The 57,671-nt window shown below is 41.5% G+C and carries 60 protein-coding genes (1 of these 60 running past the window's edge); 36 read left to right on the top strand and 24 right to left on the bottom strand.

Annotated elements, in window-relative coordinates; translation table 11 throughout:
• Together P6N53_RS10720 and P6N53_RS10715 are read left to right on the top strand one after the other, a co-directional pair.
• Positions 1-683, top strand: the final stretch of a protein-coding gene (locus P6N53_RS10720; protein ID WP_304542962.1) for a xanthine dehydrogenase family protein molybdopterin-binding subunit. 1,591 nt of this gene lie to the left of the window's left edge; only the last 683 of its 2,274 coding nucleotides appear in the window; its start codon lies beyond the left edge, outside the window; it ends in the stop codon at positions 681-683.
• 56 nt (positions 684-739) lie between these two features.
• The gene (locus P6N53_RS10715) at positions 740-1,195 is read left to right on the top strand and encodes a LysM peptidoglycan-binding domain-containing protein (protein WP_304542961.1); all 456 of its coding nucleotides are present in this window, start codon (positions 740-742) and stop codon (positions 1,193-1,195) included.
• An 86-nt stretch (positions 1,196-1,281) separates the two neighbouring features.
• Here the strand turns inward: P6N53_RS10715 and P6N53_RS10710 are convergent, their stop codons facing one another.
• Together P6N53_RS10710 and P6N53_RS10705 are read right to left on the bottom strand one after the other, a co-directional pair.
• On the bottom strand, positions 1,282-2,409 hold the full coding sequence (locus P6N53_RS10710) for an iron-containing alcohol dehydrogenase (protein ID WP_304542959.1): 1,128 nt from the start codon (positions 2,407-2,409) through the stop codon (positions 1,282-1,284).
• A 182-nt stretch (positions 2,410-2,591) separates the two neighbouring features.
• Entirely contained in the window at positions 2,592-4,004 is a 1,413-nt protein-coding gene (locus P6N53_RS10705; protein ID WP_304542957.1) for a sigma-54 interaction domain-containing protein, read from the bottom strand.
• Between the two features lie 524 nt (positions 4,005-4,528).
• Between P6N53_RS10705 and P6N53_RS10700 the strand changes: the two genes are divergently transcribed.
• The 7 genes from P6N53_RS10700 (at position 4,529) to hypD (ending at position 15,048) form a co-directional block, all read left to right on the top strand.
• Positions 4,529-5,563 carry a TRAP transporter substrate-binding protein gene (locus tag P6N53_RS10700; protein WP_304542955.1) on the top strand — a complete coding sequence of 345 codons (1,035 nt, stop codon included), beginning with the start codon at positions 4,529-4,531 and terminating at the stop codon, positions 5,561-5,563.
• 103 nt (positions 5,564-5,666) lie between these two features.
• The gene (locus tag P6N53_RS10695; protein ID WP_304542953.1) at positions 5,667-7,565 is read left to right on the top strand and encodes a TRAP transporter large permease; all 1,899 of its coding nucleotides are present in this window, start codon (positions 5,667-5,669) and stop codon (positions 7,563-7,565) included.
• Between the two features lie 147 nt (positions 7,566-7,712).
• Positions 7,713-10,199 carry a (2S)-3-sulfopropanediol dehydratase gene (gene hpsG, locus P6N53_RS10690; protein ID WP_304542951.1) on the top strand — a complete coding sequence of 829 codons (2,487 nt, stop codon included), beginning with the start codon at positions 7,713-7,715 and terminating at the stop codon, positions 10,197-10,199.
• A gap of 75 nt (positions 10,200-10,274) precedes the next feature.
• Complete coding sequence (hpsH, locus tag P6N53_RS10685) at positions 10,275-11,204, top strand: (2S)-3-sulfopropanediol dehydratase activating enzyme (protein WP_304542949.1); 930 nt, start codon at positions 10,275-10,277, stop codon at positions 11,202-11,204.
• A 23-nt stretch (positions 11,205-11,227) separates the two neighbouring features.
• On the top strand, positions 11,228-11,575 hold the full coding sequence (locus P6N53_RS10680; protein ID WP_304542947.1) for a DsrE family protein: 348 nt from the start codon (positions 11,228-11,230) through the stop codon (positions 11,573-11,575).
• Between the two features lie 190 nt (positions 11,576-11,765).
• Positions 11,766-12,668: a trans-4-hydroxy-L-proline dehydratase activase gene (locus P6N53_RS10675; protein ID WP_304542945.1), complete on the top strand. Its 903-nt coding sequence runs from the start codon at positions 11,766-11,768 to the stop codon at positions 12,666-12,668.
• 16 nt (positions 12,669-12,684) lie between these two features.
• Positions 12,685-15,048: a trans-4-hydroxy-L-proline dehydratase gene (hypD, locus tag P6N53_RS10670; RefSeq protein ID WP_373323035.1), complete on the top strand. Its 2,364-nt coding sequence runs from the start codon at positions 12,685-12,687 to the stop codon at positions 15,046-15,048.
• A 56-nt stretch (positions 15,049-15,104) separates the two neighbouring features.
• Here hypD and P6N53_RS10665 read toward each other — a convergent pair whose 3' ends face one another.
• The 5 genes from P6N53_RS10665 to P6N53_RS10645 form a co-directional block, all read right to left on the bottom strand.
• Positions 15,105-16,457 (bottom strand): stalk domain-containing protein, encoded by a 1,353-nt coding sequence (locus P6N53_RS10665; protein ID WP_304542941.1) that lies wholly within the window; start codon positions 16,455-16,457, stop codon positions 15,105-15,107.
• An 86-nt stretch (positions 16,458-16,543) separates the two neighbouring features.
• Positions 16,544-17,281, bottom strand: a complete 738-nt coding sequence (locus tag P6N53_RS10660; protein WP_304542939.1) for a sulfite exporter TauE/SafE family protein — start codon at positions 17,279-17,281, stop codon at positions 16,544-16,546.
• A gap of 35 nt (positions 17,282-17,316) precedes the next feature.
• A complete protein-coding gene (crcB, locus tag P6N53_RS10655) occupies positions 17,317-17,679 on the bottom strand; it encodes a fluoride efflux transporter CrcB (protein ID WP_304542936.1) in 363 nt (120 codons plus the stop codon).
• A 32-nt stretch (positions 17,680-17,711) separates the two neighbouring features.
• Entirely contained in the window at positions 17,712-18,113 is a 402-nt protein-coding gene (gene crcB, locus P6N53_RS10650) for a fluoride efflux transporter CrcB (protein ID WP_304542934.1), read from the bottom strand.
• Positions 18,114-18,122: 9 nt separating this feature from the next.
• Positions 18,123-18,557: a universal stress protein gene (locus tag P6N53_RS10645; protein ID WP_304542932.1), complete on the bottom strand. Its 435-nt coding sequence runs from the start codon at positions 18,555-18,557 to the stop codon at positions 18,123-18,125.
• Between the two features lie 189 nt (positions 18,558-18,746).
• On the opposite strand from P6N53_RS10645, the gene P6N53_RS10640 reads away from it, so the two are divergent.
• The 4 genes from P6N53_RS10640 (at position 18,747) to P6N53_RS10625 (ending at position 22,300) form a co-directional block, all read left to right on the top strand.
• A complete protein-coding gene (locus P6N53_RS10640) occupies positions 18,747-19,718 on the top strand; it encodes an ABC transporter substrate-binding protein (RefSeq protein WP_304542930.1) in 972 nt (323 codons plus the stop codon).
• A complete protein-coding gene (locus P6N53_RS10635; RefSeq protein WP_304542928.1) occupies positions 19,693-20,448 on the top strand; it encodes an ABC transporter permease in 756 nt (251 codons plus the stop codon). Before P6N53_RS10640 ends, P6N53_RS10635 begins: the two co-directional genes overlap by 26 nt.
• A complete protein-coding gene (locus P6N53_RS10630; RefSeq protein WP_304542926.1) occupies positions 20,445-21,158 on the top strand; it encodes an ABC transporter ATP-binding protein in 714 nt (237 codons plus the stop codon). Before P6N53_RS10635 ends, P6N53_RS10630 begins: the two co-directional genes overlap by 4 nt.
• 143 nt (positions 21,159-21,301) lie before the next feature.
• Entirely contained in the window at positions 21,302-22,300 is a 999-nt protein-coding gene (locus P6N53_RS10625) for a beta-ketoacyl-ACP synthase III (protein ID WP_304542924.1), read from the top strand.
• A gap of 51 nt (positions 22,301-22,351) precedes the next feature.
• Here the strand turns inward: P6N53_RS10625 and P6N53_RS10620 are convergent, their stop codons facing one another.
• Positions 22,352-22,798 carry an Hsp20/alpha crystallin family protein gene (locus tag P6N53_RS10620; RefSeq protein WP_304542922.1) on the bottom strand — a complete coding sequence of 149 codons (447 nt, stop codon included), beginning with the start codon at positions 22,796-22,798 and terminating at the stop codon, positions 22,352-22,354.
• Positions 22,799-22,859: 61 nt separating this feature from the next.
• Positions 22,860-23,303: a DUF3795 domain-containing protein gene (locus P6N53_RS10615; RefSeq protein WP_304542919.1), complete on the bottom strand. Its 444-nt coding sequence runs from the start codon at positions 23,301-23,303 to the stop codon at positions 22,860-22,862.
• Between the two features lie 299 nt (positions 23,304-23,602).
• Between P6N53_RS10615 and P6N53_RS10610 the strand changes: the two genes are divergently transcribed.
• The 4 genes from P6N53_RS10610 to P6N53_RS10595 all read left to right on the top strand — a co-directional run bounded on the left by P6N53_RS10610 (position 23,603) and on the right by P6N53_RS10595 (position 28,216).
• Entirely contained in the window at positions 23,603-24,460 is an 858-nt protein-coding gene (locus tag P6N53_RS10610) for a polysaccharide deacetylase family protein (RefSeq protein WP_304542917.1), read from the top strand.
• A 260-nt stretch (positions 24,461-24,720) separates the two neighbouring features.
• Positions 24,721-25,710 carry a TAXI family TRAP transporter solute-binding subunit gene (locus tag P6N53_RS10605; RefSeq protein WP_304542915.1) on the top strand — a complete coding sequence of 330 codons (990 nt, stop codon included), beginning with the start codon at positions 24,721-24,723 and terminating at the stop codon, positions 25,708-25,710.
• Between the two features lie 15 nt (positions 25,711-25,725).
• The gene (locus P6N53_RS10600; RefSeq protein WP_304542914.1) at positions 25,726-26,256 is read left to right on the top strand and encodes a DUF1850 domain-containing protein; all 531 of its coding nucleotides are present in this window, start codon (positions 25,726-25,728) and stop codon (positions 26,254-26,256) included.
• Positions 26,249-28,216 carry a TRAP transporter permease gene (locus tag P6N53_RS10595; protein WP_304542912.1) on the top strand — a complete coding sequence of 656 codons (1,968 nt, stop codon included), beginning with the start codon at positions 26,249-26,251 and terminating at the stop codon, positions 28,214-28,216. Before P6N53_RS10600 ends, P6N53_RS10595 begins: the two co-directional genes overlap by 8 nt.
• A gap of 68 nt (positions 28,217-28,284) precedes the next feature.
• Here P6N53_RS10595 and P6N53_RS10590 read toward each other — a convergent pair whose 3' ends face one another.
• The 6 genes from P6N53_RS10590 to P6N53_RS10565 all read right to left on the bottom strand — a co-directional run bounded on the left by P6N53_RS10590 (position 28,285) and on the right by P6N53_RS10565 (position 33,825).
• On the bottom strand, positions 28,285-28,743 hold the full coding sequence (locus P6N53_RS10590; protein ID WP_304542910.1) for a hypothetical protein: 459 nt from the start codon (positions 28,741-28,743) through the stop codon (positions 28,285-28,287).
• A 13-nt stretch (positions 28,744-28,756) separates the two neighbouring features.
• Positions 28,757-29,089 (bottom strand): arsenate reductase family protein, encoded by a 333-nt coding sequence (locus tag P6N53_RS10585; RefSeq protein WP_304542907.1) that lies wholly within the window; start codon positions 29,087-29,089, stop codon positions 28,757-28,759.
• An 84-nt stretch (positions 29,090-29,173) separates the two neighbouring features.
• Positions 29,174-29,854, bottom strand: coding sequence for an alpha/beta hydrolase (locus P6N53_RS10580; RefSeq protein ID WP_304542905.1), 681 nt, complete (start codon positions 29,852-29,854; stop codon positions 29,174-29,176).
• A 23-nt stretch (positions 29,855-29,877) separates the two neighbouring features.
• On the bottom strand, positions 29,878-31,086 hold the full coding sequence (gene lplT / locus P6N53_RS10575; protein ID WP_304542903.1) for a lysophospholipid transporter LplT: 1,209 nt from the start codon (positions 31,084-31,086) through the stop codon (positions 29,878-29,880).
• Positions 31,073-33,187: an AMP-binding protein gene (locus tag P6N53_RS10570; protein WP_304542901.1), complete on the bottom strand. Its 2,115-nt coding sequence runs from the start codon at positions 33,185-33,187 to the stop codon at positions 31,073-31,075. Before P6N53_RS10570 ends, lplT begins: the two co-directional genes overlap by 14 nt.
• Positions 33,188-33,252: 65 nt before the next feature.
• The gene (locus P6N53_RS10565; RefSeq protein WP_304542899.1) at positions 33,253-33,825 is read right to left on the bottom strand and encodes a TetR/AcrR family transcriptional regulator; all 573 of its coding nucleotides are present in this window, start codon (positions 33,823-33,825) and stop codon (positions 33,253-33,255) included.
• A 169-nt stretch (positions 33,826-33,994) separates the two neighbouring features.
• Between P6N53_RS10565 and P6N53_RS10560 the strand changes: the two genes are divergently transcribed.
• A complete protein-coding gene (locus P6N53_RS10560; protein ID WP_373323032.1) occupies positions 33,995-35,221 on the top strand; it encodes a M48 family metallopeptidase in 1,227 nt (408 codons plus the stop codon).
• 102 nt (positions 35,222-35,323) lie between these two features.
• Positions 35,324-35,662 (top strand): hypothetical protein, encoded by a 339-nt coding sequence (locus tag P6N53_RS10555; protein WP_304542897.1) that lies wholly within the window; start codon positions 35,324-35,326, stop codon positions 35,660-35,662.
• Between the two features lie 48 nt (positions 35,663-35,710).
• On the opposite strand, the gene P6N53_RS10550 is transcribed toward P6N53_RS10555, so the two are convergent.
• On the bottom strand, positions 35,711-36,883 hold the full coding sequence (locus tag P6N53_RS10550; protein WP_304542895.1) for a permease: 1,173 nt from the start codon (positions 36,881-36,883) through the stop codon (positions 35,711-35,713).
• A 230-nt stretch (positions 36,884-37,113) separates the two neighbouring features.
• Here P6N53_RS10550 and P6N53_RS10545 point away from each other — a divergent pair, with 230 nt between their 5' ends.
• From P6N53_RS10545 to P6N53_RS10535, 3 genes are all read left to right on the top strand, one after another.
• Positions 37,114-37,437, top strand: coding sequence for a carboxymuconolactone decarboxylase family protein (locus tag P6N53_RS10545; protein WP_304542893.1), 324 nt, complete (start codon positions 37,114-37,116; stop codon positions 37,435-37,437).
• 78 nt (positions 37,438-37,515) lie between these two features.
• Positions 37,516-37,755, top strand: a complete 240-nt coding sequence (locus P6N53_RS10540; RefSeq protein WP_304542891.1) for a thioredoxin family protein — start codon at positions 37,516-37,518, stop codon at positions 37,753-37,755.
• A gap of 180 nt (positions 37,756-37,935) precedes the next feature.
• Positions 37,936-38,340, top strand: a complete 405-nt coding sequence (locus tag P6N53_RS10535) for an ACT domain-containing protein (RefSeq protein ID WP_304542889.1) — start codon at positions 37,936-37,938, stop codon at positions 38,338-38,340.
• A 30-nt stretch (positions 38,341-38,370) separates the two neighbouring features.
• On the opposite strand, the gene P6N53_RS10530 is transcribed toward P6N53_RS10535, so the two are convergent.
• The 6 genes from P6N53_RS10530 to speD all read right to left on the bottom strand — a co-directional run bounded on the left by P6N53_RS10530 (position 38,371) and on the right by speD (position 44,435).
• On the bottom strand, positions 38,371-39,657 hold the full coding sequence (locus P6N53_RS10530) for a 4Fe-4S binding protein (RefSeq protein WP_304542887.1): 1,287 nt from the start codon (positions 39,655-39,657) through the stop codon (positions 38,371-38,373).
• Positions 39,658-39,799: 142 nt separating this feature from the next.
• Complete coding sequence (locus P6N53_RS10525; protein WP_304542885.1) at positions 39,800-41,356, bottom strand: methyl-accepting chemotaxis protein; 1,557 nt, start codon at positions 41,354-41,356, stop codon at positions 39,800-39,802.
• A gap of 188 nt (positions 41,357-41,544) precedes the next feature.
• Positions 41,545-42,354: a divergent polysaccharide deacetylase family protein gene (locus P6N53_RS10520; protein ID WP_304543000.1), complete on the bottom strand. Its 810-nt coding sequence runs from the start codon at positions 42,352-42,354 to the stop codon at positions 41,545-41,547.
• An 18-nt stretch (positions 42,355-42,372) separates the two neighbouring features.
• Positions 42,373-43,062, bottom strand: coding sequence for an N-acetylmuramoyl-L-alanine amidase family protein (locus tag P6N53_RS10515; protein WP_304542883.1), 690 nt, complete (start codon positions 43,060-43,062; stop codon positions 42,373-42,375).
• 110 nt (positions 43,063-43,172) lie between these two features.
• The gene (locus P6N53_RS10510; RefSeq protein ID WP_304542881.1) at positions 43,173-43,832 is read right to left on the bottom strand and encodes a heparan-alpha-glucosaminide N-acetyltransferase; all 660 of its coding nucleotides are present in this window, start codon (positions 43,830-43,832) and stop codon (positions 43,173-43,175) included.
• Between the two features lie 195 nt (positions 43,833-44,027).
• Positions 44,028-44,435, bottom strand: a complete 408-nt coding sequence (speD, locus tag P6N53_RS10505; RefSeq protein WP_304542879.1) for an adenosylmethionine decarboxylase — start codon at positions 44,433-44,435, stop codon at positions 44,028-44,030.
• Between the two features lie 162 nt (positions 44,436-44,597).
• Between speD and P6N53_RS10500 the strand changes: the two genes are divergently transcribed.
• The 4 genes from P6N53_RS10500 (at position 44,598) to P6N53_RS10485 (ending at position 47,450) form a co-directional block, all read left to right on the top strand.
• A complete protein-coding gene (locus P6N53_RS10500) occupies positions 44,598-45,404 on the top strand; it encodes a DUF2935 domain-containing protein (RefSeq protein ID WP_304542997.1) in 807 nt (268 codons plus the stop codon).
• 79 nt (positions 45,405-45,483) lie between these two features.
• The gene (locus P6N53_RS10495; RefSeq protein ID WP_304542877.1) at positions 45,484-46,218 is read left to right on the top strand and encodes a DUF421 domain-containing protein; all 735 of its coding nucleotides are present in this window, start codon (positions 45,484-45,486) and stop codon (positions 46,216-46,218) included.
• 42 nt (positions 46,219-46,260) lie between these two features.
• Positions 46,261-46,575, top strand: a complete 315-nt coding sequence (locus P6N53_RS10490) for an ArsR/SmtB family transcription factor (protein ID WP_304542874.1) — start codon at positions 46,261-46,263, stop codon at positions 46,573-46,575.
• A 56-nt stretch (positions 46,576-46,631) separates the two neighbouring features.
• The gene (locus P6N53_RS10485; protein ID WP_304542872.1) at positions 46,632-47,450 is read left to right on the top strand and encodes an arsenite methyltransferase; all 819 of its coding nucleotides are present in this window, start codon (positions 46,632-46,634) and stop codon (positions 47,448-47,450) included.
• Between the two features lie 60 nt (positions 47,451-47,510).
• On the opposite strand, the gene P6N53_RS10480 is transcribed toward P6N53_RS10485, so the two are convergent.
• Positions 47,511-48,230, bottom strand: a complete 720-nt coding sequence (locus tag P6N53_RS10480; protein ID WP_304542869.1) for a metallophosphoesterase family protein — start codon at positions 48,228-48,230, stop codon at positions 47,511-47,513.
• 236 nt (positions 48,231-48,466) lie between these two features.
• On the opposite strand from P6N53_RS10480, the gene P6N53_RS10475 reads away from it, so the two are divergent.
• Entirely contained in the window at positions 48,467-48,784 is a 318-nt protein-coding gene (locus P6N53_RS10475; RefSeq protein WP_304542867.1) for an ArsR/SmtB family transcription factor, read from the top strand.
• 69 nt (positions 48,785-48,853) lie between these two features.
• On the opposite strand, the gene P6N53_RS10470 is transcribed toward P6N53_RS10475, so the two are convergent.
• A complete protein-coding gene (locus tag P6N53_RS10470) occupies positions 48,854-49,450 on the bottom strand; it encodes a DUF2062 domain-containing protein (RefSeq protein WP_304542865.1) in 597 nt (198 codons plus the stop codon).
• A gap of 179 nt (positions 49,451-49,629) precedes the next feature.
• On the opposite strand from P6N53_RS10470, the gene P6N53_RS10465 reads away from it, so the two are divergent.
• The 9 genes from P6N53_RS10465 (at position 49,630) to menC (ending at position 57,502) form a co-directional block, all read left to right on the top strand.
• Positions 49,630-50,097 carry a MerR family transcriptional regulator gene (locus tag P6N53_RS10465; protein ID WP_304542863.1) on the top strand — a complete coding sequence of 156 codons (468 nt, stop codon included), beginning with the start codon at positions 49,630-49,632 and terminating at the stop codon, positions 50,095-50,097.
• A 65-nt stretch (positions 50,098-50,162) separates the two neighbouring features.
• The gene (locus tag P6N53_RS10460; protein WP_304542861.1) at positions 50,163-51,005 is read left to right on the top strand and encodes a zinc metalloprotease HtpX; all 843 of its coding nucleotides are present in this window, start codon (positions 50,163-50,165) and stop codon (positions 51,003-51,005) included.
• A 145-nt stretch (positions 51,006-51,150) separates the two neighbouring features.
• Positions 51,151-52,353 (top strand): NAD(P)/FAD-dependent oxidoreductase, encoded by a 1,203-nt coding sequence (locus tag P6N53_RS10455; RefSeq protein ID WP_304542860.1) that lies wholly within the window; start codon positions 51,151-51,153, stop codon positions 52,351-52,353.
• 159 nt (positions 52,354-52,512) lie between these two features.
• Positions 52,513-53,079, top strand: a complete 567-nt coding sequence (locus P6N53_RS10450) for a ferritin-like domain-containing protein (protein ID WP_304542858.1) — start codon at positions 52,513-52,515, stop codon at positions 53,077-53,079.
• 145 nt (positions 53,080-53,224) lie between these two features.
• On the top strand, positions 53,225-53,752 hold the full coding sequence (locus tag P6N53_RS10445; RefSeq protein WP_304542856.1) for a rubrerythrin family protein: 528 nt from the start codon (positions 53,225-53,227) through the stop codon (positions 53,750-53,752).
• 162 nt (positions 53,753-53,914) lie between these two features.
• Positions 53,915-54,382, top strand: coding sequence for a VanZ family protein (locus P6N53_RS10440; protein WP_304542854.1), 468 nt, complete (start codon positions 53,915-53,917; stop codon positions 54,380-54,382).
• Positions 54,383-54,387: 5 nt separating this feature from the next.
• The gene (locus P6N53_RS10435) at positions 54,388-55,518 is read left to right on the top strand and encodes an amidohydrolase (RefSeq protein WP_304542853.1); all 1,131 of its coding nucleotides are present in this window, start codon (positions 54,388-54,390) and stop codon (positions 55,516-55,518) included.
• A gap of 32 nt (positions 55,519-55,550) precedes the next feature.
• The gene (locus P6N53_RS10430) at positions 55,551-56,387 is read left to right on the top strand and encodes a GNAT family N-acetyltransferase (protein WP_304542852.1); all 837 of its coding nucleotides are present in this window, start codon (positions 55,551-55,553) and stop codon (positions 56,385-56,387) included.
• 2 nt (positions 56,388-56,389) lie between these two features.
• Positions 56,390-57,502 carry an o-succinylbenzoate synthase gene (gene menC / locus P6N53_RS10425; RefSeq protein ID WP_304542851.1) on the top strand — a complete coding sequence of 371 codons (1,113 nt, stop codon included), beginning with the start codon at positions 56,390-56,392 and terminating at the stop codon, positions 57,500-57,502.
• The last annotated feature ends 169 nt before the right edge of the window (positions 57,503-57,671 follow it).

The following is a 57,671-nucleotide window of genomic DNA, read 5'->3' as shown; positions in this document are numbered from 1 at the left end:
GTACTACCTATGTTACCGGAATGGCGGTTGTAAAGGCAGCAGAGGCATTAAAGAAACAGATCATTGAGATGGGTGCCAAACTATTGAAGGTTAGTGCTGAGACCGTAGATTTCGACGGAGATAAGGTTACAACCACCAATGGAATTTCCATAAGTTTGGAAAAAATTTCGGAACAGGCAGTTTTAGGTACAGGTAAACTTCAACTGGTGGGGCAGGCAACCCATGGCAGCGACGTATCCCCGCCGCCCTTTATTGCAGGTTTTGCAGAGGTTGAAGTAGATAAAGAGACCGGGAAAATAGATATAATTGACTTTGTAGCAGTGGTGGACTGTGGTACTGTGATTAATTCTAATCTGGCCAGGGTTCAGGTTGAGGGAGGCATAGCCCAGGGAATAGGTTTGGCCTTATATGAAGATGTGAAATATGATCAAAAGGGCGGTCTCAGAACAAACAGTTTCATGCAGTATAAAATTCCCTGTAGAAAAGATGTGGGCAATATTAGGGTAGTATTTGAGGAAAGCTATGAGCCAACCGGACCATTTGGTGCAAAGTCCCTGGGTGAAGTGGTTATCAATACCCCAGCCCCAGCCATCGCCCAGGCAGTTTATAATGCTGTGGGGGTAAGGGTGACAGACCTTCCTATCACGCCGGAGAAAGTATTTACAGAGATGTCGAAAAACTAAGTAATTAATGCTAGAACTTATGGTAAAGGGTGAAAACTATTAATCAGCGGAGCTTTGTGGGAAAAAAAGTAACCCAGGTGGAACAAGAGTTAAAGTCCCAAAAGAAGTATACTGTTCATATTTTATTTGGTATCCTGGTACTTGTCGTCATTCTTATGGCTGCAAATATCTTTACCCTTAAGCAAGAGATAGTCTCATTGAAGGTGGAAAGGGGAAGTTTACTCGAAGAAAATTCAACCCTTAAAATTGAGGTAGAAACTATTAAATTAGCTGAGGGACAGAAACAAGTGGAGATTGCCGAAGCGGTAGACAGTACTAATGGTCAAGGCAGCATTATCTACCACCATATTCAGGCTGGAGATAACCTGCCAAGTATCTCTAAAAGGTATTATGGCACAGAGATATATGCCAGGCAGTTGGCCCAAATAAACGGACATAATCCAAATAGCTTGTTGCACATTGGACAAATATTACAGGTGCCACGGGAGCCTGACCCGGCCTGGGGAAATTAAAAAAAAGGCCTCCCATTAATGGGGAGGCTTTTCACTTGCAATCCAAGGATTTATTTTAAGGAGGTAGCCTTAGTGGCGTAGACAGCTTAGGAAACAGTTTTACTAAACAAGGATACTAGGTGGTCCAGCTTGGTATCCCGGGGGTTTGTTCTGCAATGCTGACATTCTAGGACCTTTTGAGATAGAATTTCTATGAGCCCATGGGGGATGTCTTGGGAATTAAAGGATGAGGGAAGGTCAATATCACTAATTAATTTAGCAACACCATCCACTGATTTTAGTGCAGCCTCGTTAATAGGTAAATCACTAACCTTCTCTCCAAAACATTTGGCAATATTAACAAATTTATCTGGACAGGCCATGGCATTGTATTTCATAACCCTTGGCAAGATAACTGACCAGGCCTTTCCGGCGGCAATTTTGCTATGATTAGCTAAGGTTGTAGTCATGGCAAATACATTTCCAAGGCCAGAATTTGCTGAGCCAAGGGCGGCATATAAGCCTGCATTTTGTACAGCAGTGGCCGACTCCAAATCCCGCCGGTTTGCCACAAAACGGCGCAGATTTTTGGCTGTGAGCTCAATTGCCTTGAGATTCAATATGTCTGTTAGCTCATAGCTGCCTAAAGAAACATAGCCATCTATGGCTATAGATAAAATCTGAAGACCAGTTTGCCCTGCCATTGTTGCATTCAGTACTTGAAGCATATAGGGGTCCATGATAACCAGCTTAGGTGTTGGAACCCTGTCCATAATAATTGTTTTATTGGATAAATCATCTGTAATCACAGACCAATTATGAAACTCGGAACCTAGACTTGCATTGGTTGGCACAGCAATGACAGGAGCCTCCTGGCAGGTTGACTCTCCAGGACTTTTTGTAAGTGATGAAATAACCTTGGCGGTATCAATGGCACTACTTCCACCTACGGCCAGCAGAATGTCACATTCTTCATTTCTGTATTGATTTAATCCCTGTTCCACTATCTCAATGGTGGGACAGCAGTCCAATTCATCGAATATGACATAGGCTAAATTTTCTCTGCTTAGAGACTCCAGTATATCAACAAGCAGTCCGGATCTTTGGCTTTTTTTGTCAGTGCATATGAGGACAACTTTACCAGCATATTTCTTTACTTGTTTGCCAAGGGTCTTTCTGGTGTCAATTCCGGCCAAGATTTTACAAGGAGTGTTAAAAAGATAGTCTTTAAACATGATGTCACACCTCAATAGTTCTTACTTGATTAAAATAAAAGCAATTTTTATGCCAAAACAAAAAACCTTATATTGCTTGAGGAATTTAGAAATAAATACACTTAGGATGCGAATTTACAACAAAAACAAAGAAAAAACCGTTGCACAACAGCAACGAGGTTGCTGTTGTGCAACGGTTAAGACTAAATTAAATTATATCTTTTCATTTTCCTGAAGATGGTTGATCTATCCATATGAAAAACCTTTGCTACGCTAGGGACACTTCCATGTATATCCAGAGCTCTTTTTAATAGATCCTTTTCCACGTCTGCCATAATTTCATTAAGGGTTTGTTCGCCAACGTTAACCGATGTAGGCATCAAAACTTTATCAAGATTAGTGTCCTGGTTGCCCATTAAATAATTGGGTAAATCACTAATTCCCAACAGTTCTTTTTCCTGAGTAACCACAAGACCTTGAATTAAGTTTTCCACTTCTCGGACATTTCCCGGCCATTTGTAATTCTGCAGGTAATTTTTAACTTCGTGGGTTAATGTAAGCTTTTTCTTATATTTTGTGTTGTATTTATCCAAAAAATATTGGACAAGGGGAGTAATCTCTTCTTTGCGCTCCCTTAAAGGAGGCAAGTCCAATACTGCAACCCTTAAACGGTAATAAAGATCGCTTCTAAATGTACCATTCTTAGAGGCCTCATCTAGATTTCTATTGGTGGCAGCGATAAAACGGACATCTACCTTTTTTACCTTGGTAGAACCAATTCTCATTACCTCTTGATCCTGTAATACCCTTAATAGTTTGGCCTGCATGGCCAGGGGCAGCTCGCCGATCTCATCAAGAAATAGGGTTCCTTTATCGGCCATCTCAAAATAGCCGGGTTTTCCTTTGGCATTAGCTCCGGAAAAAGCACCGGGATCATAGCCAAATAATTCAGACTCGATTAGGTTTTCCGGGATGGTAGCACAATTAATTTTGAAAAAAGGCTCCTCTTTTCTCTGACTGTGCTCATGGATTTTTCTAGCAAAAACATCTTTGCCCACACCGGTTTCCCCGAGAATTAAAACGGTTGTATCTGTGGCCGCAATACGCTGGAGCAATTGCATAAGCTTAATCATTTTAGGACTTTCAATGATGGTATTTTCATTTTTATGTTTTTTTGAAAACAAATAATGAATTTCCTGATGGTATTTTTCAATTAACTCTGCCTGGGAAGATATTTGTTCCTTAAGCTGTGAAAGGACAGTAACATCCCTTACATAGGTCACTACATAGGCTACCTTGCCATTTTGGTCAAATACCGGATAGCCATTTAATATTACCTTACGTCCCTCTTTAGTTTTTTGAACTGAGGTCTGGGGTTTTCCGGTTTTAACAACAATAGGATTAAGGGCGGTGTCGTAGACACCCTCCTTGGTTAAATCGTGTACCAGGCGACCCAATAGATTTTCTTTTTTAAGACCTGTTAACTTTTCATAGGTGCTGTTTACTTTGATGGTTTTTCCCTTGGCATCACTGATATATATGCCATCAGAAAAAACGTCCAAAATGTTATCTAAAAATGCTTCTATCTCATATGCCTGTGCCTTTACTAAATCCATGGAAAGCACCTCCCCTGGAAAGTTATTCATTGTCTGTTGCAGGACATTATTTGTTAACTAAATGTATTTTAACATGATATAATCAGTTTGTTCGCGAAAATACGACAAAATTGTACAAATATTTATTTTTATTACCATGTAGCGCCCTTAAAATAGTAAAAATGATAAGTTCTTTCACATTAGTGTTTAATTTGGTTGCAGCAACGCAACTGGATGTTGCTGCTTTGCAACCGGGGCTTGTGACGTTTGTACCAATGTCGGGCCTTGATTTTGCTGAAATGTCTCCTGTGTGACATTGGTGCGACATTGCAACCTGAACGGGCCAGGTGTATACAATGTTAAGTTTGTTTTAAGGTTTCATGGGTGTTTGAAAGCTTGGCATGGTTATTGCTTTAATAAAGGTCAAGGTAGTACGAAGAATGAAAGGAACAATGAGGGGGTGGGTTAGCCCAAAGGACTTTTATTAAAGTTTACTGTTATAAGTTTTAAACTTTTATGCAACTAAATCACAACGGAGGTCTATTATGAGAAAAAAATTAGCAGTCTTAGTAGCATTGGTAGTGGTTTTTTCTTTAGCTCTAGTTGGTTGCGGTTCAAGCGAAAAATCCCAGGAACAGGGTGCCGATGAAGGTAAAAAGATAACTATACGGCTGGCCCACCCTATGGCCCCTGGCAATAACGTAACCATTGGATATGAAAAGTTTAAAGAAATCGTAGAGCAGAAGTCAAATGGCCAAGTAGAGGTTCAATTATATGGTAATACCGTTCTGGGTAGTGACAGGGTAACTATGGAATCAGTACAAAAGGGTACCCTGGAGATGGCTTCCAGTTCTTCACCAAATATGGCTAATTTCTCTTCCAAATTTATGGTGTTCGATCTGCCTTATATTACTTCCCCTGAAAACCAAGAAAAACTATATAAAGCCCTGGATGAGGGAGAACTGGGCAAATACTTTACCCAGGTTTCTGAAGAAATTGGACTAAAGCCCATTATGTTTAGTGAATACGGCTATCGTAACTTTGTAACTGCTAAGAAAGAAGTTATAAGCCCGGAAGATTTAAAAAACCTCAAGCTCCGTACCACTGATTCACCAGTTGAAGTAGCAGTAGCCAAGGCCCTTGGTGCCAACCCTACTCCAATTGCCTGGGGCGAAGTTTACACTGCATTACAGCAGGGCACCATTGATGGTCAGGGCAACACCTTTGGTCTTCTGTACTCAGCTAAGCACCATGAGGCATCTAAGTTTGCCATTGACTCAGAACACAATTACAGCATGCACATTCTGATGATTAACAAGAAATTCTTTGACGAACTGCCCCAGAATATCCAGGATATCTTAGTTGAGTCCGGCAAAGAAGCTCTAGATTACCAGCGCAAGATATCTGCTGAATTAGAAGCTAAAGCTAAACAAGACTTCATTGCTGCAGGTATCAAGGTTCATGACCTGACACCTGAAGAAAAAGCTAAGTTTAAGGAAGCTACCAAAGAAGTTTGGACCATGTTCCCAGATAAAATTCCTCAAGAATTAATTGATATGTTAGTTGATGCCCAGAAGTAATTAGGAGCTAGCTCCTATATGGGAGGGCTATGGTCCTCCCATATAGGAAAACATGATTTGGATTACAGGTTAATTAATAAGCAACTACAGAGAGGCGATGCCAATGGCTAATCAAAAGAATGCTAATACGGTGCCACAAAGCCCAACTGACCCCAAGCCTAGAAACTGGTTGCGGTGGTTGGATGACAATCTGGAAAAACCCATCCTTTTAATAGGGATGTTGTCAATAATATTAATCATTACCTTTCAGACCTCTTACCGTTATATAATCACCCATTTATATGATGGTTCCGGTGCAGCTACCTGGACAGAGGAATTAGCCCGCTATATCTTTATTTGGATTTCTTATCTGGCCATTCCATTGGCGATTAAGGGCAGAAGCAACATTAGAGTTGACATTATCTACGACCGCTTACCGGAACGTATTCAGAGGATTTCTTGGATTGTTGTTGATGTATGCTTCCTGGCCCTTAGCAGTGTAGTGTTCTTTAAGGGGTTAGATCATATAGAAATGATGCTGAATTTACCCCAAACTACACCAGCTTTACAGATTCCCTATTTTATTCCTTATTTAATACTTCCCATTGGTTTTGGACTAATCAGTTTAAGGGTCATACAAGATTTATATAAGCAGGTAAAGGAATGTGGACTTAAAGATACAGCCTTTGGAATCATATTTTGTCTAGCCTTAGCTTCACCCCTGCTATTTGGTTTTGAAATGGATGCTTTAGCCTGGCTGTTCGGTTACTTTGCTATCTTTTTAGTTATCGGTGTTCCCATTGCAATTGCTTTAGGCTTATCCGGTCTTGCTACCATTATTGGTGCAAAGACTTTGCCTATTGATTATGTGGCACAGTTAGCATTTACCTCTATAGATAGTTTTCCCATTATGGCTATACCCTTCTTTATTGCAGCGGGTGTCTTTATGGGGGCAGGGGGACTTTCTAAAAGATTACTGGCCCTGGCTGACGAGCTGCTTGGCTCCCTGTATGGTGGTATGGCACTGGCAACTGTTGCAACCTGTATGTTCTTTGCCGCCATCAGCGGTTCTGGTCCTGCCACCGTTGCGGCAATTGGGGCATTAACAATTCCGGCTATGATTCAAAGAGGTTACGATAAGCACTTTGCGGCAGCTCTGGTAGCCTGTGCCGGTGCCATTGGCGTAATGATACCACCCAGCAACCCCTTTGTGGTGTACGGTGTTTCAGCCCAGGCTTCCGTTGGCAAGCTGTTTATGGGCGGTATCGTTCCTGGACTTTTAACTGGGGCGGTATTAATGGTGATAAGTTATCTCTACTCTAAAAAGAACAACTGGAAAGGTGAGGTGCGGGAACGTAGCTTAAAGACCTTTGGACGAGCTTTCTGGGAGGCAAAATGGGCCTTAATGGTTCCTGTCATTATCCTTGGAGGTATCTACGGCGGGCTAATGACACCAACCGAGGCCGCAGCAGTTTCTGCATTCTATGGGCTAATAGTTGGCGTATTTATCTATAAGGAAATTAACCTTAAAAATATTACCCAGTGCTTTATGGATGCCTGCAGTACCTCAGCTATCGTAATTGTACTGATGGCTATGGCAACAATATTTGGTAACATAATGACCATTGAACAGGTACCTAATAAAATTGCCTCTTTCATTTTAAGTATAACTGAAAGTAAAATTTTTATTTTGCTGATGATCAACGTGTTGTTGCTGGTGGTTGGTACCTTTATGGAAGCCCTGGCAGCCATCGTAATCCTAACCCCCATACTATTACCTATTGTAATTCAGGTAGGTGTGGATCCAATTCATTTTGGTGTAATCATGGTCGTAAACTTGGCTCTAGGCTTCATCACTCCCCCCGTTGGTGTTAACCTGTTCGTGGCCAGCGGTGTTGCTAAACTTAAGATGGAGAATATCTCCAAGGCTGCTTTACCATTATTATTCGCAATGATTGTTGTGTTACTGCTTGTTACTTATATTCCTGAGATATCAATGTTTCTGCCCAGCTTATCTAAATAACCTGTCCAAGAATACAAATGAATTTTGGCGACAGTTTCTAACCATCTAACTGACCTAATTACTCGCAGGGGTAGAAACTGTGCCCAAAAAAATAATAAGCAAATAATTAAAGATTTAGCTAATCATCTAAATTAGGAGGATGAAATAATGACAACTTGTTGTACTGTATTATCACCCCACGAACAAAGAATTCAGGAAGAAATGTTAGGTAAAGAGGATTTTAAAAAGGGTAGGGAAAGGATTTATAAAATTCTGGAGAGCTTTCACACCCAGCGTCCCATCATTGATGTGGAAAGGGCCAAATACTTTACTGATTCCATGAAGCAAACTGAGGGGGAACCCTTAGTTCTAAGATGGTCCAAAGCCCTACTGCACATTGCAGAAAATATGACTGTATATATCGATGATAGCAACTTGCTGGTAGGTAGAGGTGGCCAGCCCGGTAGATACGGTATGCTATTCCCCGAATTAGATGGTGATTTCCTTGACGTAGCAATTGAGCAGCTGCCAAGCCGTGTTGAATCTCCCTTCAACATATGTCAGGCTGACGCTGATATTGTAATCAATGAAATTGCCCCCTACTGGAAAGGGAAAACCTTCCATGAAAAGCTTGCCGAGGCACTACCAAAGGACACCCTAAGGTATACCTATGATCCTAAGGATCCCCTTAAATCCAGATTCATTGTTAACGAAACTGCTTCATTCCGCTCTTCTATTCAGTGGGTACACGACTATGAAAGGGTATTAAAGAGAGGCTTCAAAGGCATTAAGGAAGAGGCCCAAGAGAAGCTAGCCGCCCTTGATCCCCTAAGCCCTGTTGCCAATATGGAGAAGGCACCTTTCCTCCAGGCGGTGATCAATGTATGTGATGCCATCATTCTATGGGCAAACAGACATGCCAAATTAGCTGCGGAGCTTGCTGAGAAGGAAGCTGATGCAACTAGAAAGCAAGAATTAATGGAAATTGCAGAAATCTGCGCCTGGGTGCCTGAAAATCCTGCCCGAAATTTCCGGGAGGCAGTTCAATCCCAGTGGTTTACCCAAATGTTTTCCAGGATTGAGCAAAAAACAGGTACTATTATATCCAACGGACGTATGGACCAGTACCTATATCCATTCTACAAAAAGGATATCGAAGAGGGTCGCCTGACTGAAGAAGGTGCCGTTGAATTGCTGGAGTGCATGTGGGTGGCTATGGCACAATTCATCGACCTGTATGTTTCCCCAACTGGCGGTGCCTTTAACGAAGGCTATGCTCACTGGGAAGCGGTAACCATTGGCGGTCAGACACCAGATGGAAGTGATGCCACCAACGAACTAACCTACTTATTCCTGAAGTCCAAGCAGGAGTTCCCGTTAAACTACCCTGATCTGGCAGCCAGAATTCATGCCCGCTCACCAGAACGTTATATGCATGAGGTAGCTCAGACCATCAAAGAGGGTTCCGGCTTCCCAAAATTAATCAACGACGAAGAGGTTATTCCCCTATTGCTGTCCAAGGGTGCAACCTTTGAAGAAGCCTATGACTATGCTGTATCCGGTTGCTCTGAAGCCAGAATGCCCAACAGAGACACATTTACCAGCGGATGCCCTTATATTAACTTCGCAGCAGCAGTAGAAATGGTTCTACACAATGGAAAGATGCTCCTGCATGGGGATGAGGTTATTGGTCTGCAAACTGGAGACCCAAGGGAATTTAGTACCTGGGAAGAGTTTTGGAATGCCTACTTAGCCCAAACCACCGAATTTTTAAAGCAAGCCTTTATCCAGCAGCATGTTATCATAAATTTACGTCCCAAGCATTTTGCCAGCCCACTGGGTTCATCCCTGCATGATCTGTGCATGGAAAACTGCTTGGATCTCCATACACCTGTAATACCCGGTGGTATTGATTTAGGATATTTTGAGCTGATGGGTTATGGAACTGTGGTTGATTCCCTGGCCGCTGTTAAGAAGCTGATTTTTGAAGATAAGAAGTTAACCATGGCCCAGTTAATTGAAGCATTAGAATGTAACTTTGAGGGTAAGGAAGCAGTTAGACAAATGCTGCTTAATGCTCCCAAATACGGCAACAATGATCCCTATGTGGATTCCCTTGCTAAGGACGTTGACCGTGAAGCCCTTGAGTTTACCAAGAAATATTCCAAGGAGTTAGGTGTACATTTTGACCTGAGACTGGTGCCCTTTACTTCCCATGTGCCCTTTGGCAAGGTGGTCAGTGCTTCTGCCAACGGCAGAAAGGCATATACTCCATTAGCTGACGGCTCTTCCGCCTCCCACGGTGCAGACGTCAATGGTCCAACTGCTGTATTGCTATCTAACTTTAACTCTAAAAACTACAACTTTAGGGAGCGTGCCTCCAGACTGCTAAACATTAAGTTCACACCGTCTTGTGTAACCGGGGAAGAGGGCACGAGAAAACTGGCCTCCTTTATTAGAACCTGGTGTGATCTTAAGCTATGGCATCTCCAGTTCAACATTGTTAATAAGGAAACCCTACTGGCAGCCAAGAAGGATCCCGACAAATATCGTGGGCTTATCGTAAGGGTCGCCGGCTATAGCGCTTACTTCTGCGATTTGTCTCCAGATTTACAGGATGACATTATTGCCAGAACAGAGCACAGCACCATCTAAATACAAATAGGTTATCCTCTGTAAGTCCTGCTGTTTCGCAGGGCTTACAGCCCATTTTGTTAAGGAGGGGATTTAGTGAGTGCAGCCGGTAATATAGATAGAAACAAAAGTGGTTATATATTTAATATTCAACGATATTCAGTACATGATGGGCCGGGCATTAGGACTATTGTATTTTTAAAGGGCTGTCCCTTGAAGTGCCGGTGGTGTGCCAACCCTGAATCTCAGCATCTTTTGCCCGAACTGGCCTTTAATAATAACAAATGCATCGGTACAAAGGAATGCAAAATGTGTATTGAGGCCTGTGAATTGGGTGCCATTAGGGAGAATACCAGTGAAAAGGTTGAAATAGACAGGGCAATCTGTAATAACTGTGCCAGATGTGCTGACATATGTCCCTCCAGGGCTTTAAACATGTATGGCAAGCCCATGACTGTAGAGGAAGTTCTAAAAGTTGTCGAAGAAGACAGTATGTTTTATACTAGATCTGGTGGGGGAATTACCTTAAGTGGTGGGGAACCATTATCCCAGGCTGACTATGCCTGGGAACTGCTGAAGGAAGCAAAACGCAGGAGGATTAATTCAACCCTGGAGACCTGTGGCTATGCAGACTGGGATAGCTTAAACAAAATTAGTCAACAGCTTAATACCGTGCTTTATGATATCAAATGCATTAATAATGATAAGCATAAGGAGTATACCGGAGTCTCCAATGAATTAATACTTAACAATTTTGTAAAGCTGTGTGAGGCATTTCCTAACCTTTCCATTATGGTTAGAACTCCAGTAATACCGGGTTTTAATGATACGGAAGAAGATATTAAAGAAATTATTGACTATATTAGGCAATTCCCAAATGTAGACTATGAGCTGCTGCCCTACCATCGTTTGGGACAGCCCAAATATGAATATCTAGGGAAGGAATATCCCATGCCAGAAGTGAAACTGGTTGATGAAAAAATGAAAAGCCTAAAGAAGCTGGTGGGAGAGTTCTTTGGGAAATAGTAATTAAATGGGGGAAAGAGGCATTGGAGAAGACGAAGGTTTTATTTCATGTTTCAGAAAATGAAGTATGGCCAAAGGCATTAACAAATATTCAAAACTTCCTTAAGGATGTAAGTGATAATCAGGTGGAGATCGAGCTGGTGGCTAATGCTGGGGCTGTAAATTTTTATTACGATAATGATAAGGTAAATTTACATGAGCAAATGAGCAGCTTATCCTCCCGGGGTGTTAAATTCGCAGCCTGTCGTAATGCCCTTCAGGCTCATTCCTTAAAGGAAGAGCTTCTACCTGAATTTGTTCAGGTAGTTCCGGGAGGAATAACGGAGATCGTAAAAAAACAAAGTATGGGCTTTATTTATATAAAGCCTTAAAGGATTTGCTGGTCGAGCCGAGGATATTTATCCCCGGCTTTTTTGATTTAATGATACAGTATACTAAAATAACATTGCTTAGAATTGTAACCTTTTCAAGGTATAATAAAGGGATAGACAAAAGTCTATTGCAGACTGTAGAAAAAGATACAAGGGTTTTAATAATCCCGAGCAGCGACATGAGGTGCATATGGAAAAAGCAACCATCTTTAATATACAAAAGTTTTGTGTTCATGATGGACCTGGCATTCGCACAACGGTTTTCTTTAAGGGTTGTCCCCTAAACTGCCTGTGGTGCCACAATCCTGAGAGTCAGCATTTCCAAAGAGAAATACTGTACAATCAAGAAAAGTGTACTGGCTGTGGCCAATGCCTGCAGAGCTGCCTGTACCAGGCAATTAGGTTAGATGGAAAATACCTAGTTCAGGAAAAGAAAAAGTGTGTCCTATGCGAAGCGTGTATCGAACACTGTATCAATAATGCCAGGGAAGTTTCGGGAAAAGAGTATTCCCTGAAAGAGGTTCTAAATGAGATAGAAAGGGATAGGCCATTTTATGAGCAGTCGGGAGGCGGGGTAACCTTCTCTGGGGGTGAGGCCCTTTGCCAGATAGACTTTGTTACTGAACTTGCTAAGTTATGCAAAAAGAGAGGGATTTCTGTTGCCATAGACACCTGTGGTTATGTGCCCTTTGAGAGCTTTGAGAAGGTGTTGCCATATGTGGATTTATTCCTATATGACTTAAAGTTAATGGATGCTTCCCTTCATAAAAAGTATACGGGACAGGATAATCAGCTAATATTGGAGAATTTTAGAAAGCTCTCCGCCAGTGGGGGGAACATAAATTTAAGAATACCATTGGTAGAAGATATAAGCTCCCAGGATATTAACCTAAAAGCAACCATAGATTTTATCCAGGGAATGAATATATCCTTGATTAACTTGCTACCCTATCATTCCATTGGAAGTAATAAATACACAAAATTAAACAGGAAATATCAGGGGGAATCCTTTAAAGCGCCAACGGAACAAAGATTGGCAGAAATCAGCCAGTTATTTAGTAAAAAAGGTTTTAATATTAAGATTGGGGGTTAGAACTTTGGACAGGGGCATGAATGAAAGAATAAAAAGGCTGAGGAATCAGAGTTTAACCGTTGAGCCCAGCATATCCATTGAAAGGGCAAGGTTGGTAACCGAAGCCTATCAAAGGTATGCCGGTACGGTGGAAACACCAATCCTAAGAGCCTTAACCTTTAAACATATCTTAGAAAACCAAACCCTTTGCATTAATGAAGGAGAACTTATTGTGGGGGAAAAGGGGGAGGGACCACAATCAGCTCCAACCTACCCTGAATTATGCTGCCATACCCTGGATGATTTTGAAGTTATGAACAACAGGGATAAGATCTCTTTTAAAGTTAGTGAAGAAAGTAAAACCATCCAAAGGGAAAGAATAATACCCTATTGGCAAAAAAGATCCCTACGGGAACATATCTTTAAGCAGATGACCCAGGAGTGGAAGGATTGCTATGAAGGTGGTATCTTTACCGAATTTATGGAACAAAGGGCACCGGGTCACACGGTAGCAGATGGGAAGATGTATCAAAAGGGCTTTTTAGACTTTAAAAAGGAAATTGAAAAATCTATTGAAGGGATAGACTACCTTAATGATGGGCAGTCCTATGAGAAAAAAGCACAATTAGAGGCCATGAAAATCTGCTGCGAAGCCATAATTATTTATGGCAAACGCTATGGTGCTTTAGCCAGGGAGCTGGCAGAAGAAGAGCAGGACCCCAGAAGAAGGGCGGAATTACAGGCTATTGCTCAAAATTGTGAGGTAGTACCGGCCCATAAACCAGAGACCTTTGCCCAGGCCATTCAGATGTATTGGTTTGTTCATCTAGGGGTAACCCTGGAGCTTAATAATTGGGACTCCTTTAGTCCGGGACGTTTGGATCAACATTTAAATCCCTTCTACCAAAAAGACCTGGAAGCAGGAATATTGACTGAGGATCAGGCAAAAGAGCTTTTAGAATGCCTTTGGGTAAAGTTTAATAACCAGCCGGCCCCTCCAAAGGTTGGAATTACTTTAAAGGAAAGCGGGACCTACACAGACTTTGCCAATATCAACAGCGGTGGGGTAAAATCCGACGGCTCAGATGGTGTCAATGACGTATCCTTTATAATATTAGACGTAATGGATGAAATGAAATTGCTTCAGCCCAGCTCAAATGTTCAGATTAGCAGGAAGACACCTCATCGATTTATAAAAAGGGCCTGCGAGATATCACGAAAGGGCTGGGGACAACCGGCCCTATATAATACAGATGCCATTATACAGGAGATGTTAAGGGTAGGAAAGGATATTGTTGATGCAAGGGAGGGCGGGGCCAGCGGCTGTGTTGAGACCGGGGCCTTTGGTAAAGAGGCCTATATTTTAACAGGTTACTTTAACCTGCCTAAAATCCTAGAGCTTACCTTAAATGACGGTTTTGATAACAGAACAGGAAAACAACTTGGCTTAGCCACCGGAAACGCCGTAGATTACAGATCCTTTGAAGAACTATTGGAGGCATTTGCAAAACAGCTGAATCACTTTGTAGATATCAAGATCAAGGGCAATCATATCATAGAAAAATTGTATGCAGCCCATATGCCTTGCCCATTTCTATCAATCGTTGTAAGTGACTGCATCTTAAGTGGAAAGGATTATAATGCCGGGGGTGCTAGATATAACACCTCCTATATTCAAGGTGTAGGCATTGGAACCCTCACCGATTGTCTTTCCTCTATTAAATACAACGTTTTTGAACAAAAGAGATTTTCCATGGCAGAATTGCTGCAGGCATTGGCAGATGATTTTGAGGGTCATGGGTACGTTCATAATAGCGTTCTCAATAAAACCCCTAAATATGGCAATGATGATGATTACGCCGATCAATTGATGCTAACGGCCTTTAATGCATTTTATGAATCTGTTAACGGTCGGAAAAATATGAAGGGTGGAACCTACCGTATTGATATGCTGCCAACCACCTGTCATGTCTACTTTGGCTCAGTAACGGGGGCTACCCCCAATGGTCGAATTGCAGGCAAGCCACTTTCGGAGGGCATTTCCCCAGAACAGGGTTCAGATAGGCGTGGACCAACTGCAGTGATCAAATCCGCTGCCAAGATGGATCACCTTCGCACCGGGGGAACACTCTTAAACCAGAAATTTAGTCCTTCGGTGGTGGCTGGTGATGAAGGGTTAGAAAATATGGTTTCCCTGGTACGAACCTATTTTAATATGGACGGACACCACATTCAGTTTAACGTAATAGATAAAAGGACATTACTGGCAGCCCAGGAAAGACCCGAGGAATACAAAGACCTAATTGTAAGGGTGGCCGGTTACAGTGATCATTTTCATAATCTTAGCAAGGAATTGCAGGATGAAATCATCGCCAGGACAGAGCAGTCTTTTAGTTGTTAAACAAAAGGCCGGGAGTTATTGCATAAACTCCCGGCTTTAGCCTTACTTGGGATAGGTTAAGTTTTGAACCAATCAGATTGACTTTCATCCATCAAGACATCATCTGATACTATTTTTACCAGCACCCTGGTATTTGCATTAGCCGGAGGCTTTAGATATATGGTAAAGGTGGCACTGGAGCGGGGCTCCAGATTAAGGATATCAGAAATTTTTTGGTCATATACTTTGCCATTTCCTGCGTCTAGAGCTGCGTAGACTTTAGTATTGGCAGCCACAGCTGACCCATCATTATGAACTGTCACCTTTAGCTCAATTTGACGTGTAGTACCCTGGTAGGTCCACTGGTGTGTTATGACCGGCTGGGGTATTAAGGGTAATATTTGGGCCTTGCGGTCTCTGTATTCATCTGGTATTTGTCCGATTTTCCAACCTGTGCCGGTGGTTTCTACATAGTAATATTTTTCACCCTGAAATTCATAATAGACACCGGAAAGGTTTTCCCCTTTAACTCCCACGGCCATATGGCCAGGATCTCCGGGTAGCATAACTAAAACTACCCCGAAGTTCATTTCTTTAAGGATGGAGGCCAGCAGTATACTGGTATCTTCGCAGTCGCCATTTTGTTCTACCAGTGTTTCAAGGGGGTATCTGGCATACTGGTCATAGCCTTTGGAAGCGTTATCTGATATATATTTTAAATTTTGCACAAAGGAGACCACAAACTCTACTGTCTGGTTGGGCGAATACCCTTCCTGCTTTACCACTTCCATAAACTTGGCTGCTATCCTAGAAATAAACACGTCATCCACGGGATCTGTGACATAGACCGAATAGTCATTGGTAGGAATGCGTTTCAAGCCGGTGTAATAATCATAAGCCTCTTGGGGAATTTGCATCTGGTAGGTCCATTTTTTGCCCCCAAAGCTCCAAACAAATTCTCTATCAATGTTGTTTGCAATGGTTTCTAGGGAATTATCAATAATTTTTCTATTATTGGACGTAATGTTAATTGTTTGGCTGGTGGAATCCCAGTGGACCTCTGCACCAAGGGCTTCGCTGACAAATCTGAGGGGAACCAAGGTTCTTCCGTCTTGAATGGATGCGGGCACAGGTAGATCAACGGGAGCACCGTTTTTAAAGGCCACAGGATGTCCTACTATAAGTAATGCTTCATAATCACCATTACGTGCAATAATGGTTTGGTTATAGCTGTTCCAGGTTACGCTGGCCCCCAGTGCTTCAAAAACACCCCGTAGAGGAACCATAGTTGTACCCTGCTCTATCCTGGGAGGTACATCAAGACTTAGACGGGTTCCATCTACTATAACCGTTGGGGTACTGCCTCCTGCAGGTAAGCCAAGCATAATAATCAACAGCAGTGCAATGAGGAAAACAGGCCACTTTCTCAAAAAATCTTCGCCTCCTCGAAAGCTTCTTTTGATCATATTTTCGACAAACCTTTTATGGGTTCCTGCTAACTAGGTAGTAAATGCTGTTAACCTAAGGCAGTTATAACTGCATATAGGGCGGTTGCCAAAACTAAAATTGAAACACCCTGTTGGAACTTTTCCTGGGGTACCTTTGGGAAGATAATGTAACCCAAGAAGCCCCCCAGGATAGCAAAGGGAATCAGTGTGCCTGATAAAATAAAGGTTTCTAAGTCCACGGCTCCAATACTGGTTAAAGAAAAAAGGCTTACCAGATAGGCAAGGACAAAAAATGCAGAGGTGGTTGCCCGAAAATGGTCCTTTAACAACTTTTGATTGTTTAGCAATAGGATTACAGGTGGACCCGGCATACTGATACTACCTGTTAGGATACCGGATATAATTCCTGTGGAGGTTTGCCATATTTTATCCTTTGTCATTTTAACGGTAAAGCCTACTAACATGATTAAGCTGGAAAGGGCGGTAACAATTCCGATGGCAAGCTTAAGTAACTCAACATCAAAATGGAGGTGAATAAAAATGCCTATAGGAATGCCTAAAATGCTTCCTAAGAAAAGGTTTTTAACTATATTTGTTTTTACCAAACTCCTAACCCGGAAGGTAAGTACGGATAGGGTCACCAGAGAGATCATCATGTTAAGAATAACCGCAGTATGAGAATCATACACAAGGAGTAGGAGTGGAATGGCTATTAGAGCAAAACCAAACCCAGTTATACCCTGCAACATAGCTGCCAGGGTAACAATAAAGGCAGACGCAAGCCAGAGGACGTCAAAGTCTATCAATTGAAGTCAACTCCTAACTAATTATAAGATTAGCACTAAATAACTTTTCCCAAGCAGTAGCCCATAAAGGCAGCTATTAAGGCAAAAATAGTGCTAAGTGCCATATAAAGCAGGGATATAGGCAACTTACCCTTTCTTATCAATTCAACGGACTCCATTTCAAAGGTAGAAAAAGTAGTAAAGGAACCTAGGAAACCGATACCAAGCAACAACAATAAGTCAGCATTAAATAAATGCTGGGCAAAAAGAAAGCCTAACAAAAAAGAACCCACCAGGTTTACTGTAAAGGTGCCGAAGGGAAAGGGGTAATTATGCTTGGATTGGATTATACTAGTTACCAGGAATCTACCAGTGGCACCTAAAAAGCCACCTGCAGCGACCAATAATAAGTCCTTCATAAAAAACCACCTGCATTCTCAGGAATCTTTTCTTAAGTGTTCTGTTGCTCCTCCTGTATCTTTCTAAACAAGACTATTGCCAGATGAACACCCATGAAGGAGAGGGATAGCCCCCCTGCTAAACTAATAATTACATAAATTGCTGCCAGTTCATATTTTGCATGGATAATATAATTCATGGTCTCTACGGAAAAGGTGGAAAAGGTAGTAAGGGAACCAATAAAGCCTGTATTAATAGCCAAAAGGTATTTTTTTGGCAAGTTCCAGTTCAATATGCTGGCATAGGCCACAAAGCTTAATAAAAAACAACCAAGGAAGTTGGCAGTAAGTGTGCCAAAGGGAAATAATGCTGTTGTTGCCCCGTTAAAGGTACTAATAAAATACCTAAAGGCGGCTCCTGCCATGCCCCCTACACCCACAGCTAAGTAATTCATCTTTATCTCCTACTTTACAATTACTACCGGACATTGAGCCAGCCGAACCACCTTATGGCTCACACTTCCCAGAAAAAATTCCTTAACATTACTTAAGCCCCGGCTACCTATAATAATCTGATCATATTGCCCCTCATTGGCAAAGGAAACAATTGCTTCAGGAATCTCTCCATTTACAGTAATAAAACTGGCTTTAATATTTTCGTATTTATTAAAGGCTTCTTCAAAGGGCTCAAAAATGGAGCGGACTCTTATATCTGACAATCTGTTGTATTCATCCTCATTTACACCTAGATATATGGACATGTCTTTGGTTAAAGGAATGACAGATAACACTGTCACCTCCAGCTTAAGTCCATAACCGGACAGCTTGATAATATAATCAGATGCCCGGATTGAATTATCGGAACCGTCAGTAGCTAATAGAATCTTTATATGAAACACCCCATTTAGTATGTTTTACATTTAACATAACACTATTTATTAACCATAGCAAGTTGGGGGCTATTAGCAAGCTTTGAAATGGGGTTAACAAGTATATTCTTTTATGTAGATGTTTTGTAATTAGGCAGGATTATTAAATTTTGTGTTAAATTTTAAATGTAAAATACAAATTAGCGAGGCGATGATTTTTTGAAGAAGTTTGTTTTAGTTCTGGCCTGTTTATTCCTGATAGGTCTTATAACAGGCTGTGGGAATGTAAATCAAGAACCAGCAGCAGAAGTTCCGTATCCAGAAAAAATTGTAATCCAGGCGCCACCAGCACCCCCAACAGCACCGCTGCTAAAGATGCTTGAAAATAAGCCCTTTGGTGACAAAGTTGCTATAGAACTAATCCTCTATAAAAGTGTTGAGGAGGCAACCGCTAGGATTGTAAACGGGGAGGCAGATTTTACCGTATTACCTGTCAATACCGCATCAAAATTATTTAGCAAAGACATGGATATTTCACTTGCTAACGTAAGCACCTGGGGAATTTTATATCTCCTCTCCTCTGATAATATTTCAAGCTGGCAAGATTTAAAAGGGAAGGAAATTCATGTTGGTGCCCAAGGGGCAAGCCCGGATATCATTACCCAGTATCTGCTGGGAAAAAATGAAGTCTCAAGTAATGAAGTAATACTAAAATATGCAGGCTCTCCTGAAATTGCTCAGATGCTAATTCAAGGACTTGCCAGTACGGCAGTACTCCCGGAACCCCTGGTTACCAATGTCTTAAGCAAAAATCCTAATGTTAAACAAGTTTTTGATTTTGAGCAGGAATGGCAAAGAGTTGAGGACTCAAGCCTGCCACAGGCCGGGATGGTTGTGCAAAATAAGTTTGTTGAGAAGTATCCGGAAGCACTGGATATAATTCAGAAGTCTTACCAGCAAGCCACAGAGCAGACAACAGCAGATCCCTCTTCAGTGGCAAGCCTTGTTCAGGAAAAATTTGATATGCCAGCCAAGGTCTTTGAGAACTCAATGGCTAGAATAGATGTAAGATTTGTAAATGCCCAGGATGCTAAGGCAGACGTTGATAACTATCTATCTAAGCTGCTGCAATTTTCGCCGGAGATGGTTGGAGGAAAAGTACCAGATGATAAATTCTACTTGGCTAAGTAAGGGCTTGTCCCTGCTTAGCCTGATATTTTTCTTAGGCCTTTGGCAAGTAATATCAGGTTTCTATAAACCCGTCATAGTGCCCTCACCAATGGAAACTGTCCAGGCTTTGGGTAATCTTATGGCAGGAGGGAAACTCTGGGAACATGCCGGTAATTCCATTGGCAGGGGATTAATAGGATTTTCCATTGCTCTGCTGATAGGGACGCCCGTGGGTTTGTTAATGGGTCTTAGTAAATTGATTAGGCAAATGTTCCAACCCTATGTGGTAACACTTCAAGTGGTTCCTGTTATATCGTGGCTTTTGCTGGCAATGATTTGGTTTGGCTTTGAGCGGGTGCCCATTTTTGTGGTTGTTATTAGCACATTACCGCTGGTTATTATTAATCTAGTTCAAGGTGTACAAAATGTGAATCCCCGACTTACTGAAATGGCTAAAACCTTTAAGGTTGAAAGGCGTGCATTAATAGTGGAGGTTTATTTTCCCCAGGTATTGCCATATCTCTTTGCTGCCATGTCGGCGGGGTTGGGTACGACCTGGAAGGCTGTGGCCATGGCCGAATTTTTAAGTGCCCAGAGGGGAATTGGTGCAGGGATGGCCACTGCCAGAATAAACTTGGAAACCCCGGAGGTATTTGCCTGGACACTGCTGTTAGTTTTGATGGGTTTAATAACCGATAGGGCCTTATACATTGTTAACAGGCGCTTAACCCGCTGGAGGAATGCTGTATGATTAAACTGGAGGGTATTAAAAAGAGACTGGGAGGTATGCAGGTTTTAGAGGACTTATCCTTTACGGTGCAGCCAGGTGAAATTGTATGCCTTTTGGGGCCTTCTGGATGCGGTAAAACAACTACCCTTCGTATGTTGGCCGGTTTGGATGAACCCGATGAGGGACATATTCAAGGACTTGATGACATAAAAATAAGTTACGCCTTTCAAGAATCGAGGCTCTTACCTTGGAAAAGTGTAGAGGACAATTTGCATTTTGTTCTTAAGAGCCAGATAGAGCTTCCAGAGAGGCAGGCATTGATTGAGCGTTACCTTGACTTAATGGGCTTAGGGGCATATAAAAAATTTTACCCTGAAGCTTTGAGTGGTGGAATGAAGCAGCGATTATCCTTGTGCAGGGCCTTTGCTTTCCCCCATCAATTATTGTTAATGGACGAACCTTTTAAATCCCTGGATGCACCCCTAAGGCTTTCACTGGTAAGGGAGGTAGCCAGGATGTGGGAGTTTAGCGGCAGCAGTATTATTTTTGTAACCCATGATGTGGCAGAAGCTCTGCTTTTAGGTCATAAGCTGTTGGTTTACTCAAAAAGACCTACCTTGGTAAAGGCTGAGTTTGGTATTGATATACCCCATAAGGACAGGGAGTTAGGGGATGAAAGATTAGCCCACATTTATGGGCAATTAATGACGGCTCTACAAAAGGAATACTAAGAAGCTTTGACAACCGGTACTTTCATAAATTTCTGTGATGCTTTACGTAACTATGCCTGGATACTATCCGGGCTTGGGTAATTAAAGTGCTGAAAGACGTTTGTTATATAGCGTCTTTCTTGTGAAAGGAAAGGTTGAAGTATATGTCAAAGAAACTGATTAGAGCCGGTATAGCCGGTATAGGGATCTACGTCCCTAAAAGAAGATTATCTAACAGTGAGTTGGAGGGGATGGTTCAAACCAGTGATGAATGGATTAGAACCAGAACAGGCATTGCCGAGCGACGTATAGCCTCCCCCGATGAAGCCACATCGGATATGTCGGTTATTGCCGGGAAGAAGGCCTTGGAGAATGCGGGAGTTAAGCCGGAGAATATTGACCTAATTATTGTAGCCACAGTAACACCTGATATGATATTCCCAGCTACCGCCTGCCTTGTTCAAGAGAGACTAGGGGCAAAGAGGGCGGCAGCCTTTGACCTGGAGGCCGGATGCAGCGGCTTTGTTTATGCACTGTCGGTGGCCAGTCAGTTTATTACTTCCGGAACCTATGAAAATGTGCTGGTAATTGGGGCAGACACCCTATCAAGGATAACCAATTGGCAAGACCCTAAGACCTGTGTTCTAATGGGTGATGGAGCTGGGGCAGTTGTCCTAAAACCTTCCCCCGAGGGCTATGGGATTCTTTCCATTAAGCTTGGTGCCGATGGCTCCGGTGGCATGCTACTAAATCTTCCAGCGGGAGGCTCAAGACTCCCAGCCAGTGAAGAAACCATAGCTGCAAATCTGCATACCTTTTATATGAATGGAAGGGAAGTATTTAAGTTTGCCGTAAAGATTTTTGAAGAAGTGACTGTAGAAGCTCTTTCGGCAGCAGGTCTTTGCAAAGATGATATAGACCTGTTGATTCCACATCAGGCCAATATCAGAATAATTGATGCTGCAGCTAAAAAATTAAATCTTCCTTTGGACAAGGTGTTAGTAAATATTGACCGCTATGGGAATACTTCCAGTGCATCCATCCCCCTAGCCCTTTGGGAGGGACTTCAAACGGGACGCATTAAGCAAGGCAACCACTTAGTCATGGTTGGCTTTGGTAGCGGCTTATCCTGGGGAGCACTGGTCATAAAGTGGTGTGATTAAAATTTGGCAACATTATTACCCCGGAGAATCCCCCGGGGCTTATTATTTTGACTATTGAAACTCTACATTAATTCGTTTTCGGTCAGTCCCCTTTGTTTTAGGAATTCTTATATCCAGTACACCATTTTTGTATACTGCCTGAATACCCTCCGGGGAAGTTCCAGGCGGAAGAGTTATGGAACGTTGAAACTTACCTACAAATCTTTCCTGACGGTACATCTGATTTTCATTAATCTCATTAAACCTGTTAATATTACCGGAAATATTAAGCAGATTATTATCAATCTCTATATGGACATCCTCTTTCTTTTCTAAACCGGGAATATCACAGGAGGCTATTACCTCACTATCAGTTTGGTAGAGATCTATTCTAGGAATGCCAAAATCATGACCGAGATCAGTACTTAGCATTGGAGAGAAACTGGTGGTGAAAAATCTATCCATTTCCCGGCGCATATTTTGCATGTGATGATATGTATTGTATGGAGTTAAACTCATAAAAAACCTCCTTTTTTGCAAATAGGTTTTTGCAAATCAGGTCAATTTTATGCATTCTAACCTAATACCTAGGCAGTTTTCTTTGCTCCTCGTAGTAGGAGGTTACCCCTATTTCTCTCATACGGTCATTCTTCTCCAGCCACCTTTGCCGGAGCATAGGGTTCTCCTGTTTATTACAGGGATAGTCCTGGCATTGAAAGCAAAAATCTATACCCTTTTCCTTAAAGCAGGTTCTTACAGCACAGTTAACAGGGCATGAACAATTATCGGCCCTGCAGCCACCACAGGAACCCTTAGAAAAAGAGTCTAGAATTTCTTTGAATTCCGTAAAATTTGAGAAGGCTGGGGTTTTAGTTGACATAATTTTAGCTAATCTATCATAATTTCCCAGTAGTTCAAGTAGCCTAGTGCTTAATTCTTTTATTTCCCCTCCCTCAAATCCTGCACACCGATTACAGTCTAAACCACAGGGAGCCAAATGTTTTAGTATATCATTATAATTCATTATTTCCCATCCCTTCCATTCTTTATAATAAGTTAATTAACTAAATTATTTAACTAAAGGAATTATATACCAGTAGGCATCATTTCTACAACAAAGTTGTAAGTAAGGTAAGTATATAATGAATTCTTTGCTGCATTTTTGGTTGTTTAAAATGCGGTTTTTTATTTTAAAAGATTTTAGGATTTTTCGTGAATCTTTGACACATTATTACTTTTTATACGTCTATGTTATATAGATACCTCACAGATTTTACTCGCCACGCATAGGATACCCCGATATAAAAACAGGGAGAATATAAAATGAAGAAAACTATAATAGTAATTGTTTTCCTTCTGTTTACCATGTTTGCTACAGGTTGTGATGATTTATCAACAATAACTGCTCCTGTTACCAAGTATGCTATGAATGAGCCTACTACCAATATAGTGCCTTTAAATATTTCAACCCCCGAAGCCTCACAACCAGCTATTGAAGCTGACAAAGAGGTTCCTGAGATTTCTGAAGTTCCTGAAATTCCTGAGATGCCACAACCTCCGCAGCCAGTGAAAGAAACCTATCTACCTGAAGGGGCCAAGGCCATAAGAAAAGGTGATACAGAAAGGCCCGTGGTATATCTAACCTTTGATGGTGGGCAGCCAACAGAACCGGTAGATGATTTTTTAGACATATTGGAGGCCAATGAAGTAAAGGCTACCTTTTTTATTACCGGGAATTATTTTTCTAGGGATGCTTTGAAGGAATCTATATTAAGAATGGTGGAAGAGGGGCATTCGGTAGGAAATCATACAGCCACCCACCCCAGTTTACCGAGGCTTTCTCCTCAGGAGATTGAAGAAGAGATTAATTTTGTCGGGCTTAATTTTCGCCAATTAACTGGTCAAGATATGACTCTCCTTCGCCCGCCCTATGGCGATTATTCCGACCAAACACTGGCTATAGCCAATGAACTTGGTTATAAGACTATTCTATGGAGCGTAGATTATAGAGATTGGCAAACCCTTAAAGGAGGGCCTGAGGAAGCGTACACTCATGTTATGGAACACCTGCATAACGGAGCTATCATTTTAATGCACTTGAACTCAAAGGACAGCCTGGCCGCCTTAGATAAGATAATAAAGGAATTAAAGCTCAGGGGATTTCAGATGGAAGCCTTATAAAAACCTGAATATAGGTAGTTTCTGACAATCTGGAAACCTGCCATGGAGGCAGGTTGTTTTTTGTGAACAAATTTTACTTATCATTACCAAGGGTTTTTTTCAAACTTCTAGGTCTTGCAAGCAGGAGAATTTAATTAATTTGTTAAACTTTATTTAAGTTAAAATATTTAAGAGATTTAATGCATAAATAATCGTAGGTAGGAGGTGAAAAAGTAAAAAAGGTTAAAAATTAGAAAAAAATAATTGGGAGGGTTTGTTAGATGAAAATTTTCAAAAAAAGTCTAGTAATGTTATTATCTATCTCTTTACTGGCCATGGCCCTTGCTGGGTGCGGTTCCTCACAGTCAGGAGAGCAGAAAGAGGCTGACAAAGCTTCGGTTGAAAAGAAATTTATCAATATCGCTACCGGTGGTACTGCTGGTGTTTACTATCCCCTGGGTGGAGCTATTGCTGAAATCTTAAACAAGAATATTGAGGGAGTAAATGCAACTGCCCAGACCACAGGGGCTTCTGCTGCTAACGTAAACCTGTTGAATGATGGTAGTGTACAAGTTGCCTTTATTCAAAATGATATTTCTTATTACGCAACAAATGGTACAGAATTGTTCGCAGACAAAAAAGTTGATGGATTAAAATGTCTTGCCACCATTTACCCCGAAACTATTCAGATAGTTACCCTTGAGAAATCGGGTATCAAGAGTATTGATGAATTAAAGGGTAAAAGAGTAGCAGTGGGTGCCGCCGGTAGCGGTGTTGAAGCAAATGCACGTCAGATTCTGGAAGTTAATGGTATTACCTATAATGATATTACTGTTCAATACCTTTCCTTTGCAGAGGCAGCAAACAGCCTCAAAGATGGTAATATCGACGCAGCCTTTTTGACTGCAGGATTCCCAACAGCAGCCATTCAAGATATAGCTGCTCAGCATAAGGTTGTATTGCTACCAGTTGCCGATGATGCAGCAGATAAACTCATTGAGAAATATCCCTATTACACCAAGACCACCATACCTGCAGATGCTTATCCCAACCAGGATGCTGATGTAAACTCTGTCAGCGTTAAGGCTATGTTGGTAGTTACTGATAAGATGGATGACCAGACCGCTTATGATATAACAAAGGCGATCTTTACTAATCTAGAATCCTTAAAGGCCGCCCATAACGTGGGTAAATTTATCAGTAAGGAATCTGCTAAAGACGGTATTTCTATCCCCATGCATCCGGGTGCAGAAAAATATTTCAACGAATAGTAGGTCGTAAGGAATATGTATTTACTTGCCAGACATAGGGTAGGGGCAGGCGCCCTGGTGCTGGGGCTATTTTTGATTACCTTGTTCTTTCTGCCACTGCCCGTATTAACGGTAGCTGAAAAAGACAAGTTTAATCAAATCCTAATACCGATGGTTTTAGATAAGACCTTTACCATCGAGTATATTCATTCTGTTCAAAAAACACCGGTGCAAGAAAAATTTATTCTTGCACCGGGCAATAAAATCATTTTAACAGAGACCACTTTTCAATCCTTCGGTGTTGGAACCCCTTTTCTTGCTGACGAGGGCACTTTGGTTAATAAAAATGGTACCTTTGTCCTCACCGACTTAAGTAGAAGCTTCGAGAGTATAAACCTCGGCTTCCTGCCTCTAACCAAGCATACCATTGTTTACCGTAATGATACCTACAATTTTTCAGACTACTTCAAACCTAATTCATTAATAATCGTGCAAGCTGAGCAATATACTCCTGCAAAAATTATCTGGCAGGTGTTAGGCTGCAGGAGGGAGGTTCGTATTGACTGAGCGTAACCATAAATTGACTGAAGAGAATGTAAAGGGAGACAATATTAATTTAAGAAAATTCTTGGCCAAATATGATAGGGAGTCTGATTATAGATGTTTCTCTGGAATCGGAGCCTATTTGGTGGCCTTTATTGCTATATCATTTTCATTATTTCAACTTTACACGGCCATGTTTGGAGTGTTAGATGCTCACTTACAGAGGGCTGCTCACTTGTCCTTTGGATTAGCCCTGGTTTATATTCTCTACCCAACTAGGCGTAGTTGGTGCCGTAATTCCATGCACTGGTTTGATGCCCTGCTTGCTGTGGTGGCAACCTCAATGCCCTTATACATTATTGTCTTCTATAAAGACCTAGTAATGAGGTCCGGCATTGTGACACCTACAGATATGGTGATTGGAGTATTAGGGGTTTTCCTGGTGATGGAGGCAGCCCGCAGGGTAGTTGGCTGGCCTATAGTCATTGTAGCCAGTGTTTTCCTGGCCTACGCCTTTGCAGGACCTAATATTCCAGGGGTATTGGCCCACCAAGGGGTCAGCCTAAAGCATCTGGTGGGTCATCTGTTCTTCACCACAGAAGGTATTTTTGGTATTCCCCTTGGTGTCTCTGCTACCTTTATATTTCTATTCATTTTGTTTGGTGCATATTTGGAGAAGACCGGTTTAGGAAAGTTTTTCATAGATTTAGCTAATGCAGTGGCTGGATGGGCCAGCGGTGGCCCGGCCAAGGTCTCTGTTTTATCAAGTGGTTTGATGGGTACAGTATCTGGAAGCTCGGTTGGTAATGTGGCCGGAACAGGTTGCCTCACTATTCCAATGATGAAAAGCCTTGGCTATAGGCCGCAATTTGCCGGAGCGGTGGAAGCGGCTGCTTCCACCGGGGGACAGCTAATGCCGCCTATTATGGGGGCAGCGGCCTTTCTTATGGCGGAATTTGTGGGTATCCCCTATATTAATGTAGTAAAGGCCGCCACTATTCCGGCCCTGCTGTACTTTATAGGTATCTGGATTTGTGTACATTTAGAGGCTAGGAAGTATGGACTTAAGGGAATCCCCCGGAACCAACTGCCCCAGGTGGGCAAGCTGATACTGGAAAGGGGACACCTGGCAATTCCCTTGGTTGCTATCATCTATTTGCTTATATCCGGCTATACTCCCATGCGTGCAGCCTTGTGGGCCATTGGACTTACAATCTTGGCTGCCATGCTGCGCAGTTCAACGCGTATTACCCTAAATGATATTATCCAAGGTCTAGAAAAGGGCGCCAGATCAGCCCTAGGTGTGGTCATAGCCTGTGCTACCGCAGGAATAATTATAGGTGTGGTCACTAAGACGGGACTTGGTTTGAAACTTAGCTCAGCCCTCATAGATCTGGCCCAGGGTCAACTATTGCCGACTCTGTTCTTTACTATGATTTCTTCAATATTACTGGGGATGGGTGTCCCCACAACGGCAAACTATGTAATTACATCAACCATAGCCGCTCCGGCCATAATTCAATTGGGTGTTCCGGTGTTGGCGGCCCATATGTTTGTATTTTACTTCGGCATTATCGCTGATGTTACGCCTCCTGTAGCCCTGGCAGCCTTTGCTGCCTCTGGTATAGCTAAAAGTAAGCCCATGGAAACAGCACTAAATGCTTCGAAATTAGCCATTGCTGCATTCCTTGTGCCCTATATATTTGTTATGTCGCCGGCTCTGCTTATGATTGATACCACCTTTACCCAGGTGCTGCTAATGATAGCCACCTCAGTGGTGGGGATGACGGGTGTCGCCGCAGCAGTTTCCGGCTACCTGCTTACAAATGCCCGCTGGCCCGAAAGAATACTACTATTTGCCGGTGGTCTGCTTATGATACATCCCCATCTACAAACAGATTTATTTGGATTATCCCTGCTGGTTGGAGGGTTTATAATTCAGAGGGTTAGGTATGGTTGGGAAAAACAGTCAAGGGAAAGATAAAGGTATAATCTCAGAATAAAGAAATACCCAGGCTAATAGTCTGGGTATTCTTGTGTTAACAGAAAATCTTAATAGCTGGCAGCAATCTCTTTTAATACTTCCTCGGGGGATTTAGCAACACCCAATGCATTTAATGCTGTCTGTAATATATCTCTAGGACAGTCTTCCATGGACCACTCATATTCGAAACCTTCTCCGTATAATTCATCTGCCTCGTCCCTAGGGACTAACATTACATCAGGAAAGTTTTGTCCGAGCGTACAACCTAATAAACCTATAGTAACATCAAACAGGAAGGGCTCACCATCAAGATAAACCTCAACCCAAAAATGTTCATAGGCCACCCCATTAGGATGGATTTTTCCCTTTTGAATAAAGGCATCAAGGTTTTTTCGCAGCAACAGACCACAGGTGATAGCCGAAGCTGACTTTGGCCAGTGGCTCTGTAATTTGTACCCCATGACCGCGCTTCTTACAGCGGCACCTATGGCTAAAATTTCCTTAACTTGATCTAATTGACAATACATTATTTCACTCCTTTTATTCCCAACTCTTCCAGATGTCCGGAGCGTGACCCAAGGTAGCCTTTTTACCATTTCGCACGATGGGTGTCTTAAACAACAGGGGTTGTTCTAGAAGGATTTGCTCAACATCGTGGACTATATATTTTAGATTTCTTTTCCGGTATTCCTTTCCCTCCGTATCTATCAAATCATTCAGTGGTATGGAGGAGGTTACACTTTTTAGTTCACCCTTACTCAAACCTTTAATATGCAAGTCAATAAATTGGTATTTAACGCGTCTTTCTTTAAAATAACGTTCGGCCTTTCGGGTATCCTGGCATTTCTTTGTCCCAAAGATTTGTATATTCAAAGTAAACCACCCTTATCCATTATTTATAACAGGATAAACCCTATTTAGGGCAAAATTCAAGTGAATTTAAATAATAATGGGGACCTATAGATTATGATTTAAAAAGTTAGCAACAATTGTGCAAACCTGTTCCTTCTCCTGATCCCAGCATAACAAATGACCGGAATTAGGAAGTAGATAGAGCTGCTTGTTTGTGGTTCCCGCCCTTTTGTATATATATTGGGCACTCCTGGGGTGAACAGTATCATCCTTCAAACCTTGCACCACCAGAAGGGGAATGTTAATACTTTCAAGCTTACCCTTGGTTTTATTTAGAAGCAGCTTAAAATTCACTACTGCCCTTAGGGGTGTTTTAAGTACATTTGTTGCGTATACCTTAAGCCTTCTGTAGTCTCTTTTTCTTAGACCACCCAAAAGATTCTCAATAATTGCCTGACTATTACCAACAAAAATGGGGGTGCTAAGTAAAACTAAGGAGTCAATCTGGTGTTTTTTGGCTAATTGCACGGCAATTAAACCACCCATGGAGAAACCAATAATACTAACATGTTTTGTTATACTAAATAGCTTTAATAGCTCTATCTCTGCGGATGAGAGCCAGTCTTGATATGAGCAATTTTTGAGGCCTGCCCAACCATGACCATGACCCGCCAGGGTAGGTACTGCAACGAGAAAATTCTGGGACTCCAAATATCGAGCTAAAGGAATTACCTCCTGGGGACTGCCGGTAAAACCATGAATAATTAAACATGCTTTTTGCTCCATATCCTTACACCTCCATGTCGACTTTAATCTTTATAATTGGCCGATTTAGTTGGCGTATACCAAAACTTAGTCAACAACATGATAAACAAGAGGAAAAACATGATCATGGCCGTTGCTGATATGGCTGTATTAAGACCTACCCCTGCCCTGGTAGCAACTGTGTATAGGCCAACTCCTAGAAACATAAAGGTATTCTCCACAAAATTCTGGATGGCAATGGTCTTGCCGGTGCCTATGGTCTGATTACCTATTTGCTGAAGGCAAGTATTCATTGGCACTAAAAAAATTCCACCAAGACAGCCAGCCAGTAAAAGCAGGGCTAAGGTTAGGGGCAGGGTGTTCACCAGGGTAAAGGCAAACACGCATCCGGCCATAGCGAAGCCGAAAAAGCTGCAGCGGAAATAGGTTTTGACAGTGATAAAATAGGGAGTAATTATGGCACCAAGCGCAATACCTATGCCTGTGACCGCAATAATTAAGCTTATGGAGGTATTTGAGCTGATGCCTAGGGTTATGGGTAACCAGGCAATAATGATTAATCTTAGTACTGCCGAGGCTAACCAGAAGGTTCCGGTTCCCACTAATGTAAATAGTCCTTGGGGATTAGATAATAACGATAAACTATCATTACGAAATTCCCGGACAGCTCTGTTATAGGTGATTGAAAAATCACCTTCTTTGGCTGGGATTAGCAAGTTAAAGCATATGGATAATGAGTATAACAACAGACAGATTAAAAGAGATACCATTATAGAAATATCGGATAAAATCCCCCCCACCACTGAACCACAAAGTATTGCCAGAATGGTAAAACTCTCAATTTTTGAGTTAGCCTTAAGTAATTTTCCCTCGTCCTCTGCCAGTTCTGGGAGGATACCGTATTTAGCGGGACTATAAACTACAGCGCCTGTACCCACCACGGCGTAGCATAGGACGGGGTTGACATCAAAGATCAGCATAAGGATACCAAAGGACTTGATAATATTACCCAATATTAACACCTTAGCCTTTGAATGCTTATCAGCAATTCTACCTACCCAGGGTGCTAAAACTATATAGGACAAAAGAAAGGCACTTTGTACTAGGGGGAGGTAGTAGCCGGGGTAGGAATTGCCTTTTAGAATGGCCAAAGTTATAAAAAGGATCATATTATCAACAAAGGCTGATAGAAATTGTGCTACCAGCAGGGCGGGCAGAGGCTTAATACCTTTAAGGTCCTTAAGTGTCAACATTTGGTTGCCTCCTCCGGCAGTTGTTCGTAATCTCAGCATAATCAGTTTTTCCACTTGGCAATAAGGGTAGTTTGTCTATGATTTCTACCCTGGCAGGCAATAATAGCATACTCTGGTTAACCCCCATTAGAAAGTTCCTTAGAGAAGTTCTGCTGGCTGTTTTTAATGTGGTGAGGAGGACGATTATTTCTCCCTTTTTACTATCAGCGAAGCTTATGGCAGCAACCTCAGAGGTCATAAAACACTGTTCAGCCAGTTCTTCCACCAGGTTTAGGCTAATCATTTCCCCTGATATCTTGCTAAATCTCTTTAATCTAGATTTGATTTGGATGTAACCCTGGTAATCCACCTCTACAACATCACCGGAAGCATACCAAGACTCCACAGGGACAAATCCCTTGCCATGAACTAAATAGCCCTGCATAACATTGGGGCCTTTGATTAGCAGGTTACCACCAGACATCACACCTTCAACCTCTTGTAATTTCCAAGATATACCTGGCAAGAACTTGCCAACCGTATCTTTTTTGTTGAAGATGGGGGTGTTTATACTTAACACTGGGGCGGTTTCGGTGGTTCCATAACCTTCTAATATGCGGATGCCGAACTTATCCAGCCAGAGTTTTCTAGTTTCCTCCTTTAATTTTTCTGCTCCGGCAAAGACATAACGAATGCTGTAAAAATCGTAGGGATGGGCATTTTTGCCATAACCGTTTAAAAAGGTGGATGTTCCAAATAGAATGGTGGCGCTAAAATCATAGGAAAGCTCCGGGACAATTTTATAATGCAGGGGGTTGGGATGAAGATATACCTCCATGCCGCTAAATATTGGCAGAAGAGTACCCACTGTTAATCCAAAGCTATGAAAAATGGGCAATACGTTTAGAATTTTATCCCGGGAGGTAAAGTCTACCACACTGGACACCTGATTTATATTAGCCATAATATTGCCATGACTTAAAACCACACCCTTAGGCCGGCCCTCACTGCCGGAAGTGAAAAGAATTAGTTTATGGTTTCTAGCCGGGGATTTTTTCTTCCTAAAATACTGTAATAGAGCTATAAGTTTATCTCCGAGGGTTACCGTCCCTTTAACGTCCTCAAGGTAAATAATAATGTGTCGGTGGGCCAGCAAATCTACTAATTTACCTAAGCCTGCCTTGGTAATAAACTGGCGGGAGGTAATAATGGTTTTTAAATCTGCTGTTTCTGCACTAGCCAGGATATTTTGTATTCCGGTAGAGAAATTTAGTATTGCCGGGGTTTTTCCCTGGTAAAAAAGAGAGAATAAAGTAACCACATTTGCCGCTGCATTGGGTAGTAAAACGCCAATATTATTTTCAGTTGATATTTTTGAGGATAGCTTATTACTTATTAGATAACTAGCTATAATTAAGGTGCGGTAGCTCATAGTTTGTCCGGCATCTCTGACTATGGTTTTGTTGGGACCATGAGTTCTAGCTGAGATTAATAGTTGGTTAAAGAGATTATTGAGCTGCTGATTTTTAGATGCAAAAAGTGTTTCCTGCATGACCTCTTGAATTTTCTCACTAAAGTACATTTTTTGGTTGCGGTAGCTTTTGCCCGGGTCCACTGCCAGCTTAAAAGGCTCACCGGCATATATTTGTGCGTCAGGCAACCAGCAAGTTTTTAATTTATCCTTTAGTCGGGAAGCTTTAGAGTACTCAAGGCCCGATATGGCCAATGGGTAGAGGGTTGCACCTGTCTTATGGGCGATTAGGCCGATACCGTCATAGACCTTCATTAAACCGCCGGTTGTAGAAATACGTCCTTCAGGAAATAAAACCACTGGGGTACCAGCCATAACAATTTGTACTATCCTTTTAAGACTATAGGGGTTTAAGGGATCTATATCTATATGATTGCAGTAGCGAAGGAACCAGGAAAAGCGCCTGGCGATGGCAGTATTAGCTACAAAGACAGTATTTGAAGGCAGCAGTAGATACAAGAAAACCGCGTCCAAAAAAGAAACATGGTTTGATATTATAACCGAGGGACCGTTAAATCTAAGACGTTGAAAATTAATTAACTTTATTTTGAAGAGAAATTTAAATAAGTACAGTAACAGGGATCTTAACATTATTCCTTACCTCCATTACATAGAGTTAACAAATGTTAACTTGAGGGTAAAAATAAAGAAATGTATTAACTTAGTAGTATTCTTACCTTTGCTGCGACACGTTCTTTTAATTGAGGAAAATCTGGAAAAACCTCATGGAAATAGTGGTACTGAGACAAGGGCTCTAACATCAGGCCTGAGTAAAGGCTAAGTAAAAAATAGCTCTCTTCACGGGGTATTTCCCCTTTATTGATACCATCCTCAATAATTGATTTGATTAATAAATGGGGTCTAATGTCATCTGAAAGCCTATCCCAAAATTTGTAATGAGAGAGTAATGCAAAACGAATTTCAGAAGGGTGTGCTTGGTATAAATCATAGGTTATGGCTACAATCTTGCAAAGCTTATCAACGGAAGAAAGGTCTTCTTTGCTTATGTTGCTGATGCGCAGGCAGTAGTCCTTGATTATTTCTTTAAAAATATAAAGGGACATAGCTTCTTTTCCGTTGAAGTGCTTATATAAAGCAGCTTCAGTAACCCCGGCTGCCTTAGCAATATCCCTAACTGATACTGCATCATAACCCCTGTCAGCAAAGAGATCAATACTGGCCTTTAAAATATCTCCTTTTTTTCCCTGATGTGAAAAGATGTGTTTCATAGGAATCCCTTCTTGGTTAACAATTGTTAACCAAAGTATACCATTTAGTTAGTTTTTGTCAATACTTAATAAAAAAGACTTTTTAGTTCAAATTTACCATAATTGTATAAGCAGGAATTTAATTCCAGTTGACGAATCTATTAATTATAGCTCGGGGGGAGGGAGAATATTGCAAGTAAGGTTAAATCCAATCTGGCTAATCATGATATTACTGGTGGGAATCTTTAGTATTCTCTACATTTGGTTCGCACTGCATCCAGGCCGGGTCAATCCAGCAGTGCTTCAATATTTTAGCTTTGAAGAGGTGGAGCGGGGAAGGGAATACGGCCAATTGCCTAGGTTGTTATTCATCACAGGCTTTTTACTTCAGTTATTCTTCCTGCTGTGGTTGGTTTTTAGCGGTTGGGGAGGTACAATGTCTCGCTGGGCTCAACAGCTCACGGGCAGTTATTGGGGCGGGGTATTGGTATTTTTCCTTGTATTGTGGTTAGCCATGAGATTAATCAGGTTACCCTTTAACTTTATTAATGGGTACTACTGGCAACATAAATGGGGTTTCTCCACCCAAACTATGAGTTCTTGGTGGTTAGACTATTTTAAGGGAGCAGGCTTAGAATTGGCTTTATCAGCCATAGGGGTACTCCTACTATTCTGGGTCCTGGGGAGGTTCCCCAAAACTTGGTGGCTGGTGGGAGCTGCCTTTATATCGGTATGGGTTATTATCCAGAGCTATCTTTGGCCGGTATTGGTTTCCCCACTATTTAATCGCTTTGAGGTTGCTAAAGACCCAGCTGTTGTTAGTATGGTGCAGGAACTATCAGAAAAGGCAGATATACCAGTGGATCAGGTGCTGGTTATGGATGCCAGCCAGCGGACAACAAGGGCAAATGCTTATTTTGCCGGATTAGGTCAGACCAAACGGATTGTTCTTTATGACACTCTGCTGGAAAATTATCCGCCGGAGCAAGTTAAAGCTGTGGTGGCCCATGAGATGGCCCACTGGAGTCAAGGTCATATAACCAGGGGGATTGCCCTGGGTATTGCTGGCAACTTTATTGTTTGGGGTCTATTGTTTATAGTTCTCAGGGGCGCAGTAATCTCTTACATGCGTTACCCTCCTTACACCTGGGCTGTGATCATGCTGTTCTTTGTAATGATTTCATTCATCAGCAGTCCCATAGAGAGTTCCATATCCAGAAGTATGGAGAGGGAAGCGGATCAGGTTTCCGTAGAATTAACACAAGATGCTCAGGCTGCGATAGACCTGCAGGTTGCCCTGGCGTCTAAGAATTTATCTGATCTATCCCCACCGGCCTTTATTACCTGGTTTAGCTACTCCCATCCGCCAGCCCTAGAGAGAATAAAACTAATAGAGCAGATGGAGAAGGGTAGATAATTATATTAAACCAGGGGTGTTTATATTTAAGCTAAATGTAACTTTAAAGTAAGCAAAGTCTAAGGGATTCTGCTGTATAATGCTAATCAGGAGGTGCTAACTATGGATGTAAGGGAACAATTATATGTGGATCTCATGATGCTTCCTGAACCTGATAGCTGCGAGGCCAAGAAATTAATTGACGAAGGATATTTGACAATACAACTTCAATATACTCAGAAGGCACTGGATTATATTGCAAACTTTATTGAGTCAAAAACAGATGAATTATATCAGGCAATCAATGAGGCTGGCCCGGACACCAGAAGAGGAGAAATAATGAAAAGGGCGGGCATAACCCAATTCGGAGTCTTTATGGATGTGGCAAATAAAATGGTCCAGGAGGGTAAATTAACTAAACAAAGCAGCAAATATTTACCTGTCTCATCGGGTGAAAATTAAGAAACCCAAGGGGGTAGCGGCGCTCCCCTTGGGTTTCTTTCTGTTTGGTCAGCCCATGATTGTTCCGAAGATCTTGCCTGCCAAAGTAGACATGATAATAACAAGAAGGATGTAAACGGCGGTCTTTTTAGTTCCCATAATTTGGCGGATAACAATCATATTGGGTAAGCTTAAGGCTGGCCCCGCCAATAGTAGGGCCAAAGCAGGACCTTTTCCCATGCCGCTGCCTAAAAGACCTTGTAAAATTGGCACTTCCGTTAGGGTAGCAAAGTACATGAAGGCGCCGAAAACTGAGGCTAATAGGTTAGCCCAGAGGGAGTTTCCGCCAACAAGGGCTGCAATATAGTTCTCAGGTATGATACCTGAATCCAATCCCGGGCGACCCATGAGGAAACCTGCAACCATAACCCCCGCAAGAAGCAAGGGGAATATTTTTTTGGCAAAGTCCCAGGTGGAGTCAAGCCAATCCTTAATTTCATCCTTTTCAAACCATAGTTTTAGCATAATGGCTAAAAACACTAATAAAATAAGAGTTAGATACCAGTGCACATTATATACTGCATTGAAGAATCCCACTGATTCAGGGGGTTTACCCCAGGCGGCAAAAATTAAGATTAAAACCATGGTGAAAAAATATGCAGCATACTGAGTCAGAGATCTCTTGTCTTCAGGTGGCGGAGGCATGGTTAGGGCTGCGGCTTCCTTTTCTCTTTCTTCCTTCAAAAAAATGAAGTGCATCAATAAGCCAATTATGATAGAGAAAATCACTGCACCAACTGCCCGGGCGATGCCCAGTTCGATTCCTAGAATCCTTGCGCTAAGGATGATTGCCAAAATATTTATGGCAGGGCCAGAGTAAAGGAATGCTGTGGCTGGGCCGATCCCGGCACCCCTGGTATAAATACCTGCGAAGAGAGGAAGTACAGTACAGGAACAAACCGCCAGTACGGTACCAGAAACTGAAGCAACACCATAGGACAGTATTTTATTGGCCCCTGCACCAAAATACTTCAGTACCGATGCCTGAGATATAAAGACAGCAATGGCGCCGGCTATAAAAAAGGCGGGTATTAAGCAGGTCAGTACGTGTTTTTGAGCATAGTCCTGGAGCATATAGAAGGACTCCAGGATAGCTGATATTACTCTGGGGTTTTCTAAGGGTATATAAAAGGCTGCTAAAAATACTCCTGCCATAAGTAAAAAAATATTTCTTTCCTTCATGGTGAAACCTCCTTGGTACTGGTAAACTAAGTGATTTAACTAGCAACATCTAATGTTTTTATAACTATATTCTATAATTCTAATACTAATACTAATAATGTATAAATACAAGGGGTATTTAATCATTAGTTATAAAAATATATTATTGACACATGGATAAAGTGAGTTAAAATTTAAGATAATTATCTATGTAAAATTGTGGAATATTATTAAAGGAGGGATAAGCTGTTATGCGCATGTTGGCGGAGTTTTTTCCTGAATTTACCCAAAAGCTAGATGAAATGGATGCCCTTTATAATGAGAAGAGGATGATTGATGAAAAGACATACCAGTTTATATGTTTTGCCCTATCAATCAAGGCCAGATCTAAACCATGTGTCTTAAAGCACTTCAAAGGGGCCCTGGAGGCTGGGGCCACCGTACAGGAAATTGCTTACGTATTTGCCTTGGTTATGCGTGAGGCTGCCGGAGCAGATGATTGCTGGACCCATGATGTTATTGGGGATTGGAAAGAGATCCTAGCCGGAAATATTAAATGCGATTGTCAGAAGTGATATATGAACCTTGCGCCCTGCTATTTTAAATGATATATTATATAATAATTATATAGTTATATAAGGGGGCGTTTTATTTTGGATATTAAGGTATTAGGGCCGGGATGTCAGAAATGCAAAACTCTGGATACTATGGTAAGGGAAGTAGTTGCCGAGCTAAACCTCCAAGCTAATATTGAAAAAATTGAAGACATTCCCCAAATAGTACAGTATGGAGTTATGTTGACTCCGGGTCTTGTAGTAAACGGTAAGGTGAAAGCCTCAGGTAAACTACCAAGTAAAGAAGAGCTTAAAAAAATATTAGCCCAAGAGCAATAATATAAAGCGAATATAAAGCGAAAGTAGGGTTCAACCGTACTTTCGCTTTTTCAATAATGTGTATGATTTACTGGGTTGGTCAACCCTTAACAAAAGGATTCTATAGATAGTATTATTGAAAACTAAAGATAATGCTGATAGAATGAGACAAGCTGTTAAGATTTTAAGGGGTGAATACTCATGGATCTAAGCATACTTGAGGGTACATTTGCTGTTTGCCGGCTGCAGCCGGGGGTTGTACCTGGGTGGGCATTTTCCAATAAGGATTTTGTTTCAGTGACCAGTACAGAGGAAGAAGTCTCTATAGTTTGCAATGTTGCCAATGTGCCCCAGGGAGTAATATGTGAACAGCCCTGGGTGGTCATTAAAGTAAGAGGCCCCCTTGATTTTGGTCTTACAGGGATATTAGCAAGTCTAGCCAACCCTTTAGCTAAAGCAGGTATATCTATCTTTGCAGTTTCTACCTTTGATACCGATTACTTATTAGTTAAAATGCAAGACCTGCCAAAGGCTAGACAAATATTATTGGATAATGGTCATTGCTTCGATGGATTTGCTCTGAATGTTGCTGTTTCAACAGTCTGAAGGACTATTCGACCTTTAGGTGAATGGTCCTTAAATGTCGGAGAATTTCTTAGCGCCGGATATTATTGATTTTAAAAATACAGATTTCAGAGGTTCTATGGCCATTAGTGCCTTGTAGGGGGTAGATTTTTCTAGGAGGCTGCCGATTCTTCCTAAGGCCCTGTGGCTTAACTTACCAGGATCATCAAAGACTAGGTTGGCCAATTTTCCCCTTTCAATAGCCATGGCAATGTATCTGTCGAAGGTCGTTTCCGGCGTAAAAACCCTACGAGGGCGTGGCTTCATGGTGATTCCTCCTGTCTTGCAGGCCGAATAACAGACCCCACAGCCCAGACAGAGCTCCTCCTGCAATTGGATCGAGGACTTTGATTTTTCCGAGTTTCCTTTTATTATACCTATTGCACCCACTGGACAAGCCTTAACACATAATCCGCACCCTTTACACTTAGCCTGATGGATTTCCATAATCCAGTTGGAGCTGACAATAGCCTTGGGAAGGTTAAAGGTTTTTATGGCTTGAAACATTCCGCAGCAACAGCTACAGCAGTTACAAATATACCCTACAGATTTTTGTACATTATCTGCTGTTTGGGCAAGTCCTGCAGCTTTACATTCCTCTAATATACTCATTGCCCGGGAAGTTGATATTCTTTCAGCAATTCCATTTTTTATTAATAGCTGGGCACCGCCGTTTAGGGTCAGACAAGTTTGCTGGGGGCTATCGCATCCTTTGCCAAGGTGGTGAGCCTTATGACGGCAGGCACACAAAGAAACCCCTATATCGGTAGCTGATTTGATGATGTTGGTGGCCCTTTCCCAGTCGAGCATTTCAGTATAATCTGTTTCTGGTAAAGCTTCTTCCCTTACTAGTGATCTGCCAATCTGGGTAGACCCTTCAAAGATTGATTTGGCGAAGCGGTCATCGGCCATCATATACTCCTCAAAGAGTTTAGCTAATTCTGCCATGGGCAGGTCATCCCGGGTACGCATGAAGGTGAACTCGAAAAAGCCAATGACTACGGGTGCCAGGGCAACATAATATTGGCCAGCGAATTCTATGTCGAAAACCAAACCCCGGTGGGCTAGATCTGTGACGCGTTCCTTAAGTTCCTTTTCAGTAACCCCCAACTTTTGTGAAAGAGTACCCATGGGTGTGGGGCGAAGTGGTATTTGGCTGGCAAAGTTTGCCTCCTCGGGTGTAAACAGCAGTCGGAGAATTTTAATAAAAACCTCCGAATCCGGGGCGCCTGTTACATTTAAATCTAATCTTTGCTGAAGTAGATGATATTCCCGATCTGGATTAACGATATGGCCCAAGACTAATCCCCTTTCTATTTTTCAACTAGCATGTTCAAATACTACACAGACCTGCTAAAAAAGTCAAACCCGGGAAAAATCCCGGGTTTTCAGACTGGCGAGAAACTACCTATATTCGTGTTTTAATAATCCCGGGTTTTATTTAGATTCTAAATTGAGCTATTGAAACTTGAAGTCTGCTGGCTATATTTGCTAATTCCTGGGTAGCACTGGCCACCTGTTGAATGGTAGAGGTTACCTGCTCATTGCTGGCAGAAAGACCCTGAGTACCTTCGCTGGTTTGCTGTGCGCCGTGGGAAATTTCTTGGACCAGTACAATATTATGGTTTATGGCTTCGATGATATTGTTAAGGGCTATGCCAGCCTGGTGGGCAAGTGCTACCCCTTCTTGAACGTCGCTGGAGCCCTGTTCCATAAAACTAATTGTACTGTTAATGCCTGATTGAATTTGTGATATTATTTGACCTATTTCTTTAGCTGCTGTAGCGGACTGCTCCGCAAGCTTTCTAACCTCATCGGCCACCACAGCAAATCCCCTGCCTTGGTCCCCTGCACGTGCCGCCTCAATGGCGGCGTTTAAGGCTAGCAGGTTAGTTTGGTCAGCTATTCCGGTGATTACATTAGTTATATTACCTATCTTTGCCGAGAGGGTTCCTAAATGTTGAATGGATTCGTTTGCCTCATCGACTGACCGGGCAATGTGATTTATTTTGTCGGTGGTCTTCATAACCGTATTACCACCGGAGGTAGCCACTTCTATAACTTTGACAGATTCTTCTGCAGTGATACTGGCATTTTCCAGGCTTTTTTCTGCCATAGCCGCTACCTCGGAGGTGGTACTGGCCACCTCTTCTGCTGTACCTGTTACCTCTTGGGCTGACGCTGCCAGCTGTTGACTGTGGGCGGCCACTGACTGGGCCACCTCCGTAATTTCTGTAATCAAGTTTTTAAGCTGCTCCCGGGTTTGATTTATAGATGCGGCTAGTTCACCGATCTCGTCCTTGGTTTTCACCTCTATTGCTTGGGTAAAGTCACCAACTGCCAGATGTTTAATACCTGCTTGAATTTTTTTAACCGATTCGGTGATGCTTCGGGTAATAAGAACTGCTGATATAACTCCTAATAAAATAGCAATAAGGCTAAAGGTTATAACAGTTTGCCGACCTTTACTTGATGTATCAATGGTACGCTGAATTTCTTTTTCACTGGTCTGCCTATTTTCGTCAATTCTTTCTTGAATGGTTTGGTTTATTGAGGCTGTAATTGGAGTAAGGGTGCTACCTACGGCGGTTGCCTCCAATGTTTTTTGCTCCTTAAGGAGTGGAATCATTTTTTGACTAATGGATTGATCGTATTCCTGAAAGTCCAAAAGAACCTTTTCATATTTTGGTTGTTCTTCAGGGGAAGAATTTGATATTCTTTCGTTAATTAGTTTTTTAGTTTCAACAACATTGGCGGTGTATTCATCAAGAAACTTTGCGTCACCGTAGGTTGTATAGCCCCTAATAGCCAGGGCCACATTTTGGAAGCTGTTTTTTATTTGATAATCTAAGGTTACCCGGTCATACAGGATATCTACTGAATGCAAGTCTTTGTCCGTTGAGTTCATTACATGCACACCCTGCACAGTTATAAGGGATAGAAGTACCACGAGGATTAAAAAACCTCCTCCAATTTTCATGCCTACCGATAGTCTCATTGGGGGATGACCTCCTTAATAATGATTGAAAACTAGGAAAAGGATCTCTTTAATTGGTTCGTTCTCTTAATTTTATATGGATCCTGAGTTGAAAACATTGCTTTTACAGAATCTTAGTTTCTTCGTAAGGTTAATGTAATAACAATTACCGGAAAAATAGAAAGAAGTAGAGGAAGGCCCTCTACTTCTTAGATGCTGTTTTTATCTGAATTGCGTTGAACCACTTCGGATAGTGGAACTATTTTTATCCCTTCCTTTTCTATCATGGGGATAGCTGCTTTGACTGATCTGGCAGTAACGTTACCTCCTTGCCCAACGTGACCAATAACAATGGCGTAGCCCTGTTTATGGGCAACCTTACAGGCTTTGCGAAACTGCTTGCTGATATGTTGATCTGATTTCACATCGTCTAGGAAGATATCCCTTTTTACTGAAGCTACACCAAGGGTTTTTGCCACCGGCATGATCTGAGATTTCATTGAGGTACGGCTATCTAAAACATAAAGTCCTTTATCCTTAGCAACCTCAAGCATGGGCAAAATCTTATCCCTTTGACTTGTTATCTTAGAACCTGTATGGTTATTAAAGCCTATGGCATGGGGCACCGTATCAAGATTGTTAATAAAGGTTTCCTTTATTTCATCCTGGGTCATAGCTGAGGTTATTGCTCCAGGACCTAACCAGGACAGCTTACCCTTAACAGGTTCCATTGGCTGGTGCAGGATGACCTCATGACCGTTTTTATGTGCCATTTCACTATGGCTTAATGAGTTAGTAAGATTTGGCATTACTGCTGCAGTAATGGGGCGATCTAAGGTGAGAAGTTGTTCTACTCCATGACAATCCGCTCCACCAAAATCATCAATAACAATGGCCATAATAGGCCTGCTTACTGAAACCGTTTCGCGGGAAGTGGATAGATATCCTGTTATACCAAGGTAACCAATGGTCACAAGTAAACCTATAAGAATTATATATTTCAGATATCGTTTCAGCACCAACTCTTCATTCCCACCTTATTGATAATTTGTATTTTGTAATGATTTAGTTTCTGTCTCGGAGTTTCTTTTTATTTTTAGGTATTCAATAATACCGTCTGCAGTGGCTTTGGCCAGAACGTGGCGGTATTCCTGTCCCATTAAGAGCTTTCTTTCTTTAGGATTGTTAATAAAACCCATTTCAATTATTACACAGGGCATGCTTGTTCTTGTTAATATATAATAGCTTCCTGGCTTGTAAGACCTTTTCCCAATACCAGGTATTTTATGAAGTTCCCTTTGAATCTGCTCTGCAAGGAGCTTGCCTTGAACAGATTTACCATAATAAAAGGTTTCAGGTCCCATACAACGTCTTCGTCCAACATTACAATGAATACTAACCATAATATCTGCATCAAAATTCCTGGCAAAATCTATCCGACGTTCAAAGTCGTATCTTTTAGCTTCTTTTTTTCTTAGTCCAGGAACTGCATGATTATAGTCACCATATCTGGTTAATATCACATCAACATTATTTTGCTTCAATATTTTTTCAACTTCGAAGGCTATTTCTAGGTTTATTTGTTTTTCCATTATTCCTTGTCTTATGGCACCTGGATCGTAACCACCATGACCCGGGTCAATAGCTACTTTACCAAGGGAGACTTCACCCCAGCAGATACTCGGACACAAAATAATTGTACATAAAACAATTATTCTTATTAGCAAAAGATCACCACCAGGTTATCTATCTCCAGAGTTATTTTGCCTAAAAAAAAAGAATATCATCCTGATAAAATAAAGAAAATCGCTAGCACTTGAATGTATTAATTGATGACCTATAGAATGCTCATTAATAGATATAAAATTCCAAGTAATAGAGGTTGATGTATGAGATATATTAGGAGGGAATGTTGACCTAGGTAAACTAGATAACTTTTGGTGAAGTCCATTTTAAAAAGACTCTTTTTTTCTTTGTACACTAATTTGCCTAGGGCTACTCCGAGAAGGAATAACCCAAACCAGGGTATAAGGGGATAATAATCCATTGAATAAAAGGGTTCACCTAACAGGCCAACAGGTGCCAAAAGATTATTTGGCATTGTAAGCTGATTTTTATATTGACCCCCTAGAATAATAATGCCACCAAGAATAAATAAAAAAGAAGGATTGATATTTTTAATTATTGAGTAGAGCAAAATACTTACACCAAGAAAATGCAAAATTCCAAAGAAAATATTAGACCCAGGGACAGCATAGGCAGTAATGATTGTTATGACGAGGGCTATCATTAGTAAAATCAAGCCCCTTTTTAAATTATTTTTACTTAAGGTGCAGCTAATGCCTGATATAAAGATAAATATGGAGGCGGCCAGCTTACCGGAATAATAGATTAACCCTTGTTCATAATTAATTGGAACATTATAGAATTCATTAAGATCGAATAGGAGATGAAACAGAACCATGATGATAATGGCAATTCCTCTGAAAAAATCCAACTCCCATATCCTAGGGGATACATGCATATAAGTCACCTTTTCAGTTAGTTATATGGAACTATTACCATAGGTACTAAATATTTTTTAATGCTTTACTTTAGTATAAATAGTCGAAAGCTATATTATTTATTATAATAGTATCTTTATTAAAAGGGAAACGGTCACCCTAGGGTAACCGTTTATTAAATCGACATTTTATAGAGTGGCTGTTGCCTGTTGTTTAGCCTTCCTCAAACGATTAAGATTCTTCATTCCTCTACTTATTTCCATTACGTTGGCATCCTCCGCATTTAAATCTTGGGTAATACTTTCAAGGGCTATCCAGGGATCCACATGCTCTCCACAGGTAAAAATATCTACCGCGGCATAGGCTAGCTCCGGCCAGGTATGAATAGTTAGGTGGGATTCAGATATGACGACTACACCGCTTACACCCTGGGGCTCAAACCTGTGAAAAACTACTTCTCGAATTTCGGCCTTTGCTTTTTTTGCAGCATTTACCATGATATTTTGAACGGTTTTTATATCATTTAACTTATCTTGATCACAATCCCATATTTCCGCTAATAATTGTACACCCAGCGGGTGTCCAAATACGCTCATTAAACAACCTCCCAATATATAGTGTTAAAAGTAGTTTTTCCTAAAAAGTATTATATAAATCATGTAATCAATTTTAATAGGCATAACCATTTATTGGAACCAAAGAAGCTTTAAATCCATAGTATTTTAATATAAGATAGCAGGGAGGTAGATTTATTGAATATGACTAATTTTGAACAGGTTGCCCTTTTTGAACAACGTTTTTGGCTACAAATTATGGGTGATCATGTAAGATTTATTTTTGATACATTAGCACCATCGGAAACCGAAGAGATAAGAAAGGCACAGTATTTTATAACCACCTTTGACCAACTTTTGCATCAAGCAAGACAACCTCTGGGCAGTCAACAAATAATAGCATTATCCCAGCAGGCACAGCAACAAACCCAGGAATTGCGTGTATTTAAGCTGGACTTAATCAGGCAGCATCTGGTAGGAGATATCGTCATTGGCTTACCACCTACCTTTATAAATCACATGGTTAACGAGTTGGATGAGTATCTTCGTGTCTTAGGATTCTTGGTGGCTGGCCAGATTCCACCCATTCAGCACCCAGTTCAGCTTCACCTTACCTGGCTTCTTGATGCGGCGGGGCACGCCTCCGCTATAGCTGGGGATGTTGATATGGTTGAAAAGAAGGTAATGGAGGACAGTCTGGTATTCACAGAGCATTTTGAACAGTTTTATATCAAGGCCACCGAAATGGCAGGCTATATGAGAACTGGCTTGAAGGAATTTCCAGCCCTCAGCAGATTTAATAGACAAGTGGAACTGGAAATATTATTATTTATGGGCTTCCTAAGGGAGATAGAGACTTTAGAGATTAGCAACCAACTATTAAGCACGCTAACACCTCTAATGCCGGATCATATGTTTAGGGAAGAATGCTATTATTTAACAAAACTTGCCTTGGCCTCAGAAGTCAAGCAGCCGGCTTGTGATCCAACCAAGCCTAGAACGGAACAATAGCCTAATATTATTATGTAAAGAAGTGAATATCTGCCTCTTCCATAGGAAATCATATTTTCCGAAGAAAGGGTGTTTTTGTTTGGAAGAGCTATTTAAGGTTCTATGGAAAAGTATAGTAGTGTTTATCATGCTGGTGGTTTTTTCCAGGATAATTGGCAAAAAGTTATTATCTCAGTTAACTTTTTTTGACTTTACCATTGGAATATTAATTGGCACCATTACCGGCACCTTTGTAACAACGGAAGTTAAAGGATTGATGGTCCTCCTTAGCCCGGTAATTTTAACCCTGCTGGTTGTGATGGTTGCCTTTCTTACAGTTAAAAGTATGCCCGTTCGCAAACTGCTGGAAGGTGAGCCGGTGGTTGTAATCCAAAACGGTAAAATAATGGAAAAAGGTATGCTTAGATTAAGGTATCATTTAGATGATCTAGAGATGCAGCTTCGGGAAAAGGGGATTTTTAATATTACAGAGGTAGAGTTTGCAGTAATGGAACCCCACGGGTATCTAAGTGTATTAAAAAAATCCCAGCATCTACCCGTAACTATGAAAGATATAGGCAAGCCAACCCAGTATAAAGGTATGGCCACAGAAATTATTAAAGACGGTGACGTTTTTGAGCAAAATCTGAGACAGAATAATTTAACCTTTGCTTGGCTTTATGAGGAGTTAAGAAAAAGAAATATAGAGAAGTTATCGGATGTTACCTATGCTAGCTTGGAATCTGATGGAACGTTATATACTGATGTTAAGGATGATAAATTGGAGTATGTGCAGAAGGTCGAGGATGGTCCAATAACTAAATTAAAACATTAATAAATCATTGCCAATATCAAAAATATTTGATATGATATAACCATGATTGATACAGTTAAAATCAGCAAAGCACTAAGTGATCCTATACGTTATAAAATTATGTTAATGTTGGCCCAGACCGAAGAGGGCTGTTGTCCCATGCCGGGAGAGGATGATCGACGACCGGGCTTATGTAATTGTGAGTTAATGTCAGAACTGGGATTGATCCAGTCTAGGGTATCATATCATATGAAAGAGCTAACCCAGGCAGGTCTAGTTACAGAGGAGCCAAGGGGTAAGTGGAAAATTTATTTTATTAACACTGCTACTTTTAGAAAGTTTATTAAACAAATTGAAAAAGATTTTGCTTTGAAATAAGTAAATTTTTTTGCTTGATGATATCAAAAAAAATTGATACGAGGAGGTCTTGCTTTATGGAAGATATTAGGAAGAAGGTGAAGGAGAGATATGCCAATGCCATTACCAAAAAGACTAGTTGTTGTGGACCTAAAGCCGGAGGTTGTTATGGAAATTCCCTGGATGAACTTAATGTAATTACCGGCAACTTATACAGTAATGATGATTTAGAAGGAATACCCAGTGATGCAGTGATAGCCTCCTTTGGGTGTGGAAACCCAACTGCCCTGGCAGAACTTTACCCAGGGGAAGTGGTTCTTGACTTAGGAAGTGGGGCGGGCCTGGATGTATTGCTTTCGGCCAGGCGGGTAGGTCCCACTGGTAGGGCCTACGGACTTGATATGACTGACGAAATGTTGGCAGAGGCCCGAAATAATCAAGCCAGATCTGGTTTGACTAATGTAGAGTTTATTAAGGGACACATTGAAGAAATACCATTAGAAGATAACAGTGTCGATGTGATTATTTCAAACTGCGTGATTAATTTATCAGGGGATAAAGATGAGGTGCTTAAAGAAGCGTATAGGGTTATTAAACCCGGGGGAAGGTTTGCTGTTTCAGATATTGTGTTAATGAAGCCATTACCAGAAAAGGTACAAAAAAGTTTAATAGCCTGGACTGGCTGTATTTCAGGGGCCTTAACGGTGGAAGAGTACAGGGAAAAGCTTGCTGCTGCAGGATTTACCTCTATAGAGGTCCAACTTACCAGGGTTTATAACTTCTCAGAAACCGATGCAGCAAATATTATGCCGGAGCTAGCAAAGGAGGAGCTAGAAAAGGTCAATGGAAACGTAGGGAGTGCTTTCATCAGGGCTAATAAAAAGGTCGCACCATAAGTTCTATTGCAAAAAGGTCACCGCCTATGGAGAGATGACCTTTTTGCTGACTTATATTTTCTATGGGTTACCTGTCCTGATAATTTCTGCAAACTCCTTAGGCAAGCCAAATTGTTCAATCTCCATGGCTGTATGTTCAAAATCATAGGAAACCTCGACTATCTCTGGAAGCATTTTACCTGCCTCAAGATTCAAAAGGACATAGGTAACATTAGGATTGCCGTGTTTTGGCTTGCCAACACTGCCAACATTAATAACCTGACCGTTGCTTACCTTTTTATAATAGGGTAAGTGAGTATGACCACAAAGCAAAATATCACAGGCACTTTCCGAGATTAGTTCTTCAAAATAGTGATCTTCTATATTCTCAAAGAGATATTCATTTAATTGTCTGGGGCTGCCATGTACCATTAAAAATTTCATACCTTCCATAGTAAATGCTAGCTTGTGGGGTAGCTGCCTTAGCCAAAGCTTATTTTCCTCACTGGTGTGTTCATTAGTCCACCTAATGGAGGCCTCTCCAAGTTTTAAGGCCTGCTCGCTTTTATAATCACAACCACAAATAAATCTAGTATTTCCTATGGCATCGTCATAGTTCCCCATGACGGTGGGAATATTAGTCTGCCTTATTAACTCTATAACTTCATTGGGGCGAGGACCATATCCTACAAGGTCACCGGCACAATAAATATGATCCACTTTTTTATTAGCCATGTCCTGTAATACGGCTCTAAAACCAAGTATATTGCTATGAACATCGGAAAATATTGCTAATTTCATATATTAAAATACCCACCTTTACTGATTTGATTTTATTTTACAATAGAATAGACCTGATATAATTAAGAATATTAAAATATAAAATTAAGTTTATGTTAAATTACAATCTCTTTAATAATAAAACTATTATAGTAGGGGCAAATAGAGAAAAAATTATACACCTATATGTCTTTTACTGGAGTTTTTTCACTACCTGGTATATAATTATATTAGAATGCTTAGACAGGTGGGAGAAAATGAAGGAAAAGATTTCTCAGCTAAAGGCAGATTTATTCAAGGCTATCGCACATCCTACAAGAATACGTATTTTAGAACTCCTCAAGGATGGGGAATTATGTGTGTGTGATATTTTTGAGGAACTTAATGTTGAACAGGCCAATACTTCTCAGCATTTAGCTATACTAAAAAAGCAAGACATATTGCAGAGCAGGAAAGAGGGACTAAGGGTCATCTACAGTATCAAATACCCAGAAATAATTGATATTCTGAAAACTGCGGACAACCTGCTTTTGCAACAGGCAAAGGATACCATGAGCACCTTCAATACCGATTAATAAATAAGTAAACACCGCTTGCCATTCTAAGTTGCAGCGGTGTTTTTGCTTGTTTGCCATGATTATAAACTAGCCAGGGAATTTTTTGTTATCTTCCGAGGTATCTTTTTTTATTTTTTTCCAGAGTCCACGGGGATTTTTGATACGTCCAAGGAAAAAGGGAAATCTACTTCTTGAGTTAGCCTTATTTAGCCTTATTTTTTTCCTATCAATCCTCGCGGTTAGCTTGTTTGTTTTGTTGTAAATGAACAGAAAGATAAAATATGACAGGACCGATATCAGTAGAGCATTTATGGCACTACCGAGGAGATAGGCAGGTCCGGCAGTTTGGAAAAAGTCTATTACCTTATCAATAAAAGTAAGGTCATAATCAAAGGTATATTCCTGTGGCGGAGTATCATCATGACCTATTAGCCGGGCACCGGTTTTATAATTAAAGATATATAGAAAAGGAGAAATATAGGTTAATAATAGAGCCGGCAAAGTGACAGCTACAATATTCAGTTTAAGTATTTTTCCCAGTATTATACCCAGGGGAATATTAATTCCGGGCAAGGGAAGAAATGCGAGACCGAACCCTAATGAGATGGATTTGGCCAATCTATAGGGACAATCCTTAAGTCTTAACAGTTTATCACAGGTATCTTGTAATTGTTTAAAAATCATAACCACCTCATTATGACGAGTAAAGAATCAGGGCAACGATACCATTATAACACAATCATAAGTCACGGATGAAATGTTGAAATTACTTATAATAAATAATTACAAACTTTTAATGATTTTTAAAAAGCAGAACGTATTACTGTACAGTTGACAGGTAAAACTGTATAATATATGATGAGGTGATCAAAATTGGGGATGTAATTAAATTTAAAATTGGGGAAATTGCAGAAATGGCAGGTGTCAGCAGGAGAACCATTGACTATTACACCAACCTTGGTCTGCTTAAACCGGTTAGATCGGAGAGTAATTACAGGTATTATACCCAGGATGCCCTAGTACGTTTGAAATTCATTGAGATAATGAAAAACCAACGGTTTACCTTGGATGAAATAAAAGCACGCTTTAGCTTTTTTGATATAACTTCTCCCCAGGCAGGGAAAAGTAAAAGTCAGGTAAAAACAGTAACCCTTGATGTCCTGGTTCAAGAATTTAAAGAACTCGAAAAGCAGTTAGAGCAACTAAAGCCAAGCCTAAAGGATATGGATGCAGATCAAGCTTCCATGGTGACAAAGCAGGTTATGCTTCGAACTATGTCGCTGATGCAGGCCATGATCCTATATATTTCAGAATTGACTCCCTATGTATAACCTTTGCTGGCAGCTCTGTTAACAGAGTACCATAAATATTTTATATTTAATGAGAGGTGGTTAAAATGAATACTTTAAAAGTATGGTTATTAATGGGTACTTTATCCATACTCCTAGTTTTTCTAGGTGGTGCCATCGGTGGACGGTCAGGGGCGATGCTGTTTTTTATAATTGCCATGGGTATGAATTTCTTTAGTTACTATTTCAGTGATAAAATGGCAATCAAAATGACCAAATCTTATCCGGTTACTGAATCTGATGCACCTGAACTTTACGAAATGGTAAAGAGACTTTCCAGACGTGCAGGTATTCCTATGCCAAAGCTTTATATTACTCCCTCGGATCAACCCAATGCCTTTGCAACAGGACGCAACTATGATCATTCTGCCGTGGCAGTTACCGAAGGTCTTCTGCGCTTGTTGAATAAAACTGAGCTGGAAGGTGTAATTGCCCATGAATTAGCTCACATTAGAAATAGAGATGTATTAGTTGGTACTATTGCTGCAGCCCTAGCTGGTGCCATTAGTATGATGGCAAATGCATTCCAATGGGCAGCTATATTTGGTATGGGGCGTGGTGACGATGAAGAGGGTGGAAGCATGGCCGGCGGTTTAATCATGGCTTTCATTGCACCCATTGCCGCCATGATTATTCAAATGGCTATCTCCCGCTCCAGAGAGTATATGGCCGATGCAACCGGCGCTCAAATTGCAGGAACTACCGAAGGATTATCCAGTGCTTTACTGAAATTAGAAGCAGGGGCACAGCGTATTCCGATGCAGGTAAATCCAGGAACTTCTCACCTTTTTATTATCAATCCCCTTGCCGGTGCTTCCCTGGCTAAATTATTTAGCACCCACCCACCCATTCAGGAAAGGGTGCAGAAGTTACGTCAGATGAGGGTTTAAGTTGGTTGAGAAATGATGAATTGTCAATGGGCACTTTGAATAAAAGTGCTCATATTTTATTCTCATCAACCGATATTGTTAAGTTCCTATATTGGTGGGAATATTTATCTTATAAAACAATTACGTGGCAACTGGGGGCCGACCTATGGTTAGAAAGAACATTGTTGTATTAGGTGCAGGTTACGGTGGTGTAAGGGTTACCCAACGGTTAAGTTCATTTCTACTCCACCGGTCAGATTATCAAATTGTATTGATCGATAAAAATGAATATCATACTTTTATGACTCAATTGCATGAGGTGGCCCTAGGGGTTAATGATTATAATGACGTGATTGTTCCTCTGCAGGACATCCTAGACGAGCGGAATATTACCTTTATTAAAGGTCAAGTACATAAAATTAATTCCGCCAATAGGGAGATAGAGTTGGAAAAGGGAGAAATAAAAATTCCCTTTTGTTATTTAGTTATTGCTTTGGGTGGTGAACCAGAGTATTTTGGCATTGATGGTCTAGAGGAATACAGTACTAGCTTGAGTAGTTTGGAAAACGCCAAGGAGCTATATTCTGTGGTGAGAAAGGAGCTTTCTTACCGGGAAAAGACCCTCACTTTTGTCGTTGGTGGGGGTGGTTTAACAGGGGTGGAAATGGCTGGGGAGCTAGCTTGTTTTATCGGTAGGTATGCAGAAGAAAATCACATAAAAGAAGATAACTTTAAAATTATCTTAATAGAGAGTGCTGATGAGCTGCTGCCAGGCATGTCCCAAAAGGTTGCAAGCTATGCCAGGCAAAGCTTGCAGCAGAGCGGAGTAGAGGTTATTACGGCAGATAGATTAACAAGGGTTACTCCGGGGGAGATATATCTAGCATCAGGAAGGACAATAAACTTCACTACTTTTATTTGGGCTGGCGGAATAAGGGGCAATAGAATCATAGCAGAGTCAGGCTTTGAAACAGATAATCGAGGGAGGATGATTGTTAATAGCTGTCTGCAATATGTAAAAGATAAGCAGGTTTTTGCGGTGGGGGACTCGGCCCTGGCCAAGGACCCCAAAACAGGCCTGCCGGTTCTTCCCACTGCCCAGGCGGCATTAAGGCAAGGGAAAGTGGTAGCAGAAAATATTTTAGCAGAAATAACCGGAGGCCAAAGGGTAGAATATCAGCCAGGTAATATTTTACTGCTAATAAATGTTGGTAGAAAGCAGGGTTTGGGGGAAGCAAAAAGATTCTTTAAAATTACCGGGAAGCCGGCTGCATGGCTAAAGAAGCTTATTCCAATGAGGTACCTATATTTATTGGGAGGAGTTAAACTACTTGGTCACCGCCTATTTTCCTTAAACCGACCAAAATAGCAGGATATTTAAGATAACCGTCATATAATGACGGTTTTTTTAGTCTTAGTAGTTTTTCTAATAATTGGCAATAAGGCATAAGGAACAGTGGGTATATCGTTGATAATAAACCAATATATTTTATAGATGTGAATTTAAATGAAAGGGGAGAAAATTTTTTTGTCTGAGGATATAATCAATAAGGGTGTCTCCACCACAGCCGAAGAACATGTGAAACGTTGGTGTGCCTTAGCAGCACCCTACCCAGAACCACAGGTTCTCCGTCCTAACCCCTATTATGCATCACTTTTGTTGGAGGACTATGCTGGCTCAGTTAGTGAAATGACCGCCATTAACCAGTATTTTTATCACTATCTTACCCTTTATCAATATCATGACCTGGCTGAATTGCAAGAGTGCGTATCCATTATAGAGATGTATCACCTGGAGCTGTTAGGAGAGACCATTCGAATGCTGGGTGTTCCTCCTGAGTATCGGACCCTTACCAACAATAAGCCTGTCTATTGGAATGCTTCCTACGTTTATTATGGTTATGGGATATGTGATAAGTTATCGGCTGATATTGCCGCGGAAAAATCAGCCATCCAACAATACCGGCTACACCAGCAATTGATTGACGATCCCTATATTAAGGCTCTTTTGGAGAGGATAATCTTAGATGAGCAACATCATTTAGCTCTTTTTAGCCAGGCAGCTGCCAAGTACTGCCCAAATATTAAGGTTTAGAAAATGGGCAAGATCATGAAGCTAAATTCATGGTCTTTTTTCTTGTTAAGGAAGTACAAAACTTGGTTTAAAATATACTGGAAATGTCAAAGTTATAGGTAAATATTTGAAGCCGGTCAATATTTGGCCACTTTAGGAGGTAATCATGGGAAAACAAACTATCGATAATTTAAAGGCTGCCTACGCGGGCGAAAGTATGGCCAGAAATTATTATTCTTTCTTTGCTTCGGTGGCTAAAAAGGAAGGCTGGCAGGAGATTGCAGAAATATTTGAGGAAACAGCCAGGAATGAAAAGGAGCACGCCGAGGTAATCCTTAAACTCTTAGGGGGCATCAAAGGAAGTAAAGAAAACCTCCTGGCATCAATTGAAAAAGAATCCTACGAGTGGAAGGATATGTACCCGGAATTTGAGCGTATTGCCAGGGAAGAGGGAGAGACCGAAGCTGCAGCCTTTTTTGCTACTGTCCAGCAGGTGGAGCAGCATCATGCCGAACGCTTCAGAAAGTTGCTTGAACTGTTAGAGGAACAGAAGCTTTTAAAGAAGGACCAAAGGGTGACCTGGAAATGCAGGGAATGTGGTTATCTTCATGAGGGTAATGAACCCCCGGAAAAGTGCCCCCTATGCGGTCATGGAAAGGCCGATTATGAACCTGTAGTAAAGGATTATATATAAGTTAATACTGATATCATCCCTTTTAGGAAAACAGTGGGTAATACACTTTCCTAAAAGGGATTTTTATTTTAGGACTCGAATATTTAAGCTATTGTGCTATTTGCTAAACTATTCCTTTTATTGTAATGTAATAAAAAAATTTAATTAAAAAGGAACTTAATAATGCCTACAATAATTCGTTCTTTATTGCGTTGGTTGACGATGGCTTTGCCTGTCCTATATATGGGTTTTATCTGGTATTTATCCGGCCAACCCAGTAATTCTGTTGTTGATCTTGGTGTGCATGATTCATTAATTAAAGAAAGTCTGCATCTTGTGGAATTTGCTATACTGTATTGCCTGTTGATATTGGCAATTTTGGCCCGAGGAAAACTAACAGCCAGAGGAAACATCCTGGCGGTGGGTATTTCTGTTGCTTACGCCTTTATAGATGAATTCCATCAATTCTTTATTCCATCTAGATCAGCGACGCTAATTGATATAGTTAAGGACCTCATAGGGATTGCCATTGCCTGGTATTTCGTTAGACAGGTATATTTTAAAAACACAGACTCAAGGATTGGTCAGTTGTTAAAAGGGTTTACTGACAAAGTGGCACGGAAAGATGAAGAATATAAAACAGGCAGGTGAGTTTGGTGGAGTTTACTTTTGACCGGGAGAGGTGGAAGGCTTACCTGGCAAGGGCATATCAATGCTTGCATGATATTCCGGAGCCCAGCTGGCAAGAAAAGGCCACTACTAATTACCTTAAGCAGTCCTTAGTGCAAATAGGCTATAGTATTAATGAGTTTTCAGATTGTACCGGTGTTATTGGCGCCTTTGGTAAGGGTCCCATTACGGTAGCCCTTCGGGCAGACATTGATGCCCTATGCCACCGGACTGATTCAGGTCAAAGGGTAGTTCACTCCTGTGGTCATGATGCACATATGGCTATGGTTTTAACTGCAGCGGCTGCACTTAAGGATTACATAAAGATAGCTGACAATACGCGGGTTAAGGTCGTATTCCAACCGGCTGAGGAAAAATGTGAAGGTGCTTTGGCATATGCTAAAAGGGGAGTGATGGAGGATGTATCCTACCTTTTTAGCGTTCATCTACGTCCCGTTCAAGAACTGCCGGGAGGAAAGGCCTCGCCGGCTATCCAAAATGGGGCGGCCTGTGTTCTTAAGGGTGTAATTAGGGGTACCAGTGCCCATGGCGCGAGACCGCACCTAGGGATTAATACCATAGAGGTAGCCTCTGCCCTGGTACAATTACTTCATGGCTTACGCTGGAACCCATTAATGCCTGCTTCAATTAAAATGACCAGCTTGTCCGCAGGCAATGAGGCTGGAAATGTGATTCCCGATTTCGCTGTATTTACCCTTGATCTGCGGGCTCAGTCAAACAGTCATATGGAAGAGCTTGTACAAAATGTTGAGCAATTGGCTGGGGGAATTGGAAGTCTTTATGGGGCAAGTATTTCCCTGGAACGGGGGATGGATGCTCCGGCGGCAGAGCTTAACAGCCGGGCAATAGAACTAATGACCCGGGCTATTGAAGAAACAATAGGTCTGGAAAACCTTTCTCCGATCATAGTGACCCCGGGGGCTGAGGACTTTCATTATTATACCCGCCTTAGCCCACACCTTAAGGCAACCATGCTGGGCTTGGGCTGCAACCTGCAGCCCGGCCTACATCACCCCAATATGTCCTTTGAACATTCATATATGCTGGATGGTTCGGAAATATTGGCAAGGGCTGTGTGGCATGCCCTTAATAATTAATACGGTGGAGTAGAAAAGGTGAGGAGAAAACAATGACATTGCCGGATATTACCATAAGACCTTTAACTACAGTTTCTGAAATGTATGAGTTACAGAAAATAGAGGATTTAGTTTGGACAGGCGAAATAACTACACCTATTCATCAAACCATTACGGTGGCAAGGAATGGTGGTATAATACTGGGAGCCTTTTTAGGTGAAGAAATGATTGGCATGCTTTACAGCTTTCCAGGATTTTATAACCAGCAGGTTTACCTTTGCTCCCACTCTATGGCTGTAAAAAAAGAGTTTCGATCCGGTGGGATAGGGGAGAGATTAAAGCGTGCCCAGGCTGAAGCCGCCATAAAGGCCGGCTACAGGCTGATGACTTGGACCTACGATCCCCTTGAAACGGCTAATGGTTACTTGAATGTAGGCAAGCTGGGGGCAATTTGCACGACCTATATAACTGATTGCTATGGGGAAATGGAAGACCCCATGAATCAAGGGTTGCCCACGGATCGTTTTAAGGTGGAATGGTGGCTTAAGGAACAAAGGCCAGATCTCTCTGCCGGCAAAGAAAAAAGCCTGTTGGTTTGGAAACAAGGAAATAACAGGTTGCCGGTCCCTAAGCTAATTAATGATGATTTAGCCGGTGCCGAAGTGGTCAGCCTGTCTGTGCCGGCTAATTTTCAGCAGATCAAGGAAAGTGATCTGGGTTTAGCCAGGGAGTGGAGATTTATGACAAGACAAGTGCTTACGGATTATTTTAATTCAGGCTGGGCTGTGGCAGGATTCCGGTTAAGGCGCGGTGAGCCTGTTCATGAGTATCTGCTTACTTATCGGAATAGTTTAGGATTACCGCCAGCCCCCTGGCAGAAGGGAGAATAGCCTTGGACATATATTCTATTACCCTCAGAGCCATGTTGATGCGCATGAAAGCACCCTTTACCACCAGCTTTGGAACAGAGTGGGATAAGCATTTTATTCTGGTGGAGGTACGGGATAAGGAAGGCTTTAATGGCTGGGGTGAATCTGTAGCCATGAAGGAACCCTTGTATAATGAGGAGACAGTGGGTACTAATTGGTTGATGTTAAAGGAAATGCTTATACCCCTGCTGTGGAAAAACCCCATAAAGCATCCTGGGGAAATAACCCCTCTCTTTAGGCCCATTAGAAGAAATAATATGGCTAAGTCGGCCCTTGAAGGTGCCCTTTGGGACCTCTATGCTAAAAGGAATAATCAGAGCCTCAGCAGTCTATTGGGCGGGAACAGAAGGGAAATAGAAGTTGGTATTAGTTTGGGCATTGAGACTTCCCTGGATATATTATTATCCAAGGTTGAGCAATATGTGGGTGAAGGGTATAAACGCATAAAAATTAAGATTAAGCCAGGCTGGGATTTGCATGTGGTTGAAGCCGTTCGTAACAAATTTCCCGATATAAAATTAATGGCCGATGCCAATTCTGCCTATACCCTGGCCGATACCGAACGCCTTGGCCAACTGGATAGGTTTAATTTAATGATGATCGAACAGCCCCTGGCCCATGATGATATTATTGATCATGCTTCCTTGCAAAAAAGGCTAAAAACACCCATTTGCCTTGACGAAAGTATTCATTCCCTGGAAGATGCCAGGAAGGCAATTGAAATGGGCAGCTGCGGCATAATCAATATCAAGGTTGGACGTGTTGGCGGATTAACTGAAGCTAGGCGAATACATGACTATTGCGTGGAAAAAGAAATACCTGTTTGGTGTGGTGGAATGCTGGAGTCCGGCATTGGGCGCGCCCATAACGTGGCCATAACCACGCTGCCTGGTTTCACCTTGCCCGGCGATACGGCAGCATCCAGCCGATACTGGGAGAGGGATTTGATTGAGCCGGAAGTAACTGTTACCAATGGAGTAATTCATGTGCCAGAAAAGGCGGGCATAGGCTACGAACCTAACAGGGAGTTGATAGAGCAATTTACCCTTTATAGTGAGACCTTTCGTGCCAGTTGATAAAAAATAGGTGAGCAAAAGCTCGCCTCAGACTATGAGAAAGCTACACCTGGGTTTTAATAATCCCGAACAGCGACATGCGAAGCAGTGGAAACAGCGCTTCGTGAAGCTGAGGATGCGAAAATGGGTGCCCGGACATGGACGTCCGGGCAAGCCTGAGGTAAACACG

The organism is Desulforamulus aquiferis, from assembly GCF_030577015.1.
Classification (GTDB): domain Bacteria; phylum Bacillota; class Desulfotomaculia; order Desulfotomaculales; family Desulfotomaculaceae; genus Desulfotomaculum; species Desulfotomaculum aquiferis.
The sequence above is the reverse complement of the archived record's forward strand: the minus strand, read 5'-3'. Positions and strand labels throughout refer to the sequence as shown.

Excerpts from the sequence above, each read along its gene's own strand:
- P6N53_RS10600 (WP_304542914.1), top strand. The coding sequence starts at position 25,726 with ATGTATTTACTTGCCAGACATAGGGTAGGGGCAGGCGCCCTGGTGCTG.
- P6N53_RS10470 (WP_304542865.1), bottom strand. The coding sequence starts at position 49,450 with ATGATTTTTAAACAATTACAAGATACCTGTGATAAACTGTTAAGACTT.
- P6N53_RS10705 (WP_304542957.1), bottom strand. The coding sequence starts at position 4,004 with ATGGATTTAGTAAAGGCACAGGCATATGAGATAGAAGCATTTTTAGAT.
- P6N53_RS10460 (WP_304542861.1), top strand. The coding sequence starts at position 50,163 with ATGAATACTTTAAAAGTATGGTTATTAATGGGTACTTTATCCATACTC.
- P6N53_RS10635 (WP_304542928.1), top strand. The coding sequence starts at position 19,693 with ATGATAAATTCTACTTGGCTAAGTAAGGGCTTGTCCCTGCTTAGCCTG.
- P6N53_RS10620 (WP_304542922.1), bottom strand. The coding sequence starts at position 22,798 with ATGAGTTTAACTCCATACAATACATATCATCACATGCAAAATATGCGC.
- P6N53_RS10500 (WP_304542997.1), top strand. The coding sequence starts at position 44,598 with ATGACTAATTTTGAACAGGTTGCCCTTTTTGAACAACGTTTTTGGCTA.
- P6N53_RS10535 (WP_304542889.1), top strand. The coding sequence starts at position 37,936 with ATGGATCTAAGCATACTTGAGGGTACATTTGCTGTTTGCCGGCTGCAG.
- P6N53_RS10625 (WP_304542924.1), top strand. The coding sequence starts at position 21,302 with ATGTCAAAGAAACTGATTAGAGCCGGTATAGCCGGTATAGGGATCTAC.
- crcB (WP_304542936.1), bottom strand. The coding sequence starts at position 17,679 with ATGAAGGACTTATTATTGGTCGCTGCAGGTGGCTTTTTAGGTGCCACT.
- hypD (WP_373323035.1), top strand. The coding sequence starts at position 12,685 with ATGAATGAAAGAATAAAAAGGCTGAGGAATCAGAGTTTAACCGTTGAG.
- P6N53_RS10555 (WP_304542897.1), top strand. The coding sequence starts at position 35,324 with ATGGATGTAAGGGAACAATTATATGTGGATCTCATGATGCTTCCTGAA.
- P6N53_RS10440 (WP_304542854.1), top strand. The coding sequence starts at position 53,915 with ATGCCTACAATAATTCGTTCTTTATTGCGTTGGTTGACGATGGCTTTG.
- P6N53_RS10675 (WP_304542945.1), top strand. The coding sequence starts at position 11,766 with ATGGAAAAAGCAACCATCTTTAATATACAAAAGTTTTGTGTTCATGAT.
- P6N53_RS10590 (WP_304542910.1), bottom strand. The coding sequence starts at position 28,743 with ATGTATTGTCAATTAGATCAAGTTAAGGAAATTTTAGCCATAGGTGCC.
- P6N53_RS10630 (WP_304542926.1), top strand. The coding sequence starts at position 20,445 with ATGATTAAACTGGAGGGTATTAAAAAGAGACTGGGAGGTATGCAGGTT.
- P6N53_RS10490 (WP_304542874.1), top strand. The coding sequence starts at position 46,261 with ATGATTGATACAGTTAAAATCAGCAAAGCACTAAGTGATCCTATACGT.
- P6N53_RS10455 (WP_304542860.1), top strand. The coding sequence starts at position 51,151 with ATGGTTAGAAAGAACATTGTTGTATTAGGTGCAGGTTACGGTGGTGTA.
- hpsG (WP_304542951.1), top strand. The coding sequence starts at position 7,713 with ATGACAACTTGTTGTACTGTATTATCACCCCACGAACAAAGAATTCAG.
- P6N53_RS10525 (WP_304542885.1), bottom strand. The coding sequence starts at position 41,356 with ATGAGACTATCGGTAGGCATGAAAATTGGAGGAGGTTTTTTAATCCTC.
- P6N53_RS10580 (WP_304542905.1), bottom strand. The coding sequence starts at position 29,854 with ATGGAGCAAAAAGCATGTTTAATTATTCATGGTTTTACCGGCAGTCCC.
- P6N53_RS10550 (WP_304542895.1), bottom strand. The coding sequence starts at position 36,883 with ATGAAGGAAAGAAATATTTTTTTACTTATGGCAGGAGTATTTTTAGCA.
- P6N53_RS10615 (WP_304542919.1), bottom strand. The coding sequence starts at position 23,303 with ATGAATTATAATGATATACTAAAACATTTGGCTCCCTGTGGTTTAGAC.
- P6N53_RS10605 (WP_304542915.1), top strand. The coding sequence starts at position 24,721 with ATGAAAATTTTCAAAAAAAGTCTAGTAATGTTATTATCTATCTCTTTA.
- P6N53_RS10710 (WP_304542959.1), bottom strand. The coding sequence starts at position 2,409 with ATGTTTAAAGACTATCTTTTTAACACTCCTTGTAAAATCTTGGCCGGA.
- P6N53_RS10445 (WP_304542856.1), top strand. The coding sequence starts at position 53,225 with ATGGGAAAACAAACTATCGATAATTTAAAGGCTGCCTACGCGGGCGAA.
- P6N53_RS10570 (WP_304542901.1), bottom strand. The coding sequence starts at position 33,187 with ATGTTAAGATCCCTGTTACTGTACTTATTTAAATTTCTCTTCAAAATA.
- P6N53_RS10700 (WP_304542955.1), top strand. The coding sequence starts at position 4,529 with ATGAGAAAAAAATTAGCAGTCTTAGTAGCATTGGTAGTGGTTTTTTCT.
- P6N53_RS10545 (WP_304542893.1), top strand. The coding sequence starts at position 37,114 with ATGCGCATGTTGGCGGAGTTTTTTCCTGAATTTACCCAAAAGCTAGAT.
- crcB (WP_304542934.1), bottom strand. The coding sequence starts at position 18,113 with ATGAATTACTTAGCTGTGGGTGTAGGGGGCATGGCAGGAGCCGCCTTT.
- P6N53_RS10430 (WP_304542852.1), top strand. The coding sequence starts at position 55,551 with ATGACATTGCCGGATATTACCATAAGACCTTTAACTACAGTTTCTGAA.
- P6N53_RS10695 (WP_304542953.1), top strand. The coding sequence starts at position 5,667 with ATGGCTAATCAAAAGAATGCTAATACGGTGCCACAAAGCCCAACTGAC.
- P6N53_RS10565 (WP_304542899.1), bottom strand. The coding sequence starts at position 33,825 with ATGAAACACATCTTTTCACATCAGGGAAAAAAAGGAGATATTTTAAAG.
- P6N53_RS10480 (WP_304542869.1), bottom strand. The coding sequence starts at position 48,230 with ATGAAATTAGCAATATTTTCCGATGTTCATAGCAATATACTTGGTTTT.
- P6N53_RS10610 (WP_304542917.1), top strand. The coding sequence starts at position 23,603 with ATGAAGAAAACTATAATAGTAATTGTTTTCCTTCTGTTTACCATGTTT.
- P6N53_RS10475 (WP_304542867.1), top strand. The coding sequence starts at position 48,467 with ATGAAGGAAAAGATTTCTCAGCTAAAGGCAGATTTATTCAAGGCTATC.
- P6N53_RS10485 (WP_304542872.1), top strand. The coding sequence starts at position 46,632 with ATGGAAGATATTAGGAAGAAGGTGAAGGAGAGATATGCCAATGCCATT.
- speD (WP_304542879.1), bottom strand. The coding sequence starts at position 44,435 with ATGAGCGTATTTGGACACCCGCTGGGTGTACAATTATTAGCGGAAATA.
- lplT (WP_304542903.1), bottom strand. The coding sequence starts at position 31,086 with ATGTTGACACTTAAGGACCTTAAAGGTATTAAGCCTCTGCCCGCCCTG.